Source organism: Mucilaginibacter humi, from assembly GCF_013087555.1.
Window position 1 is genome coordinate 1 of record NZ_JABFCR010000011.1, and the last position, 46,694, is coordinate 46,694.

66 protein-coding genes and 5 pseudogenes are annotated in these 46,694 nt (G+C 40.8%); 45 read left to right on the forward strand and 26 right to left on the reverse strand.

All coding sequences use genetic code 11. The features are described 5' to 3' along the window. Positions 1-141: 141 nt before the first annotated feature. A complete protein-coding gene (locus HK413_RS16510) occupies positions 142-399 on the forward strand; it encodes an acyl-CoA dehydrogenase family protein (RefSeq protein WP_317169250.1) in 258 nt (85 codons plus the stop codon). Positions 400-576: 177 nt separating this feature from the next. Here the strand turns inward: HK413_RS16510 and HK413_RS03535 are convergent, their stop codons facing one another. From HK413_RS03535 to HK413_RS03555, 4 genes and pseudogenes are all read right to left on the reverse strand, one after another. Further along, entirely contained in the window at positions 577-1,101 is a 525-nt protein-coding gene (locus HK413_RS03535; protein WP_317169255.1) for a sensor histidine kinase, read from the reverse strand. Then, the gene (locus HK413_RS03540; protein ID WP_175269164.1) at positions 1,079-1,564 is read right to left on the reverse strand and encodes a hypothetical protein; all 486 of its coding nucleotides are present in this window, start codon (positions 1,562-1,564) and stop codon (positions 1,079-1,081) included. The genes HK413_RS03535 and HK413_RS03540 overlap by 23 nt, the downstream gene beginning before the upstream one ends. A 95-nt stretch (positions 1,565-1,659) precedes the next feature. After that, positions 1,660-2,058, reverse strand: a complete 399-nt coding sequence (locus HK413_RS03545; protein WP_394353124.1) for a hypothetical protein — start codon at positions 2,056-2,058, stop codon at positions 1,660-1,662. A gap of 548 nt (positions 2,059-2,606) precedes the next feature. Next, a pseudogene (locus HK413_RS03555) lies at positions 2,607-3,785 on the reverse strand (acyl-CoA dehydrogenase family protein). Between the two features lie 80 nt (positions 3,786-3,865). On the opposite strand from HK413_RS03555, the gene folB reads away from it, so the two are divergent. Further along, positions 3,866-4,228 carry a dihydroneopterin aldolase gene (gene folB, locus HK413_RS03560; RefSeq protein WP_246229665.1) on the forward strand — a complete coding sequence of 121 codons (363 nt, stop codon included), beginning with the start codon at positions 3,866-3,868 and terminating at the stop codon, positions 4,226-4,228. Here folB and HK413_RS03565 read toward each other — a convergent pair. After that, positions 4,209-4,763, reverse strand: a complete 555-nt coding sequence (locus tag HK413_RS03565; protein ID WP_317169256.1) for a glycosyltransferase family 4 protein — start codon at positions 4,761-4,763, stop codon at positions 4,209-4,211. The genes folB and HK413_RS03565 overlap by 20 nt on opposite strands. A 243-nt stretch (positions 4,764-5,006) precedes the next feature. Continuing rightward, positions 5,007-5,417 carry a hypothetical protein gene (locus tag HK413_RS03570; protein ID WP_175269168.1) on the reverse strand — a complete coding sequence of 137 codons (411 nt, stop codon included), beginning with the start codon at positions 5,415-5,417 and terminating at the stop codon, positions 5,007-5,009. A gap of 84 nt (positions 5,418-5,501) precedes the next feature. Here HK413_RS03570 and HK413_RS16515 point away from each other — a divergent pair, with 84 nt between their 5' ends. From HK413_RS16515 to HK413_RS03595, 6 genes are all read left to right on the forward strand, one after another. After that, positions 5,502-6,065: an FAD-binding oxidoreductase gene (locus HK413_RS16515; protein ID WP_246229667.1), complete on the forward strand. Its 564-nt coding sequence runs from the start codon at positions 5,502-5,504 to the stop codon at positions 6,063-6,065. Then, the gene (locus HK413_RS16520) at positions 6,020-6,904 is read left to right on the forward strand and encodes an FAD-binding oxidoreductase (RefSeq protein WP_317169257.1); all 885 of its coding nucleotides are present in this window, start codon (positions 6,020-6,022) and stop codon (positions 6,902-6,904) included. The genes HK413_RS16515 and HK413_RS16520 overlap by 46 nt, the downstream gene beginning before the upstream one ends. A gap of 240 nt (positions 6,905-7,144) precedes the next feature. Further along, on the forward strand, positions 7,145-9,088 hold the full coding sequence (locus HK413_RS03580) for a PAS domain S-box protein (RefSeq protein WP_175269169.1): 1,944 nt from the start codon (positions 7,145-7,147) through the stop codon (positions 9,086-9,088). Beyond that, positions 9,013-9,792: a sensor histidine kinase gene (locus HK413_RS03585; protein ID WP_175269170.1), complete on the forward strand. Its 780-nt coding sequence runs from the start codon at positions 9,013-9,015 to the stop codon at positions 9,790-9,792. Before HK413_RS03580 ends, HK413_RS03585 begins: the two co-directional genes overlap by 76 nt. 75 nt (positions 9,793-9,867) lie before the next feature. Then, a complete protein-coding gene (locus tag HK413_RS03590; protein WP_175269171.1) occupies positions 9,868-12,204 on the forward strand; it encodes a PKD domain-containing protein in 2,337 nt (778 codons plus the stop codon). After that, complete coding sequence (locus HK413_RS03595; protein ID WP_175269172.1) at positions 12,201-12,644, forward strand: gliding motility-associated C-terminal domain-containing protein; 444 nt, start codon at positions 12,201-12,203, stop codon at positions 12,642-12,644. Before HK413_RS03590 ends, HK413_RS03595 begins: the two co-directional genes overlap by 4 nt. On the opposite strand, the gene HK413_RS03600 is transcribed toward HK413_RS03595, so the two are convergent. The 8 genes and pseudogenes from HK413_RS03600 to HK413_RS03625 all read right to left on the reverse strand — a co-directional run. Beyond that, a complete protein-coding gene (locus tag HK413_RS03600) occupies positions 12,637-12,816 on the reverse strand; it encodes a hypothetical protein (RefSeq protein WP_175269173.1) in 180 nt (59 codons plus the stop codon). The two genes, HK413_RS03595 and HK413_RS03600, sit on opposite strands and share 8 nt — an antisense overlap. Positions 12,817-13,098: 282 nt before the next feature. After that, positions 13,099-13,407 carry a 3-keto-disaccharide hydrolase gene (locus tag HK413_RS19230; RefSeq protein ID WP_262886768.1) on the reverse strand — a complete coding sequence of 103 codons (309 nt, stop codon included), beginning with the start codon at positions 13,405-13,407 and terminating at the stop codon, positions 13,099-13,101. After that, entirely contained in the window at positions 13,371-13,883 is a 513-nt protein-coding gene (locus HK413_RS03605) for a 3-keto-disaccharide hydrolase (protein ID WP_262886769.1), read from the reverse strand. Before HK413_RS03605 ends, HK413_RS19230 begins: the two co-directional genes overlap by 37 nt. 415 nt (positions 13,884-14,298) lie before the next feature. Next, a complete protein-coding gene (locus tag HK413_RS16525) occupies positions 14,299-14,574 on the reverse strand; it encodes an MATE family efflux transporter (protein WP_246229670.1) in 276 nt (91 codons plus the stop codon). 192 nt (positions 14,575-14,766) lie between these two features. Beyond that, on the reverse strand, positions 14,767-15,552 hold the full coding sequence (locus HK413_RS16530; RefSeq protein WP_246229671.1) for an MATE family efflux transporter: 786 nt from the start codon (positions 15,550-15,552) through the stop codon (positions 14,767-14,769). Between the two features lie 31 nt (positions 15,553-15,583). Continuing rightward, on the reverse strand, positions 15,584-15,796 hold the full coding sequence (locus HK413_RS03615; RefSeq protein ID WP_217452030.1) for a hypothetical protein: 213 nt from the start codon (positions 15,794-15,796) through the stop codon (positions 15,584-15,586). A gap of 87 nt (positions 15,797-15,883) precedes the next feature. Beyond that, positions 15,884-16,303: a DinB family protein gene (locus HK413_RS03620; RefSeq protein ID WP_175269174.1), complete on the reverse strand. Its 420-nt coding sequence runs from the start codon at positions 16,301-16,303 to the stop codon at positions 15,884-15,886. Between the two features lie 49 nt (positions 16,304-16,352). Then, positions 16,353-16,685, reverse strand: a pseudogene (locus tag HK413_RS03625) (VOC family protein); the annotation flags it as partial. 229 nt (positions 16,686-16,914) lie between these two features. Here HK413_RS03625 and HK413_RS03630 point away from each other — a divergent pair. Next, entirely contained in the window at positions 16,915-17,625 is a 711-nt protein-coding gene (locus tag HK413_RS03630) for a DJ-1/PfpI family protein (protein WP_246229673.1), read from the forward strand. Further along, positions 17,577-17,885, forward strand: coding sequence for a helix-turn-helix domain-containing protein (locus HK413_RS16535; protein ID WP_246229675.1), 309 nt, complete (start codon positions 17,577-17,579; stop codon positions 17,883-17,885). The genes HK413_RS03630 and HK413_RS16535 overlap by 49 nt, the downstream gene beginning before the upstream one ends. A 62-nt stretch (positions 17,886-17,947) precedes the next feature. Here the strand turns inward: HK413_RS16535 and HK413_RS03635 are convergent. Then, positions 17,948-18,375 (reverse strand): annotated as a pseudogene (locus tag HK413_RS03635) (secondary thiamine-phosphate synthase enzyme YjbQ). Between the two features lie 88 nt (positions 18,376-18,463). Between HK413_RS03635 and HK413_RS03640 the strand changes: the two are divergent. Next, the gene (locus HK413_RS03640) at positions 18,464-18,691 is read left to right on the forward strand and encodes a PLDc N-terminal domain-containing protein (protein ID WP_175269175.1); all 228 of its coding nucleotides are present in this window, start codon (positions 18,464-18,466) and stop codon (positions 18,689-18,691) included. A 73-nt stretch (positions 18,692-18,764) separates the two neighbouring features. After that, on the forward strand, positions 18,765-18,962 hold the full coding sequence (locus tag HK413_RS03645) for a YqaE/Pmp3 family membrane protein (protein ID WP_175269176.1): 198 nt from the start codon (positions 18,765-18,767) through the stop codon (positions 18,960-18,962). Between the two features lie 2 nt (positions 18,963-18,964). Here HK413_RS03645 and HK413_RS03650 read toward each other — a convergent pair whose 3' ends face one another. Beyond that, a complete protein-coding gene (locus tag HK413_RS03650; RefSeq protein WP_175269177.1) occupies positions 18,965-19,189 on the reverse strand; it encodes a hypothetical protein in 225 nt (74 codons plus the stop codon). Positions 19,190-19,320: 131 nt separating this feature from the next. Next, positions 19,321-19,473 (reverse strand): hypothetical protein, encoded by a 153-nt coding sequence (locus HK413_RS14695; protein WP_217452031.1) that lies wholly within the window; start codon positions 19,471-19,473, stop codon positions 19,321-19,323. 162 nt (positions 19,474-19,635) lie between these two features. Between HK413_RS14695 and HK413_RS03655 the strand changes: the two genes are divergently transcribed. Next, positions 19,636-20,301 (forward strand): class I SAM-dependent methyltransferase, encoded by a 666-nt coding sequence (locus HK413_RS03655; RefSeq protein ID WP_175269178.1) that lies wholly within the window; start codon positions 19,636-19,638, stop codon positions 20,299-20,301. On the opposite strand, the pseudogene HK413_RS14700 reads toward HK413_RS03655, so the two are convergent. Further along, positions 20,206-21,455 (reverse strand): annotated as a pseudogene (locus HK413_RS14700) (dipeptidase). The gene HK413_RS03655 and the pseudogene HK413_RS14700 overlap by 96 nt on opposite strands. A gap of 109 nt (positions 21,456-21,564) precedes the next feature. Here HK413_RS14700 and HK413_RS16540 point away from each other — a divergent pair. From HK413_RS16540 to HK413_RS03670, 3 genes are all read left to right on the forward strand, one after another. Beyond that, positions 21,565-21,894, forward strand: coding sequence for an SIMPL domain-containing protein (locus tag HK413_RS16540; RefSeq protein ID WP_246229677.1), 330 nt, complete (start codon positions 21,565-21,567; stop codon positions 21,892-21,894). Beyond that, positions 21,870-22,070: an SIMPL domain-containing protein gene (locus HK413_RS16545; RefSeq protein WP_246229678.1), complete on the forward strand. Its 201-nt coding sequence runs from the start codon at positions 21,870-21,872 to the stop codon at positions 22,068-22,070. The genes HK413_RS16540 and HK413_RS16545 overlap by 25 nt, the downstream gene beginning before the upstream one ends. A 299-nt stretch (positions 22,071-22,369) precedes the next feature. After that, positions 22,370-22,555 (forward strand): hypothetical protein, encoded by a 186-nt coding sequence (locus tag HK413_RS03670; RefSeq protein ID WP_175269179.1) that lies wholly within the window; start codon positions 22,370-22,372, stop codon positions 22,553-22,555. A 106-nt stretch (positions 22,556-22,661) separates the two neighbouring features. On the opposite strand, the gene HK413_RS03675 is transcribed toward HK413_RS03670, so the two are convergent. Continuing rightward, entirely contained in the window at positions 22,662-22,997 is a 336-nt protein-coding gene (locus HK413_RS03675) for a hypothetical protein (protein ID WP_175269180.1), read from the reverse strand. A 90-nt stretch (positions 22,998-23,087) separates the two neighbouring features. Continuing rightward, positions 23,088-23,534: an acyl-CoA thioesterase gene (locus HK413_RS03680; RefSeq protein WP_175269181.1), complete on the reverse strand. Its 447-nt coding sequence runs from the start codon at positions 23,532-23,534 to the stop codon at positions 23,088-23,090. 198 nt (positions 23,535-23,732) lie between these two features. On the opposite strand from HK413_RS03680, the gene HK413_RS03685 reads away from it, so the two are divergent. Both HK413_RS03685 and HK413_RS03690 read left to right on the forward strand, forming a co-directional pair. After that, positions 23,733-24,107 (forward strand): Hsp20/alpha crystallin family protein, encoded by a 375-nt coding sequence (locus HK413_RS03685; protein ID WP_317169251.1) that lies wholly within the window; start codon positions 23,733-23,735, stop codon positions 24,105-24,107. Between the two features lie 392 nt (positions 24,108-24,499). Then, positions 24,500-24,892: a thioredoxin family protein gene (locus HK413_RS03690; RefSeq protein ID WP_394353125.1), complete on the forward strand. Its 393-nt coding sequence runs from the start codon at positions 24,500-24,502 to the stop codon at positions 24,890-24,892. A 127-nt stretch (positions 24,893-25,019) separates the two neighbouring features. On the opposite strand, the gene HK413_RS19235 is transcribed toward HK413_RS03690, so the two are convergent. Continuing rightward, positions 25,020-25,124, reverse strand: coding sequence for a DUF520 family protein (locus tag HK413_RS19235; RefSeq protein ID WP_317169252.1), 105 nt, complete (start codon positions 25,122-25,124; stop codon positions 25,020-25,022). Between the two features lie 28 nt (positions 25,125-25,152). After that, a complete protein-coding gene (locus HK413_RS03695) occupies positions 25,153-25,431 on the reverse strand; it encodes a DUF520 family protein (RefSeq protein WP_262886770.1) in 279 nt (92 codons plus the stop codon). 242 nt (positions 25,432-25,673) lie between these two features. Here HK413_RS03695 and HK413_RS20635 point away from each other — a divergent pair, with 242 nt between their 5' ends. From HK413_RS20635 to HK413_RS03730, 11 genes and pseudogenes are all read left to right on the forward strand, one after another. Then, positions 25,674-26,501 carry a polyphosphate kinase gene (locus HK413_RS20635; protein ID WP_246229682.1) on the forward strand — a complete coding sequence of 276 codons (828 nt, stop codon included), beginning with the start codon at positions 25,674-25,676 and terminating at the stop codon, positions 26,499-26,501. A 5-nt stretch (positions 26,502-26,506) separates the two neighbouring features. Next, positions 26,507-27,160, forward strand: a complete 654-nt coding sequence (locus HK413_RS20640; protein WP_246229684.1) for a phospholipase D-like domain-containing protein — start codon at positions 26,507-26,509, stop codon at positions 27,158-27,160. Positions 27,161-27,165: 5 nt separating this feature from the next. Then, positions 27,166-27,468 (forward strand): hypothetical protein, encoded by a 303-nt coding sequence (locus HK413_RS20645; RefSeq protein ID WP_317169253.1) that lies wholly within the window; start codon positions 27,166-27,168, stop codon positions 27,466-27,468. A gap of 28 nt (positions 27,469-27,496) precedes the next feature. Next, positions 27,497-27,718, forward strand: a complete 222-nt coding sequence (locus HK413_RS20650) for a hypothetical protein (protein ID WP_317169254.1) — start codon at positions 27,497-27,499, stop codon at positions 27,716-27,718. Next, positions 27,715-27,921, forward strand: coding sequence for a hypothetical protein (locus HK413_RS22570; protein ID WP_449406785.1), 207 nt, complete (start codon positions 27,715-27,717; stop codon positions 27,919-27,921). The genes HK413_RS20650 and HK413_RS22570 overlap by 4 nt, the downstream gene beginning before the upstream one ends. Next, complete coding sequence (locus HK413_RS03705) at positions 27,900-28,607, forward strand: Ppx/GppA phosphatase family protein (protein WP_449406786.1); 708 nt, start codon at positions 27,900-27,902, stop codon at positions 28,605-28,607. The genes HK413_RS22570 and HK413_RS03705 overlap by 22 nt, the downstream gene beginning before the upstream one ends. A gap of 156 nt (positions 28,608-28,763) precedes the next feature. Then, positions 28,764-29,333, forward strand: a complete 570-nt coding sequence (locus HK413_RS03710) for a UbiX family flavin prenyltransferase (protein ID WP_175269183.1) — start codon at positions 28,764-28,766, stop codon at positions 29,331-29,333. Between the two features lie 119 nt (positions 29,334-29,452). Then, positions 29,453-30,771: pseudogene (gene mtaB, locus HK413_RS03715) on the forward strand (tRNA (N(6)-L-threonylcarbamoyladenosine(37)-C(2))-methylthiotransferase MtaB). Positions 30,772-30,799: 28 nt separating this feature from the next. Next, positions 30,800-31,972, forward strand: a complete 1,173-nt coding sequence (locus tag HK413_RS03720) for a prolipoprotein diacylglyceryl transferase (protein ID WP_175269184.1) — start codon at positions 30,800-30,802, stop codon at positions 31,970-31,972. After that, the gene (locus HK413_RS03725) at positions 31,965-32,453 is read left to right on the forward strand and encodes a GtrA family protein (RefSeq protein WP_175269185.1); all 489 of its coding nucleotides are present in this window, start codon (positions 31,965-31,967) and stop codon (positions 32,451-32,453) included. Before HK413_RS03720 ends, HK413_RS03725 begins: the two co-directional genes overlap by 8 nt. Continuing rightward, positions 32,419-33,210, forward strand: a complete 792-nt coding sequence (locus HK413_RS03730; RefSeq protein WP_175269186.1) for an inositol monophosphatase family protein — start codon at positions 32,419-32,421, stop codon at positions 33,208-33,210. The genes HK413_RS03725 and HK413_RS03730 overlap by 35 nt, the downstream gene beginning before the upstream one ends. Positions 33,211-33,359: 149 nt before the next feature. Here HK413_RS03730 and HK413_RS03735 read toward each other — a convergent pair whose 3' ends face one another. Both HK413_RS03735 and purB read right to left on the reverse strand, forming a co-directional pair. Continuing rightward, a complete protein-coding gene (locus tag HK413_RS03735; protein ID WP_175269187.1) occupies positions 33,360-33,911 on the reverse strand; it encodes a NifU family protein in 552 nt (183 codons plus the stop codon). A 195-nt stretch (positions 33,912-34,106) separates the two neighbouring features. Further along, complete coding sequence (gene purB, locus HK413_RS03740) at positions 34,107-35,450, reverse strand: adenylosuccinate lyase (protein WP_175269197.1); 1,344 nt, start codon at positions 35,448-35,450, stop codon at positions 34,107-34,109. A 195-nt stretch (positions 35,451-35,645) separates the two neighbouring features. On the opposite strand from purB, the gene HK413_RS03745 reads away from it, so the two are divergent. The 13 genes from HK413_RS03745 to HK413_RS03770 all read left to right on the forward strand — a co-directional run bounded on the left by HK413_RS03745 (position 35,646) and on the right by HK413_RS03770 (position 43,076). Then, positions 35,646-36,140, forward strand: coding sequence for a TetR/AcrR family transcriptional regulator (locus HK413_RS03745; RefSeq protein WP_175269188.1), 495 nt, complete (start codon positions 35,646-35,648; stop codon positions 36,138-36,140). Between the two features lie 202 nt (positions 36,141-36,342). After that, positions 36,343-36,594, forward strand: coding sequence for a hypothetical protein (locus HK413_RS16565; protein ID WP_246229686.1), 252 nt, complete (start codon positions 36,343-36,345; stop codon positions 36,592-36,594). A 49-nt stretch (positions 36,595-36,643) separates the two neighbouring features. Then, positions 36,644-37,699 (forward strand): TolC family protein, encoded by a 1,056-nt coding sequence (locus tag HK413_RS03750; protein WP_246229688.1) that lies wholly within the window; start codon positions 36,644-36,646, stop codon positions 37,697-37,699. Positions 37,700-37,718: 19 nt separating this feature from the next. Continuing rightward, complete coding sequence (locus tag HK413_RS03755) at positions 37,719-38,822, forward strand: efflux RND transporter periplasmic adaptor subunit (protein WP_175269189.1); 1,104 nt, start codon at positions 37,719-37,721, stop codon at positions 38,820-38,822. 89 nt (positions 38,823-38,911) lie between these two features. Further along, the gene (locus tag HK413_RS19245; protein WP_262886771.1) at positions 38,912-39,721 is read left to right on the forward strand and encodes an efflux RND transporter permease subunit; all 810 of its coding nucleotides are present in this window, start codon (positions 38,912-38,914) and stop codon (positions 39,719-39,721) included. A 38-nt stretch (positions 39,722-39,759) separates the two neighbouring features. Continuing rightward, on the forward strand, positions 39,760-40,593 hold the full coding sequence (locus tag HK413_RS19250) for an efflux RND transporter permease subunit (protein ID WP_317169258.1): 834 nt from the start codon (positions 39,760-39,762) through the stop codon (positions 40,591-40,593). 189 nt (positions 40,594-40,782) lie between these two features. Then, the gene (locus HK413_RS16575) at positions 40,783-41,076 is read left to right on the forward strand and encodes a hypothetical protein (protein ID WP_246229690.1); all 294 of its coding nucleotides are present in this window, start codon (positions 40,783-40,785) and stop codon (positions 41,074-41,076) included. Between the two features lie 118 nt (positions 41,077-41,194). Further along, positions 41,195-41,512, forward strand: a complete 318-nt coding sequence (locus tag HK413_RS19255; RefSeq protein ID WP_317169259.1) for an efflux RND transporter permease subunit — start codon at positions 41,195-41,197, stop codon at positions 41,510-41,512. Further along, entirely contained in the window at positions 41,482-41,868 is a 387-nt protein-coding gene (locus HK413_RS19260) for an efflux RND transporter permease subunit (protein WP_317169260.1), read from the forward strand. The genes HK413_RS19255 and HK413_RS19260 overlap by 31 nt, the downstream gene beginning before the upstream one ends. Beyond that, positions 41,822-42,001: an efflux RND transporter permease subunit gene (locus tag HK413_RS19265; RefSeq protein WP_262886772.1), complete on the forward strand. Its 180-nt coding sequence runs from the start codon at positions 41,822-41,824 to the stop codon at positions 41,999-42,001. Before HK413_RS19260 ends, HK413_RS19265 begins: the two co-directional genes overlap by 47 nt. After that, a complete protein-coding gene (locus HK413_RS16585; RefSeq protein WP_246229692.1) occupies positions 41,998-42,252 on the forward strand; it encodes a hypothetical protein in 255 nt (84 codons plus the stop codon). The genes HK413_RS19265 and HK413_RS16585 overlap by 4 nt, the downstream gene beginning before the upstream one ends. 206 nt (positions 42,253-42,458) lie before the next feature. Beyond that, on the forward strand, positions 42,459-42,635 hold the full coding sequence (locus HK413_RS03765) for a TetR/AcrR family transcriptional regulator (RefSeq protein WP_175269190.1): 177 nt from the start codon (positions 42,459-42,461) through the stop codon (positions 42,633-42,635). A gap of 153 nt (positions 42,636-42,788) precedes the next feature. After that, positions 42,789-43,076, forward strand: a complete 288-nt coding sequence (locus tag HK413_RS03770; RefSeq protein ID WP_175269191.1) for a hypothetical protein — start codon at positions 42,789-42,791, stop codon at positions 43,074-43,076. 196 nt (positions 43,077-43,272) lie between these two features. Here HK413_RS03770 and HK413_RS03775 read toward each other — a convergent pair whose 3' ends face one another. Both HK413_RS03775 and HK413_RS03780 read right to left on the reverse strand, forming a co-directional pair. Continuing rightward, on the reverse strand, positions 43,273-43,707 hold the full coding sequence (locus HK413_RS03775; protein WP_175269192.1) for a hypothetical protein: 435 nt from the start codon (positions 43,705-43,707) through the stop codon (positions 43,273-43,275). Positions 43,708-43,804: 97 nt separating this feature from the next. Next, on the reverse strand, positions 43,805-44,950 hold the full coding sequence (locus HK413_RS03780; protein WP_246229694.1) for a nucleoside recognition domain-containing protein: 1,146 nt from the start codon (positions 44,948-44,950) through the stop codon (positions 43,805-43,807). Between the two features lie 200 nt (positions 44,951-45,150). On the opposite strand from HK413_RS03780, the gene HK413_RS03785 reads away from it, so the two are divergent. The 3 genes from HK413_RS03785 (at position 45,151) to HK413_RS03795 (ending at position 46,555) form a co-directional block, all read left to right on the forward strand. Beyond that, positions 45,151-45,585, forward strand: coding sequence for a DinB family protein (locus tag HK413_RS03785; protein WP_175269193.1), 435 nt, complete (start codon positions 45,151-45,153; stop codon positions 45,583-45,585). Between the two features lie 191 nt (positions 45,586-45,776). Continuing rightward, positions 45,777-46,007 carry a hypothetical protein gene (locus tag HK413_RS14710; RefSeq protein WP_217452034.1) on the forward strand — a complete coding sequence of 77 codons (231 nt, stop codon included), beginning with the start codon at positions 45,777-45,779 and terminating at the stop codon, positions 46,005-46,007. A 113-nt stretch (positions 46,008-46,120) separates the two neighbouring features. Next, positions 46,121-46,555, forward strand: a complete 435-nt coding sequence (locus tag HK413_RS03795) for an OsmC family protein (RefSeq protein ID WP_175269194.1) — start codon at positions 46,121-46,123, stop codon at positions 46,553-46,555. Positions 46,556-46,694: the final 139 nt, after the last annotated feature.

The window sequence follows — 46,694 nt, forward strand, 5'->3', positions numbered from 1 at the left end:
TAAACGGCGCAAAGATGCGATCTCCAACTCCCTTTTGCGGATATTGCTATTGTTTGGGCAAAAAACGAACAAGGCAAAATACAGGCTTAATAGTTGAACGCGGCAGGAAGGTTTTTACTACAAACTGAAACACATAAACAAGTGGTCGTTACGCGCGTCGGCAAAACCGGCGAACTGGTATTTGATAATGTTAAAGTGCCCAAAGAAAACTTGTTGCCCAACGTATCCGGTTTAAAGCGATCCGCTGGCTGCCTTAACCAGGCGCGTTACGGCATTGCCTGGGGCGCTATAGGCGCAGCTATGGATTGTTATGATACCGCATTACGTTATGCTAAAGCGCGTAAACAGTTTGTAAACCAATTGCTGCTTCCAGCTACAACAAAAAACTGGCCGAAATGATAACCGAAATAACAAAGGCTCAGCTTCGTTGGTTTGGCGCTCACACTTTAAAAACGAGAATCGGGCACACCTGCGCAAATATCAATAAAAACGATTGCTATAAAATCGGGCAGATGTTGGTGGAATGGGTATAACAGGCGAATATCCTATTATGCGTCATATGATGAAAGTCGGTGATCATATGAGGGCACACATGTAGGTAGTAAACATATTAAAAATCTGGTCCTTTAGTTTTTCGGGGATACCAATGCCATTATCTAATACAGATATTACTACTTCATCTTTTTCTTTAACCAACTTAACAAAAATAGGGGCGCCGGTAGGACTAAATTTAATGGCGTTGCTTATCAGGTTACTTATCACCCGCCAGATTTTTTCGCGGCTTATTAATATTTCAAGCGGGGCGCCTAAGGGCTCGTAAAATATCTTCTGTCCTTTCTCTGATGCTTTAAAACGAAGCAATTCAACACTGTTGTTTACCAGTGAGTTAATTTCGACAGGTTCAGGGTTTAATTCGATAGAAGAGATGTTCGTTGCCTCTAATATTTCATTGATCAGCTCAAGCGAGTTATAGGATGTTTCTTTAACCAGGTTTATCAGTTCTTTTTGATCCTCGGTATATTCATCATCAGCCATTAAATTTGTTAATGAAGCTATACCACCTATCGGGTTTCTAAGGTCATGCGCTACGGTACGCAGTATCCTGTCTTTTCTGGCTGCTTATTTTTAGATCATTTAAAGCCCGTTCCAGCACACTGTTTTGCTCATTAATTTGCTGGTTTAACAGGTTAACTGTTTGTACATCCTGTTTTGATCTTTTCCAATTACGGTAAATCAGGAAGATAATAACCACGGCCATTAGGGTTACAACAATTATTACGTAAAGGGATATCAGCTGTATTTTATTATTGTTGCTTAACTGCTCTATTTGCCGCTGTTTTTCGTAACTGTCAAACTGCTTATTGATATCACTTTCCTTTAAAAGATTGAGCTTTTTAATATTCGAATCTTTAACCGTATTGTAAGTTTGCAGATATGCCAAAGCCTTAGGTAAATCTTTTTTACGCAAGTAATACTTGCTCATCAGGTTATTCCAGTCGGCTTCTACGTCAGAGTTGTTTATGGTTTTAAGTTGGTTGCTAATTGCAGTTAACAATTCAAACAACTCTTTATCTCTATGCTGCTCGTAATAAAGCTTGGCCAGCTTTATTTCACTGAAGGCAGCATCATTATTATCATAATCTTTTTGCAGATTTATTGCTATGCTCTTTTTAATAATTCAACAGCCTGCTGATATTTACCCTGCAAAACCAATACCTCTGATTGATTGCCATAAACAACGCCGCGGGCAATTTCTATCATTTTTGGCCGGTCTTTAAATTGCGGCCCATATTTGTTAATGAATTTTAAAGACTGATCGAAATAAATCAATGCACTATCCAACTGGTTATTATGCTTATAGCTAAGGGCAATGTTATCCAGTAATTCCTGTACGTGATAAAAGTTCACAAAATCGGCGGGATTGATTTCAAGATAATTGTAGCTTTCTTTAAAATAGTTTTTAGCCAATTTATAATTGCCCATTTTATAAGTTATCATACCCATACGGTATAGGTAATAAGACAGGACTTCTTTGTTGAAACTATTTTTTCCGATTATATATCCTGGAAAAGGTGCTGATAGGCATCGTCATATTGTTGCAAGGCAAAATAGGCATCAACCAAGGCAAAATTAGCATCTACATACAGGTGTATGTATTGTTTTTTATTTACGCTGACGCTTTGCGTAGCGATATTAAGCATCGTATCTGCGTATAATAAGGCTTTTTATCATCGCCTGCCTTATGGTAATAAAAATATCGATAACCGTAGCTACGGTATCTGTCTTCACGTGTCAGATTATCTGAATGTTTTACTACCGAATCAAGCACCCGTAAAGCTTCCGGGGCTCGATTAGTGCCAAACAAGGTATCAACATGTACAAGTACTTTTTAAATTCTTCAGAATTGCCACTCGCTTCAGAACTTTTTGCTTGCAGGAGGTTATAATGAGAGCCAGCAGCAGCCACCACCAACTACGTAGGGTATATTTAGTGTACTGATGTTTATTAAGGCAAATCAAAATTATTAATTACTGCAGCAGATAAACAAATATACTCTTTACAGCTATAATTAGCGCTAAAGTAGTAAGGTTTTTACGTCAAAAATTTTATTTAAAAGCTTCTTCGCCGGTAATGTCCAAACCGGTTATTAATAAATGTATATCATGTGTGCCCTCATATGTAATCACCGACTCAAGATTCATCATATGACGCATAATAGGATATTCGCCTGTTATACCCATTCCACCCAACATCTGCCTTGCTTCACGCGCTATGTTTATAGCAATCTCAACACTGTTACGTTTGGCCATTGATATTTGCGCAGGTGTGGCCCGATTCTCGTTTTTAAAGTGGCCGGGCGCCAAACCAACAGCTGAGCCTTTGTTATTTCGGTTATCATTTCGGCCAGTTTTTTTGTTGTAGCTGGAAAGCAGCAATTGGTTTACCAAACTGTTTACGCGCTTTAGCATAACGTAATGCGGTATCATAACAATCCATAGCTGCGCCTATAGCGCCCCAGGCAATGCCGTAACGCGCCTGGTTAAGGCAGCCAAGCGGTCCTTTTAAACCGGATACGTTGGGCAACAAGTTTTCTTTGGGCACTTTAACATTATCAAATACCAGTTCGCCGGTTGCCGACGCGCGTAACGACCACTTGTTATGTGTTTCGGGTGTAGTAAAACCTTCCATGCCGCGTTCAACTATTAAGCCATGTATTTTGCCTTGTTCGTTTTTTGCCCAAACAATAGCAATATCCGCAAAAGGGGAGTTGGAGATCCACATCTTTGCGCCGTTTAGCAAATAATGATCGCCGGCATCTTTAAAATTTGTGGTCATGCCGCCCGGGTCTGATCCATGATCGGGCTCGGTTAAACCAAAGCAACCCATTAGCTCGCCGGTTGCCAGTTTGGGCAGGTATTTGTTTTTCTGATCTTCGGACCCATAGGCATAAATAGGGTACATTACCAACGATCCTTGTACGGATGCAGTTGACCGGATGCCTGAGTCGCCACGCTCAATCTCCTGCATAATGATGCCATAGGCCATATAATCCAACCCCAGGCCACCGTATTGTGCTGGAATAGTAGGGCCAAAGGCACCTATATCCGCCAATCCTTTTAAAAGCTGTTTCGGAAATTCAGCACGCTGCGCATAATCCTCAATTATAGGGCTTACTTCTTTTTTACCCAATCGCGTACGCTTTTACGGATCAGTTTATGCTCATCAGTTAATAATTCATCTAATAAATAATAATCGGGCGATTCAAAAAGATCAGTTTTAGCCATATAAATAAATGTTGGTAAACAAATTTAACGAAAGCTAACTTAGATATAGGCATATTGTTAATCTTAATTACTTTTGACTCATGATTGTAGCATTACACGGCGCAGAGTTTTTTGCCTGGCACGGCTTTTATCCCGAAGAACAAAAATTAGGGTGTCGCTTTATTGTTGATATCGAGGTTGAGTTTAAACAACCCGGTAATCTGGATGAAGATAATCTGGCCAATACCGTTAATTACGAAAAGCTCTATACTATAATTTGCGAAATAATGAAGGTGCCTAAAAAGTTATTAGAAACGGTGGCACAAGCTATTATAGCCGAAGTGAAGCAAGAGTATAATTTTGTTGATAGCATAAAACTTACTTTAAAAAAGCTAACCCTCCGCTCGGTGGTAAAGTGGCTTATTCGGCGGTATCGCTTAGTTATCAAAAAGGATAATAGTTAGTTACGGTATCATTTATTTTTTCGGGCCATTTTTGTTTTGCGGCATATTTGGCGGCCGCCGCGCTCATGCTGCTTACTTTAGCGGGATTGTTATAAAGTTCAAGCACCGCTTCTTTTAATTCGGCCACGGCAATAGCAGGCGATTCGGGGCTGCATCTTATCCCGGTTTCATCACTTACAATAATGCCCTGCCCATGTAAATTAAGGGTGATCACAGGCATACCAAAGGCCATAGCTTCTATAACCTGCACACCATTTGAATCGCGCAGCGAAGTGAAAAAGAAAACGTCATGCGAATCATAATAGGAGCGGACCTCTTCGTACGGAACTTTTCCTGTTAAACGTACGGTATCTTCCAGCCCATATTCTATGATACAATCTTCAATTTCCTGCTGCATTTCGCCATGTCCTACAATGGTAAGGGTTATACCGGCGTATGCTTTTAACTGTTGCATAACCTCCAATACCAATAAAACGCCTTTACGCGGCATAAAACGCCCCACCCAAAGTAATTGCAGTTTATCTTTTTTGGCGATTTTATTTTAAGCTGATCAGGAAAAAAACTATCAGGCAAAGCGGTATCCAGCGATATATGACAGTTTTTTGCACCCGCAGATTTTGCCAGCGCCATCGTCTCGGGATTGGATACCAACACCGAATAAGCTTTTTTAGCATCTTTTTACAGGCCGGGTTATTCTTGACCAGGATATCGCTTACCCGCTCTCTCTTTACTTCGGATGCCCAGTAGCCTTTAAAATAACTTTTAAATGCCTCAGGGGCTATTTGCCCGCCACCGGCGGGGCCAAATACAAAGGGAATATCCAGCTTATATAAAAACGAGCCCATTTGTAAGCTTCCCAGGTCGCGTGATGGGCCGGGTCGAATTTGAATTGCTTGTGCAAACCGGCTGCCTTTTTATATGCCAGCCATTGCCATAGCATATAGTACATATAAATACCAGGCCCCGGTGCATGAAACAACCGCTCGGTACCCAGCGGCATAGTTATATAATAAAATGTTACATTATCGGGCCTGGCGTGTAATTCTATATCCTCTTGGTTTACGCTCCGGGTAAGGCAGTGTACCTCATAACCCTTCCCGGCCAGCCCGAGGGCCCAGTTCCAGCCATTGCCATCTTCTGATCCTTTTGAAGGATCGCATGCAAAAACAGATAGCAACAGCTTTTTCATATTGGCGGGATATATTTATGCGTTAATTATACATATAAAAATTAATTTACAGCGCATAATACATAGTTTTGGTTTTCGCAGTTTATGGTCTACAATAAAATAACCCCGGATATATTAAGCGCAATTAACCAGATTGTTGGCAGTGACGCGGTTATAACCGGTCACGACGAAATGGAACAATTCAGTCATGACGAAACTGAGGATTTGCGCTATTACCCTGAAGTTGTTGTTAAGCCAAAGTCTACCGTAGAAGTCGCAGCATTATTAAAACTTTGTAATGAACACCTAATACCCGTAACACCGCGCGGTGCGGGCACCGGTTTAAGCGGTGGCGCACTACCCGTAATGGGCGGTTTGGTTATAGCGATGGAACGCTTTAATCAGGTTATAGCTATTGATGAGCAAAACCTGCAGGCCACTGTAGAGCCCGGTGTTATTACCGAAGAGTTTATGAACCAGGTAGCGGCTAAAGGGTTACTGTACCCTATAGATCCGGCAAGCAAAGGTAGCTGCTTTATTGGCGGTAATGTATCGCACGGCTCGGGCGGGCCAAGGGTGGTAAAATATGGCACAATACGCGAATATATATTGAACCGGAATTGGTGCTGCCATCAGGCGAAATTATATGGACGGGGGCCAATACTTTAAAATATGCATCGGGCTATAATTTAACCCAGCTCATCATTGGGTCGGAAGGTACGTTGGGTATCGTCACCAAAATTGTAGTAAAGCTTATTCCGGCGCCAACTGTCGATGCGTTAATGTTGGCATCCTTTCCATCAAATGGTGCGGCGTGTAAAGCAGTATCGGCTATTTTCAGGGCCGGGATTGTACCGTCCGCACTTGAATTTATGGAACGCAGGGCAATAGAATGGGTGATAGAAAAAGACGCGATAGTTTTTAACCTGCTACCCAATGACGCGGCATTCCTGCTGATTGAGGTGGATGGAACAAATGCTGATATGATATTTGCTGATTGCGAAAAGGTCAATACGGTATTAGAAGAGTATGGCTGCACTAATGTATTATTTGCAGATACATCGGCCCAAAAGGAAGAGTTATGGCGCATAAGGCGAACTATAGGGGTATCGGTAAAATCAAATTCTGTATATAAAGAGGAAGATACGGTTGTTCCGCGGGCGGCATTACCGCAATTAATAGCGGGCATTAAAGCTGCCGGGAATAAGTATGGGTTTGAATCTATTTGCTATGGCCATGCAGGTGATGGCAACCTGCATGTAAATATCATAAAAGCCAACATGAGCGATGATGACTGGAACCATAAATTAAAAGATGGTATCCGCGAAATATTTGAGCTGACGGTATCCCTTGGCGGGACATTATCAGGCGAGCATGGGATAGGACTGGTACAGAAAGATTTTATGCCGATAAAATACTCACCCATACATTTTGAAATATGGCGCGGTATCAAGCAGGTATTTGATAAAAATTATATTTTAAACCCCGGGAAAATATTTAACAGGTAATATTAGCGGTACAGGACATAGCGTTTGCTACTTGTTGATTTTTCCTTTAAAGAAAATATATCTGCAGCAGATGGCTTTGAAAATTAATTACAGGTACAACTGCGCTAATGATTTGCATTATGAATAATGTAACATCTTTAAAAAGTATAAATATTTTAGCATATTGTAACAATTATTTAAATCAATAGGGCTTATAACTTGTTATGTGGTATTGATTTTATTACAAATCATAATCCTGATATGGTTATAAAACTACCTGAATACAGTTATAAAGATATTTTTTACAACAGCGAAGCTACTATGCTTATAATAAGTATAGACAAGCCATCGTACACTATTATTGACGTAAATAACGCCTACCTTAAAGCAACTAACAGTACCCGCGAAGCGTTGATAGGTACATCCGTTTTCGGCGCGTTCCCGGCAAATCCAACAGACGAGGAATCTAAAAACATTGAGCGTACCACCTTTTCGTTTGATGAAGCTATTCGCTCAAAAAAGCCCCATACCATGTACAATTACCGGTATGACATCCCTATACCCGGTACTACTGAGTTTGAGGAGCGCTGGTGGACAACCACCAATACCCCGGTTTTAGACGATGATGGTAATGTAGTATACTTTATACATTCGCCTATAAATGTAACCGAGTTAAATAAAGTAACTCAGCGTGAACAGGCCGGGGTTGAAGCACTTAAACAACAGCAGCAACAGTTGTATTCTACATTTATGCAGGCGCCTGTTGGCATAGCCATATTAAAGGGGCCCGAATTTGTTGTTGATCTTATCAATCCGCAAATATCTAAGCTATATGGCCAAACAGCCGACCAGATGATGGGTAGACCGATATTTGATTGCATACCGCACGTAAAGGGGCAGGGGTTTGAAGAATTGTTGGATAGCGTACGCTTAACAGGTGTTCCGGTCAAAGGCGAAGGCGCATCGGTATTGTTAGAACGGAATGGAGTATTAGAAACCGTATATGTAAACTTTGTTTATCAACCATTTAGGGAAACTGATGGTACCATAAGCGGGGTTATTGTTGTTGCTAATGAAGTTACCGAAACAATTATTGCGAAAAAGAAAATAGAGGAGGCGGAAGAGCGGGCACGTCTTGCTGTAGATGCCGTTGGCTTGGGTACTTTTGATCTTGACCTGTTAACAGGTGAGATGATAACCTCAAGCATAGCCGCAAATATTTTAGGTTTTGATAAACCTGTTCCGCGTAGTGAGTATGTTTCTGTTTTCCACCCGGATGATTTGGAGCTTAGAAAAAAGGCGCACGAAGATGCCATCACATCCGGTCGGCTATTGTATGAGGCCCGGGTACTTTTGAAAGACCAAACCATCCATTGGATTAAGGTGGAAGGTAAAGTTATTTATGCCGACAACAGAGAGGCCGTCAGGATTTTAGGTACCTTACTGGATACTACCGAACACCGAAAAGCAATAGAAGAACAGCGTAAGTTAATTACACTGGTTGATAACAGTGTTGATTTAATGTCGATACTGGGTATGGACGGTACTAACTCCTATATTAACCAGGCTGGCATGGATATGCTGGGTTTTGATGACGCGGAACACGTCGCAAAAGTACCTATTGCTGAATTGCATGACCCTGCACACTTTGCAATAGTTGAACAGGAAGTTTTGCCAACCGTAATGAGCAAGGGCCGCTGGGAGGGAACCATGCTGGTACGCCATATTAAAACCGGTGAGATCTTCCCGGTTTATAACAATTGTATCCGCATAGATGATCCGGTTTCGGGCGCGCCTATAGCAGTAGGCGCAGTGATGCGCGATATGCGGCCCGAACTTAGAGCTAAACAAGCACTGGCAGACAGTGAGCAACTGTTGCGCAATATTACCAGCGCCGCGCCTACAACGCTCTGGATGTCTGATGCGTCAGGCGGGGTAACATACGTTAATCAAACCCGGATAGACTGGACAGGCAGAAACTATGAGCAGCATTTGGGCACTGGCTGGCTGCATTCTGTTTTACCGGAAGACCGAAAAAAGGTAGCCGAAAAGCTAAGCGAAAATATAACAGTACCCGGCCTGTTCGAGGCTGAATTCAGACTTAACCATGTGGATGGAACTGTTCACTGGTGTGTTTTAACAGGGCAGCCGCAATACGATGGCAGCGGCAAATTCTGGGTTATATTGGCTCGTGCGTTGATATAACCGAACAAAAACATATCCAGCAACAAAAGGATGATTTTATAGGCATAGCCAGCCACGAGCTTAAAACTCCGGTTACAAGTATTAAAGCGTATACGCAGGTTTTAGAAAAAATGCTGCTTAAAAAGGGCGAGACCAAGGAAGCTGCAATGATAACCCGCATGGACGGGCAAATAAACCGCCTTACAAGCCTAATTTCTGATTTGCTTGATGTTACCAAAATAAACTCGGGCAAGCTGCAGTTTAATGACAGGGAGTTTGATTTTGTGCCAATGGTGCAGGATTTGATTGAAGACCTGCAACGCACAACAGAGAAGCATACCCTGATTGAAAATCATACAGATATAGGTATAGTATTTGGTGACAAAGAGCGCATAGGCCAGGTTATTACCAACCTCATAACCAATGCAATCAAATATTCGCCACAGGCCGACAAGATAGTTATAACTACTTCTTTAAAGGATGGCGAAGTTATATTATGTGTCGAGGATTTTGGCATCGGCATTGCCGAGGATAAACTGAATAAAGTATTCGAGCAATTTTACCGGGTTAGCGGCGATATGCAGCATACTTTCCCGGGTCTGGGGCTGGGTTTGTATATATCATCAGAAATAATTAAGCGCGAAGGTGGCAAAATCTGGGTGAATAGTATTGTTGGCAAAGGTTCAACCTTTTGCTTTTCAATACCATTGCATGGTAAAACCTAAATAATGACATAAAGGTCTGTATAGCGTATTGGGTATTTACTTAATTTGTAATACTTTTATGTTGCCGATTATAAAATGTGCCGGGAAGAGAACACGCTACAAGTAATTAATAAGCGATATTTATTAGCTATAGCTTATGTACTGCTATTTATTATAGCTGGTTCTCATAAAGGTTATACCCAAAGTTTAGGCGATCCTATAGTGCATATTACTTTTGGGTCTGGTATCAACCAATTTGGCGGTGCACTTAGGCCCGATTCAGGATCAACCACCTATGCTTATATAGCAGCATCACCCGACGATAATGGCTATACCATCACCAACACTACAGGCGGTTTAAATAATGGTTGGGGCTTAACTACTGATCATACCGGAGATCCAAATGGTTATATGATGATAGTAAACGCAAGTTATACGCCCGGCGAGTTTTATAAGCGTAAAGTTCGAGGATTGTGCGGCAATACAACTTACCAGTTCTCTGCCTATATAAAAAATATAATAAAGGCCCCCGGTAAAATTTTACCCAACGTTAGTTTCAGTATAGAATCACTTGACGGTACTGTTTTAGGCAGTGGCGATACAGGCGATATTATACAGTTAGGTGTATGGAACAATTACTCCTTCAGATTTACGACAAGCGGTTATGACGAGGCTGTAATTATCAAAATGGTAAATAACGCCCCCGGCGGCCGTGGTAATGATATTGCTATTGATGATATTGTTTTCAGGCCCTATGGCGCACCTTTAAGGGTTACGTCTGATCAGGCCAATGCTGCTTTTTGCGAGGGCGAATCACATCCTGTAACTATTAAATCCACTACGGCACCTGCAGGTAATTCTCAAAAAGTACAGGTTTATAAGAACAAAACATGGGTTGATCAAACTTCGGCAAGCACAGCTACCTCATTCACTGTTATGTCCCCAACCGAACCGGGGACCTATTCTTACAGGCTTGTTACCAGTTCGGCAGCTAATATAAATTCACCCAATTGTGTGGTAGCTTCAAATGCATTTGAAGTAAAAGTTTTGGCTTTGCCGACGGCAGATTTTTTGGTGGCTAAAGCTACCTGCCAAAGCGAGCCTATTTTATTTACAGACCAATCAACAGCCGGTGATGCAGAAGTAGGAAGCTGGCTTTGGGAGTTTGGTGACGGACAAACATCAACAGAACGAAATCCTGAGCATATATATAACACCTCCGGCGATTTTCCAGTTAAGCTAACGGTAAGGAATAAGCTGGGATGTGCACCGTCTAATACGACCAAAATAGTACATGTTTTTAAAAGCATTGATATGGCTTTCAGCTATTCAACCCCGGGTTGTGCAACAAAGGCCATAACCATTACCGATCAATCGGTTAGTACCGATGGCTTTGTGCTGGCGCGTGTTTGGGACTTTGGTGACGGCAGCCCTACAGAAACCCACAATAATGGCGCTCCTTTTCAGCACACTTACGCAACCGCGGGTAGCTATCAGCTAAAATTAACCATGAATACCGATAGGGGGTGTACGTCGGTACTTAGCAAAACTATTGTAATAAACCCATTGCCTGTAGTTGATTTTACCCTTCCCCCAACGTGTGCAGATGGTAGTTACGCTAAATTTACTGCTAATACCCAAATATCCGACAATAGTAACCTTACTTACTCATGGGACTTTGGCGACGCTGGCAGCGGCGCTCTCAATACATCCACACAAAAAAATTCACAGCATATATTTTTGAAGGCGCAGTTATACCAGGTTACATTAACGGTAACTTCTGCCTCAGGTTGTGTTAGCGCTATAACCAAGCCGGTTATGATTAACGGTTCTAATCCTGAAGCTGATTTTGACGTGCTGAATGAAGCATCGTTATGCAGTGGACGTAACATATACTTTCGCAATAAAGCAGCTGTTTTCCCGGGTTCAATAACCAGGATAGATTGGTATTATGATGCCGACAATGCAAGCATCCCGCCCGAGGTAGATAATAATCCATCCCCCGGTAAGTTATACTACCATCTCTATCCGCAATTTAGCGCACAGCCTAAAAAAACGTTTCGGGTGGTGATGCAGGCTTATTCAGGCGAAACCTGTATGAAACCCAAAGAGGTAACGATAACCGTATATGCTGCAGCTTCACTCGCTTTTAACGGGCCCGACTCTTTGTGTTTAAATAATGGACCTGTACAACTTGTGGCAAAAGAGGGTAGTGGTATTGCCGGAAGCGGTATGTATAAGGGAACAGGCGTTAGCGCCTCGGGATTATTTGACCCCATGATTGCCGGTGTTGGCACACACACTATAAGCTATATTTATACGGCCGCGACAACGTGTGCCGATACTGTAACCCGTGTAATAGTTGTTAAACCCATACCTACGGTTGATGCCGGGAAAGATATGGTTATAGTAGCGGGGGGATTACGCGTTTGAACGCCAGTGCCACAGGTGATAGCCTTAAATACCAATGGTCTCCGGCGATAGGTTTAAGTAGCACCACTATTTTAGATCCGGTTATTACTGTAACTAAAGACATTACCTACACGCTTACCGTAACAAATAACAAAGGCTGCTCGGTTAGTGATAATGTAAATATAAAGGCATTGTTAGACCCTGTAGTACCTAATACTTTTACGCCAAACAACGATGGTATAAATGATAAATGGGACATCAAATATTTAGATAGCTTTTCCAGTTGTACCGTTGATGTTTTTAACAGAAACGGGCAAAAGGTATTTTCATCTATTGGTTATAAAACGGCTTGGGATGGTCAATCCAATAACAGCAACCTGCCGTTTGGGGTTTATTATTATATCATTGATCTTAAAAATGGTCGTAAACCTGTAAAGGGGTATGTTACCATAATCAGATAACAAAATTATTAAGCCAATTGTTGTTTACCACCGGTGGAGTGATCATGGTATCAATAAACTCGCCAATAGCCTTAAGGGTATACATATCCCGGTAGTCTTCATTGCGTTGCATCCATTCGCTACCCAATTTATAAAGCATAGCTGCTTTACCGTTTACTTTAACTTTCCACACCCGCCGGTTTTAAAATATCCCGCAGTAATTTCAATAAGCTGTGTGGTACCGTCGGCCAACTTCAGTTTATAATTCATGTTGTGATGATTTAATTACTTGAATAGTCCGTTTTTTATCAAATGGCAGCAGGCTTTAGTTGTAATAAATACGCTATAACTATCTTAATATTGTGTAGTAATATGTTAAATTCTGTAACTAATTGATAGACTTTACAATTGAATTATATATCAACAAAAAAGCCGTCCCGGCTTATATCAGGACGGCTTAATTTATAGCGGAAAATTATTCTCTAATCCAGATATTACGGTAGCTGATAGGTGCGCTTTTATCACCATGTGCCTGTAGCCTTATTGATGCCGGGCCATGTGCAGTATATTTGTGCGTTGTAGTAGTTGATGTAGCGCCTTTAATGGCAACATTATTTTGAACCAACACACCGTTGAAGAAAATAGTAACGCGTGCAGGTTCTTTTACGGTTCCATCAGCGTTAAATTCAGGATCGGTGTAGGCAATGTCATAAACATTCCATTCGCCGGCTTTATGAGCAGGGTTTACTAAGGGGATAGATTCGCGGTATACACTGCCGGCCATGCCATTAATGTAGGTTTTATTTTCGTTGTTGTAGGTGTCCAATACCGGATCTCGTATTTGCCCGATAAAAATATACCGCTATTGCCACGGGCCTGCCCGGTACCGGTAATATCAGCAGGGATCTTCCACTCGATATGCAGCTGGAAGCTGCCAAATTTACGTTTGGTTTCGATATCTCCGACTGTTTTATCAACAGTAAGGATACCATTTGCTACGGTCCATTTCGCAGCTGATTGATCTTTTGGCGACTGCCATTCGTCTAAATTTTTGCCATCAAATAATATGATGGCGTCTGAAGGTGCATTTCCACAGGTTTTAGCAGGAGTAACTACATTGGGGATGGGTGCAAAAAGCTCGGCATTGGTGGGGTTTGCTGATGCAAGGTTAGCTTGTTTAATAGTAGCGCTTGTTACCTGCCCGTAGCTAACAGATGTTAAACATAACAGGCCGGCTGCCAAAATAAAATTGTATTTCATGAATTTAGTTTTTGTGTGATCGTTATAATGTTCAATCCAAATCTATAAGATTTTAATTTATTTAAGGGATTTATAGCTGCCTTTAACCAGGCAAACAAAAATATTACAAAGAGCCCCAACTTAAGGAGTAATAATTACGTATCAATCAGTATATAAATAATTAATTAATTAATATGGAATTTTTAGACAAAGATCCTTACCCAGAGAAACCAATCGGAGTTGTGATTTTAGGCTGGGGTGTAGCAATACTATTGGTAATAGATTTCCTTTGGTGTATACTATAAGTTGTGTTTAAGCTTACACTTTAACTTCTTTCCACTTGCCTTTTTTAAAGTAATACCATGCCGCCGGGGCCAGCATTGTCTCGGCTATGGGGATGGAGATAAAAGCACCGGTGGCTTTCATATCTAAATGTTTAGACAGGTACCAGGCCAATGGTATTTGGATCAGCCAAAAACAAATAAAGTTTATCAGGTAGGTGTTTTGGTATCGCCGGCACCGTTAAGTGCCGGGTCATTACCATACCTATCCCGTAAAAAATATAAGCCGAGCCAAAAACCTGCAAAGCTTGTGTACCATATTTAACAACCGCCGCGTCCTGCGTAAAAATGCGGATAATATGATTGGAGAAACATAAAAATATAATCATCACCGCGCCCATAAATATGGCGTTATATTTGGCGGTGATCATCACGCTTTTTTCGGCGCGATCAAATTCTTTAGCCCCCGGTTCTGGCCAACCAATGTAGCTGCCGCGTTACTTAGGCCCCGTGCAGGCAGTATAAAGAAAACCACGTTACGTATAGCCACCGGTAACCCGCAGAAGCGGCCGTTCCGCCTGTTTCAGCCACTAAACGTGCTACAACTATCCAACTACCGCTGGCTATAATAAATTGCAGCGTAGCGGGCCAGCTATGTTTATGATGGTTTTAATTACGGGTGCATCAAAATTGAAGTGGGCAGATGTGAACTTCACGATACCATTACCTTTTATTAAGTGATAAACCCGGTAAACTACACCTGATGTACGGCCGGTTACCGTTGCCATTGCCGCGCCCTTTAACCCGAAGAAGTGAATGAGGATGGGGCAGAGTATGATATTAACCAAACTGGCTATCCACAGGCTTTTCATGGCCATTGCTGCGTTACCCGCCCCACGAAAAATGCCGTTTATAAGGAAGATCAGGATAATAACCAAACTGCCGCCAAACATAATGCGCGTAAATATGGCGCCATCGGCAACTACCTCTCTACTGGCACCCATCAGCCCTAAAATATCACCGGCGTATACCATGCCCACAACAGTTAATATAGCCGATATGATAAAAGCAATAATTAATGATTGTGCACCTGCATGGGCCGCGCCATCCGGGTTTTTCTCGCCGATGCGGCGGGCAACCACCGCGCCCGCGGCCGTGCTTAAGCCAATGGCTATCGAATAAACGATGGTAATAACAGATTCTGTCAATCCAACACTTGCTATCGCGTTTTCGCCAAGCTTGCCTACAAAAAATATATCAACTAAAGCAAACACACTTTCAAGGCTCAGCTCTAAAATCATAGGAACTGCCAATAGGAAAACCGCTTTGCGGATACTGCCTGTAGTATAATCCCGGCTCTCGCCATTAAGAGATTGTTTGATTACAGAAATAATGTGTTTTAAGGTCATAATGTGAGTAGTCGGAAAAGGCTATAATTACTTACAAAAGTACTTCACAAGAATAGCCATTCGCATTTAATACTTCAATTATTTTTTCGGGGACGACGGCTTTCGCCTCCACCCGTAAAATTTTGTCACAGTCTTCAAGGTCAAAGTTTACCCGGCTTCCGGGGAAATGATGAAGCAATTGCCTGATCAGTATCTCAGACAGCTCAACTTCGGTAACATTTGTTTTAAAAACTTCGACTATCATAGAATTAATTATCCCGCTAAGGCCTTAGCTATATTTTTTAGCTGGTTAGTGTGCCTGGTGGTATGGAAGACATAGAACCACAGAAATTCAAGCCTGGTCCAGTGGCGGAGCTCCGGGTATCTCAAAATCAAGACAGGTTAAAGTCAGGTCGAGTGTTTTAGCAGCAGTTATTAACTTATCCAAACTGTCTTCCAGTTTAGCCAGCATTTCTTTTTTATCATGCGGCCCGTCAGACGGATAAATAAAATCAGGCGACTTCATTTTAATATCCATGTTTAAAAAGAGTTTGCCAGTTTCTTCTACGTTTTCATCCGGCGCGCGCTCCGTGGGTTGGTTTTTGCCATAAAGTACATTAACGCCCAGCGCTTTAAAAATATGCTCGGTAACTTGCCCTGCCGTCCAGCTATCTTTAAAGGGGACAGTGTTAAACTGGTCATCGGGGATGGAAGAGATAGCCTGTGCAAGATTTGTCCTGGCGTTTTCTAATTCTGTTAATAGATCTTTCATAGGGTGAATATTAAGTGCCCTGCTTATTCAAGCAGGGCATGTTAGGCTGTTATTTTTGGTTTTCGTCGTAATTGATCATCCATTTAATACCAAACTTGTCTGTAAGCATGCCAAAGTATGCGCCCCAGAACATTTTTTGGATTGGTACTTCTACAAGTGCTCCTTCAGACAGGCCTTCAAATATTTTATTGGCTTCATCCATACTGTCAGGAGTGATAGAGATAGAGAAGTTATTACCAAAAGTTAAAGTATGCCCCGCTGATTCTAACGCGTCGGTTGCCATAAGGATGGTATTGCCAATAGGTAGTGAAATGTGCATTAATTTGTTCCTGTCTTCTTCAGGTAGGTTTGCACCATGTTCGGTATCGCTAAAGCGTGTAAGCCCTAAAAACTCGCCGCCAAAAACGGATTTGTAAAAGTTAAAAGCTTCTTCGGTATTGCCCGAAGTTTACGTAAGGATTGATGTTTGCCATGATTATGTTGTTTTTAGTGTTTTTGATAAGGCTAAGGTAAGGGCTATTAATAATATTCAGGGTGTGTGTAAATGTCAACTATAGGGGGTATTCGGGACATTTTTTTATATATTTAGCCGTTACCAAATATTAATACAGATGATACAACTGGGGATTTTACTAACGAACAGATACAGGCTATTAAGCGTGGCCGCTATTTTAGATGTTTTTGAAAGTGTTAACCGTTTTTATGTTAATGATGGCAAAGCACCGGCTTTTGATATCTCTTTGTTTAGTGCCGATGTTATAGATCAACAAAAAGCCATCGAATTTAACAGCTACCAGATCCAGCAGACTGATACCGCGGCAAAGCAAGACCTGATATTTATCCCGGCATTTGTTTCGGCGGATATAGGGCTGGCTATCCGCGAAAATCAAAAGTATATTCCCCGGCTGCAACAACAGTTTAAAGCAGGAGCCGAGCTGGCTTGTGTATGTACCGGGGCGTTTTTATTAGGTGCAACCGGTTTGTTAAATGGCAGGCCGGCTACTACGCACGTTGATGCCTGTAAGCAGTTCGCCAGCGCTTTCCCGACCGTGAAATTACAGGAAGATAAAGTGGTTACCGGAGATGGCGGCCTGTATACCAGCGGCGGATCGACATCAAGCTTTCATTTAATGCTGCACCTGCTGCAGAAGTATTGTGGTAAAGATATAGCTGTACGTACCGCCAAACTTTTTCTATTGATATGGATAGGGAGCATCAAACATATTTCAGTACTTTCTCGCCATTACAGCAGCATAATGATGAACTGGTTACCATGGCACAAAGAAGTATTGAAAGCTCATATAACAGCACTGGTACCATAGAAGAATTAATAAAAGAAATCCCCGGCAGCCGCCGTAATATTGCCCGCCGTTTTAAGCAAGTAACAGGGATAACTCCTATAGAATACCTACAAAAAACCCGTATTGAAGCGGCTAAAAAATTGTTGGTAGAAACCAACCAGCAAATGACCGAAGTTATGGTTAACTCGGGCTATACCGATCCAAAAGCATTCCGCAAGATCTTCAGGAAAACAGTAGGGATGACACCAACCGGGTACCGGGAAAAGTTTTATATGGGATAGCACCCACCCAGTCCTCCCCAAAGGGGAACTAACAATTTTAAGTCTCCCCCTTTCGGGGAGATTTAGAGGGGTTCTCCCCACGCCGTTATCATCAAACTGCGGTTGCCGCCATAATTTCTATGCTCACATAAATAAATGCCCTGCCATATGCCCAGCGCGAACCTGCCGTTGCGGATAGGGATCATTACCGAGCTGCCTAACAGAGCGGCTTTTAAATGTGCAGGCATATCGTCGGGGCCCTCGTCATCGTGCAAATAATCCGGATCGTTCTCGGGTACCGCTTTGCTGAAATACATTTCAAAATCTTTGCGCACGGTGGGATCAGCGTTTTCGTTAATGGTTAATGATGCCGATGTATGCTGGATAAACACCGGCACATGCCGGTTTTGATCTCGCTTATTTGTGGTAACGATTGTAAAACCTCGGCAGTTATTAAATGGAAGCCCCGGCGGCGCTGACTAAGCTGTATTTGTTGCTGGTGTATTTTCATGGGTGGTATGTGCCTGCAAATTTATCGCAATAATCAGGCTAATATTAAAAATCTGATTTAAAACTGTAAATTAGTAAAAACCTTTATCATGAATATGTTAGCTTTTTATGAATTTAGTTCGGCCGAACTATGGTTAATCGGATTTGCTTTACTGTATCCACTATTGGTGATTTACTGCCTGGTAGATATTGTTCGCTCCAATTTTAAGGATTCAACCACCAAACTCATCTGGGTATTGATTGTGCTTTTCGCGCCCTTCCTTGGCTCAATTGCTTATTTGGTTGTTGGCCGGCAAAGCAAAACGCTGATCCCTTAATCTGACGTTAAGCTGTAACTACTTAGCCGCTACGCTGTCTAACAGGTATATTGAAATATATAAATTTACAGTTATGCGCTATTTTCTTTGTTTGTTGTTACCGCCCCTTGCTGTGTTTACTACCGGCAGGATAGGTGCCTTTATACTGAGCATTATTTTAACCATATGTTTCTGGATCCCGGGTGTAATACACGCCATATTGGTTACTAACGATTATTACGCGGCCAAAAGGCACCGCCAGTTGGTTAGGGCAATGAAATACGGCAGGTAAGTTTATTGCCTGGTATAATAAGTGCCCTGCACTATTTTATAAGACGTATTAACACTGAGGCCCCAACCTTCGTTTAATGTGCCGGTACGCAGGCTTTGCAGCCCCATATCAGTTAATGTTAGGGTTAGTATAGGTTTAGTTTCACTGCCGCCAATGTTTTGTTTTAAGGAAAGATTTGTACCTAATATGGTATATTTCAGGTAGCTGGTTGTATCGGTTGTTGCCACTGTAGCGCCAAGTTTTCGACTTTGGGCGGTAACATACGCGCTGCCGTCGGCATTATAAATTTCTGTAAAGGTGCGGCTTGCATTTGCATCAGTAAAAGTAACTGTCGAATCTTTTAAGAGCTCGTTAGTGGTCAGATCATAAATTTTTGTGTTTTGCTGATATGCTTTCCGGTGCCCACAATTAATTTGGCATATTGCGATTTTGCGCCGGCCAGGTCATCCTTTTTGCAGGAAAGCACCGCACAGGCAATTAAAGACGAGAGTAGTAAATGTGAATTTTTCATAGGTTAGGTTTGTTTAGGGTTATCCAAAACTATATAAATAATTATACACAGCCGCTTTTGTAACGGAAATAATAGTTTGAAATAACCGGGAGTATAATTGTATTACGTAACAAATAAAGCAATGGTTGTGTTTGCTTAACTTGCAACAATTTTTTAGGTACTATGAATGACGTTTTAGGACAAGCCATATTTGATCATTACCACAAATTGCCGGGCGGTAAACTCTGGATAAACAATAAGTATGGCCCTAAAGAAGAGATGCCCATAGCTACTTATTTTAGGGGCGAGGATGATATGCCAGATATTGAATGGATGGCGCTTGAGCAATGCCGGGGAAAAGTTTTAGATATTGGGGCCGGCGCAGGAAGCCACGCTTTGCTGTTACAGGAACAAGACGTGGACGTTACAGCAATTGATATCTCGCCGTTGTGTGTTAAAACTATGCAGGAGCGGGGCGTTATAAAAGCAACCGAAGCCGATATATTTACCTACCAGGCAAAGTTTGACACTTTGCTATTACTAATGAATGGTATTGGTTTGGCCGGTACCTTAACCGGTTTAAAAGACTTGCTGATACATCTTAAAACCTTGTTAAACAAAGGCGGGCAATTGCTGTTCGATTCGTCGGACATCGCTTATCTGTATGAGGGTAACCTGCCCAAACAAGGCTATTACGGCGAGATCCAATATCAATACGAATATAAAAAACTAAAAACCGAATGGTTTAACTGGTTATATATTGATGAGCATACCCTGCAGCAAATAGCTATTGAAACCGGCTATACTATGGAAGTATTGATTGAAGACGAATTTGGGCAATACCGGTAAGGTTAACCCATTAGCCTTTATTCGCTTTAAATACCCGCATAAAATTACCGCCGAATATTTTGGCGACATCCTTTTACTGTAACCGATTTTTAATAGCGCTGCTTTTATTTTAGGGTAATCGGCAACGCTATCCATTTCCTGTGGAAACGATTCTGATCCGTCAAAATCCGACCCAATGCCAACATGGTCAACACCTATCAGCTTTGCTATATAGTCAAAATGCTTTATCAGCATACTTAGCGGCGGGCGCACCTGTTCCGATTCGTCTTTATGTATGGCGCTTAACCTCTCCACAGCCAGGTCGCCATCATGGTATATTTTTATCAGTGAATCAAGTTCAGCGCGGTGTGCCCTGATAAACGCATTTTCTTTTTGATTATATGTGCTGTCAACAAATCCGCTGTAAAAATTAACAAACACTACACCGCCGTTTTTAGCTATTGCCTGTAGTTGCTGGTCCTTTAGGTTGCGCCGGTTCTTATCCAGGTTCCACACGCAGCTATGCGATGCAATAACGGGTTTACCGGTTGTAGCAATTACGTCATAAAAGGTTTGTTCGCCAACATGCGATACATCAACCATCACACCCAGGTCATTCATATGATGCACTATTTGTTTGCCAAATTCTGTTAATCCTTTATGTTTCAGTGTATCCGGCATAGCCGTTTCGGTAGCTGCTGACGTTGCCCAACTGGTACTGTTGTTCCAGGTTAACGTCATATAGCTCATGCCGCGTTTAGCCAGCTGATCAGGTAAGCTATGCTGTCTTCTATCATGTGGCCTCCCTCAACGCCGATTAAAGCGGCCAGTTTACCTTTTTTAACCGTGGCTTTTAGTTGCTTCGGGGTAGTAACTAATGCTATTTTATCAGGGTAACGCTTTATCAAAACAAAAAGCGAATCTATTTCGCGGTTAGCCATAGCATTTGCAGTGCCCTTTCCGTAGGTTCCGCTACACCATATAGAAAATATTTGTGCGTTTAACCCGCCTTGTTTAGCGCGTACCAGGTCAAAATTGCCTTCTGTTTGCAGCTGGCCCAGGTCGTGCCCTGTAATTAATTCGTTTGATATCGCGTCGTTATGGGTATCAACTAATAACTGCGCTTTAGTGCTGATAGTAAAGGGGAGCAGTATAATTAACAGCAGTTTTTTCATGTTGTAATTTAAGGTAAAAAACGTGCCGGGCAAAAAGTTAATGTCATTTGTACTTTTTAATTAAACTTTATGCCCGTTATTTGTTCTATATCTACAAAATATATACACAATGAAAAAGCTATTTATACTCACAGCACTAATCTTAGCAAGCTATTCCAACTTTGCGCAAAATGTTGACCTGCGCCGTAAAATTGAAGTAACCGGTATAGCCGACCAGGAAGTTACCCCTGATATTATAAACGTTACCATATCCCTGCAGGAATATGTTAACGGCAAAACAAAGGTTACTATTGAACAGTTAGAAAACCAACTGGAAGGCGCTATCCGCGATGCCGGTATTCCGAAGGAGGACTTTACTATTAATAATTTATCAGCCTATAACAATACCTACCAAAAAAGAAAAATCCCGATTTTTTGGCTTCCAAACAATATGGTATAAAGTTTCATGATCTGAACCGGTACAACCAGATACTGAGCAAGATTGATCCTAAAGGCATCCAAAGCACGTATATTGAGAGTTATGACTATTCAAAAGCAGATCAGCTTAAAAACGAATTAAAGCTTAAAGCGCTTTTATCAGCCAGAACAAAGCAGCCTATCTGCTGCAAGGAATAGGCGAAACGTTAGGACATGTGATTAATATTTCTGAAAGCGATAACAGCAATTATCCGCAACCAAGGCAGGTAATGTTTAAAAGCATGGCCGCTAATGACGTTAGGGGGCAGTTGCTGAATCGGATATCGACGTAAGGAAAATAAAAATAAGTTTACAGGTAAACGCCGTGTTCGAGATAAAGTAGAGTGACTACCATTTATTTGTTAAAGTATTATACGCCCCGGTTTGTTAGCCGGGGCGTATTTTGTTTTATATAAATTAATATATTTGGTTATCAATTTAACCTTACACTTTTAAAGATGAATATCTTCATTAACTTCCTTAAAAACTTCTTCCCGGCAACCGGTGCCATCTGGTTCTTCAGCGCGTTAGCTATTATCATCTTGAATCTCAACTTTGGGCCAAGAGAAATAGCCTTTACGTTAATCCTTCCGTTTGCTTACGCTGTGGTGCGCGTTTTTGACAAGGTAAATGTGGTTGGATAACATGAAGTAATTGAGAAGTAGTCCCGTGTATTATCCACTTACATCATAACTGTATAAAATATACCCATACGCCGGTCGCTGTATAGGTGCATAAGCAGTGTCGCTTTTATTTTGGCACCACGTAGTTAAATACAAAACTGGTGTGGCTTGCATCTTTAACCGGCACTATAGGGCCCAGCGCTTTACCATTATATGTAATGTTGGTTGTAAAGGTAGCGGTAGGGGTTGACACCGCCTCGATGATAACCTTATGCCCGCCTTTTGGTGTAAATGTATAATCTAATGAGGTTACATCATAATCATCCTTGGTGACAAAATCGTTAGTAACGGTATCGGTCTCGGTTACGAAGTATGAAAATTTCTGGGTGCTGCTGATTTTTACCACCATTTCCTTTTTTGCCGGAGTGGTATCTTCCGGAGCGGTGGTGTTATTTTTTTGCATCCAAAAAAGCAAACTAATATTAAAAGAGACAGGTAAATGTTTTTCATGGTATGTAGATTTTGTTTTTATACGTAATAACTCTAAGTTAAGTTAATTGGTATTCAAAATTAACCTCGGCTCATCATAAGCTATCATCTTTTCGCGTTCTGCAGTTGGTATTTGTACTGATTTGCCTGCCTTATAATCATAGCAAATGCAAACAGTTTTGCCGGTAGTGCAAATCTCCTCGCCCGTAGGAGTTATTCTTACCAAAACGTGCATTACATCAAAGCTGCTGTTGCCAATGCGTACCACACGTACATAGCAGGCAATTTGGTCGTGCAGGGTAATGGGTTTTAAGTAATTTACTTCCGACCGGCCCACAATAATCCCATTCTCACTAAAATTCCAATTGATGGCTTCCTTCCAGTAGTTAAAACGGGCAATTTCAAAATAGGTAAGGTATATGGCATTGTTAACATGCCCCACCGCGTCAATATCCGAAAAACGGATAGGTATATCGGTTTTAAACCTATAATCAGATAGTTTTTCAGTCATCAAGTGTCATTATGTCTGTCGATAATTGGTTAAAGCGACAAATAGTCATTAAAGACTACTCAAAAAGCCATTGGTATAGCTATTGATTAAGTACTTGCGAAGTTAATAAAAGAAAAAACTTAGGAGGATATAAAAATGACTTTAGTAAAATTTAACAGAGAGGCAAAAAACAATTTAGTGAATCCGTTTTTTAACGACGTGTATTCAATATTAAACGACTCGTTTTTAAACGAAAAATTAGCTACCCGTACACCTGCGGTAAACATTGCAGAAAATGATAACCAGTTTGAAGTTGAATTGGCTGTACCGGGCTTAAGCAAAGAAGATATCAAAATAAATTTAGATAAAAACGTATTGAGCGTTTCGGCTGATAAGAAAACTGAAACAACTGACGAAACAAAAAAATATACCAAACGCGAATACAGTTTTAGCTCATTTTCAAGGTCATTTACCTTACCTGAAAGTGCAGATCAATCAAAAATAGAAGCTGATTATACGGCCGGTATTTTGAAGCTGACTATCGCTAAAAAAGAAGAAGCTAAATTTCAATCAAGAGAAATAGCTGTAAAATAATATTATCGGCAACCCGAAAGCTCGGAAGTGAGAACGATTAGTGCGAAAGTCCGGCTTTTGGACCCCGATATAAGGTACCAAAGATAGTTTTCATAAGTAGTAAAGTTGGTTTAGTTTGAGAGAAGGCCACCCCAAAAGGGTGGTCTTTTGTTTTAACAATGTGTGTTTATTGTCAATATTTTTATTCATTAACCCATCCCTTACCTAATAACCCCCGCAATTATTATCTTTAAATTTTAAACAGCTTATTTTATGAAAAAATTATTGCTCATTGCAGCTATTATTATTTTAGGCCGGGGGTAAAGGCACAAACCGCCGAACCTACGGCTAAACCTATTAAACGTACAGATACGGCTAAGTTATATCACCCTAATGCCGATGCGAAAGCAGATATTGCCGCTGCGGTAAAACAGGCAGCTGCCAGCCATAAAAATGTATTGCTGCAATTAGGCGGCAACTGGTGCATATGGTGTATTTATTTTAACGACCTGGTAAAAAATGATGCAGAGTTGGATAAATACCTTCGGGCAAATTACGTTGTGGTACACGTAAACTATAGCCCTGAAAACAAGAACGAGAAAGTGTTGGCTGATTTGGGTTACCCGCAGCGTTTTGGTTTCCCGGTATTTGTGGTGTTGGACGATAAGGGCAAAAGATTACATACTCAAAATTCAGCCTACCTTGAAGAAGGTAAAGGCCATAGCAAAGCAAAGGTGATGGAGTTTTTCCAGAACTGGTCTCCGGCAGCAATTGATCCTAAAAGTTACGAAACTAAAGCTAAGTAAGTTGTAGTTGAGTGTCATTTCAGCAAACAAAAAGACCGCATGGAAGGCGGTCTTTTTTGTGTAATAAGTGTTTTGCTTAGATGTTTCACTTCAAACGGTCTATAAATGGACTAATCTTAAATAGTCGTTAGTCCCGCATATTAATATACTGCAACGGCTGATCAAAATCCTCTTTACGGCACAAGGCAATAACGGCTTGCAGGTCGTCTATCTTTTTGCCTTGTACGCGCACTGGTCGTCCATAATGCTGGCCTGTACTTTCAGTCCGCTATCTTTAATTTTTTCACTATTTTCTTGGCAGCATCCTGGTCAAGACCTTGTTTTACCTTGATCTCCTTGCGGATCATATTGCCTGATGCAGCTATCTCCTTGCCGAAATCCATTGCTTTCGGATCGAGTCCCTGCTTAACCATGCGGCTGATGATAGCATCCTGTATGGCCTTAACCCGCATATCGTTCTCGGTAACAATGGTTACCACGTTGGTTTTCTTTTCAAGCTCTATGGTGCTTTTCGAGTCGTTAAAGTCATAACGGTTCAAAATTTCTTTTTAGCGATGTTGATAACGTTGTCCAGTGTCTGGCCGTCAATCTTGCTTACTATATCAAAAGTTGGCATAGGGTGAAGTGTTTATAATGAGATGCAAAATTAGTATTTATACAATCATAAAATCAAATAGTTAAATTTAATGTTTTAAAATATGCAGGTTAGCAATCTCTTAATATTAACTTAACAAATAAATAAGCAGATTTGCATACAGGGCTGCAAAGCACTAAGTTTTATATGGATATTAAACGAATACCTTTAATTAACAGGGAAATAAGCTGGCTGTACTTTAATGAACGTGTTTTGCAGGAAGCTGCAGATGCTACAGTGCCCTTAATTGAACGGATAAGGTTTTTAGCCATATTTTCGTCAAACCTTGATGAGTTTTACAGGGTAAGGGTAGCTACCTTAAGCCGCCTTACCGGCCTTAACGAAAAAGCGAAAGAGATATTGGGTTACAACCCAAAAAAGGTACTAAACCAGATAAAAAACATCGTTGTAAAGCAGGAGCGCAAGTTTAACGACCTGTATGAGAACATCATTGTTAAACAACTTGCCGAAGAGAAGATCTTCCTGTTAAACGATAAGCAGTTAAACGTGGCCGGGGGTAACTTTGTTAAAACTCTCTTCCGCGAAAAGCTGTTGGCTACGCTGGTACCCATAATGCTGGATAACACCACGGTACTACCTGAATTGCGCGACCGTTCGATATACTTCTTTGTAAAGCTTACTAAAGAGAAAAAGAAGACCTACGCGCTGATTGAGATCCCTGATAATCTTTCAAGGTTTACCGTACTGCCCGAAACCAATAACCTGAAGTTTATTATCCTGCTGGATGATATTATCAGGTATAGTTTAGAGGATATCTTCTTCATATTCGATCATGACAATATCGAGGCTTACTCCATACAGTTAACCCGTGATGCCGAGCTCGACCTGGATAAAGAGGTAAGCGGCAAGTTTATAGACGCCTTATCAAAGAGTCTGCAAAAACGTAAAAGAGGCAAGCCTATGCGTTTGCTTTATGATTCGGAAATGCCGCATGATATGCTGAAGTACCGGTAACCAAAATGAACCTGCACGGCGAAAATCTGATCCCGGGTAACCGTTACCATAATTTTAAAAACTTTATATCATTCCCCAACGTGGGTACGCCCGAACTGGAGTATCCAAGATATCCTGCATTGCCGGTTGATGGGCTGACGTTCGACAAAAGCTTAATGGCTATGATAGCCAAACAGGATTATCTGATCAGCACGCCGTATCAAACGTACGATTATGTTATCCACTTTTTAAGAGAAGCCGCTATTGACCCGAAGGTAAAGGAGATAAGTATAGCGGTATACCGTTTGGCTGAGAACTCGCGTATTATGCACGCGTTGATAAATGCTGCTAAGAACGGTAAAAAAGTAAACTGCCTGGTTGAGCTGCGTGCCCGCTTTGATGAACAAAACAACATAACTTGGAGCACCCGTTTAGAGGAAGAGGGTGTAAACGTAATTTACGGGATTGATGGTTATAAGGTACACTCAAAAATATGCCTGGTAAGGCGAATGGATAAGGAAAAGGATACTTATTACGCCTGCTTATCTACCGGTAACTATAACGAAAAGACCGCCAGGATGTATGCCGATCATACATTGCTTACCGCTAACAAAAAATTACCACTGATCTGGTTGAAGTTTTTAAAGCTATTAATAAAGGAGTTTTACCTAAAGGGTTAAAACATTTGATCGTATCGCCAATTGATTCGCGTCCGTCAATTACCAAATTGATAGACAACGAAATAAAGAATGCCAAAGCCAAAAAACCGGCTTATATGATCCTGAAAATGAACAGCCTGGCCGATGAACAGTTAATTACTAAACTATACCAGGCCAGTAACGCGGGTGTTAGGATACAATTGATTGTAAGGGGCATGTGTTGCCTGGTGCCGGGTGTGAAAGGCTATAGCGAAAATATTGAAGTGATAAGTATTGTTGACAAATACTGGAGCATGCCCGTGTGCATATTTATTGCAACGGGGGGATGAACTATTGTACCTGACATCTGCCGATTTTATGACCCGTAACATTGATACCCGGGTTGAGGTTGGTTTCCCGATATATGATAAGAAGATCAAAAAAGAGATCCGAGACATCATTGATATCCAGTTGAATGACAACACCAAATCGCGCGAGATAAACATCCAGAACAACAATAAATACCATAAAACAAAATCGGCATTACCGGTAAGGGCGCAGATAGATATTTACAACTACCTAAAGAATAAAACAAATTGAGATACGGGGCAATAGACATAGGGTCGAACGCGGTAAGGTTACTTATCGCAGATATTAAAGAAAACGAAGGAACGGTATCATTTAAAAAGAATACGCTTATCCGTGTCCCTGTTAGGTTAGGCGACGACGCATTTTTAAGCCACTATATATCGGAGAAGAAATCGGCCGACTGGTTAAAACCATGCAGGCTTTCCGTAACCTGATGGATGTTTATAAAGTTAGCGAATATATGGCTTGTGCCACATCGGCCATGCGCGAAGCAAAAAACGGCGGCGATGTGGTTAAGCAAATTAAAGAACAAGCTGATATCAATATAGAAATTGTACACGGCCAGGTTGAAGCTAAAATAATCTACGCCAGTCATGCCGAACAGAATATAGATAAAAATAAAAATTACCTGTACATTGATGTAGGTGGGGGCAGTACAGAGCTTTCCTTATTTTCGTCGGGCGACTTGGTTGCGTCCAAATCATTTAATATTGGTACTATCCGGATACTGGACAACCAGGATACCGAAGAATCATGGAGTTCAATGCGTGATTTTATTCGCGAGCATACCCGCCACTTTAAAGGCCTGCTTGGCATAGGTACCGGTGGTAATATCAATAAGCTTTACAGATTATCCGAAGAAAAAAACAATTCGCCAATGACTTTTGGTAAACTTAAATCGCTTTATGATTACCTGGATTCGTTTTCATTAAAAGACAGGATTAACGTGTTAGGGCTAAACCAGGACAGGGCAGACGTTATCATCCCGGCTTGCGAAATTTACCTGTCAGTAATGAAATGGGCAGGCATAAAAAACATTTATGTACCAACAGTTGGTATGGTTGATGGCATCATTCAGACCCTGATAGATGAAAATTATGTGAAAACTGTGTTAAAATAATTTCAATAAATTGTTTTTTTATTAAAAAAGTGTTATTACATTTGTTGTGCCCTCTCAAAGGGCATGTTTTTCATAGGTAGATGTAGGGTCGGGTACTTGTATTCGACCCTTTTTTGTGCCTATAACTTTCCTACCTTTGGCTTGTTAACAATAATCATGAAGAAAAAAATTGTAGTCGCCATTACCGGCGCCAGCGGATCTATATATGCCAAACTATTATTGGACAAGCTGCAAAACTTGAATAGTCAAGTTAAAGAGGTTGCCGTAGTGATGTCTGACAATGCAAAACAGGTATGGCAATTTGAGCTGGATAACGAAGCTTATAATAAGCTGCCCTTTAAATTTTACGCCAAAAATGATTTTATGGCGCCGTTTGCATCCGGCTCTGCCAGGTTTGATACTATGGTAATTGTACCCTGCTCTATGGGTACCCTGGGCCGCATAGCCGGCGGCATCTCAGACGATTTGATAACACGAGCCGCCGATGTGATGCTAAAAGAGCGTCGCAAATTAATATTGGTGGCCCGCGATACGCCATTAAATCTCATCCATATCCGCAACATGGCAACCGTTACCGAAGCCGGAGGTATCATCTGCCCGGCTGTTCCGTCATTTTATAATAAACCGCAAACAGTAGAGGAGGTGGCTTTAACCGTTGTTAACCGGGTAATTGATTTGATAGGATTGGAGAATGATAGCTACCGGTGGGGAGGAAATAATGAGTGATTTAGTGAATGTGTGAATGAGCGAATAAGATTTATTCATCTTATTTCGTCATTATTAGATCATTCCATCAATCACTCATTCCATCATTCACTCATTATAATTATCTTTGCGGCTTGATAATGAATAAGAAAGTAGCTTTTTATACACTGGGTTGTAAACTCAATTACTCGGAAACCTCAACACTGGGCCGCCTGTTTAGCAACGCGGGTTTTGATACGGTTGACTTTACCGATACCCCCGATGTATATGTTATAAATACCTGTTCGGTAACTGATAATGCCGATAAGAAATGCAAAAAGGTTGTAAAAGAAGCCTTAAAAGTATCGCCTAACGCATACGTAACTATTGTTGGTTGCTATGCACAATTAAAGCCCAAAGAGATTGCTGAAATACCGGGCGTTGATATGGTTTTAGGCGCCGCAGAGAAGTTCCAGATCATTGATCATATTACCGATCTTACCAAAAATCCCAAAGCATTAGTCTATAATCAGCCGGTATCTCAGGCTAATGAATTTATTCCTGCTTTCTCATTTGGCGACCGTACCCGTACTTTCCTTAAAGTACAGGATGGCTGCGATTATTCATGCACATTTTGTACTATACCATTGGCACGCGGCGCCAGCCGGAGCGATACTATTGAAAGCGTAATAGAGCAGGCCAAGCAAATTGCGGCATCAGGTGTAAAGGAAATTGTACTTACAGGTGTTAATCTTGGTGATTACGGTATAATAAACGGTAAACGCGAAACCAAATTCTTTAACTGGTGCAGGCATTGGATGAAGTGGATGGTATTGACCGGATAAGGATCTCATCTATCGAACCAAATTTATTGACCGATGACATCATTCAATTTGTTGCCGCCTCAAAACGTTTTGTACCGCATTTCCATATCCCATTACAATCAGGCTCAAACAAAATATTAAGCGGCATGCGCCGCCGTTATAAACGCGAGTTGTATGCTGATAGAGTTGCAAGAATAAAACAGTTAATGCCCAATTGCTGTATAGGAGTGGACGTGATAGTTGGTTTCCCTACCGAAACCCGGGAGGATTTTATAGATACCTACAACTTTTTAAACGATCTGGATATTTCTTACCTGCATGTATTTACTTACTCTGAGCGCGAAAATACCCTTGCTGCCCAAATGGGTGGGGTAGTGCCAGGCTCGACCCGTGCTGACAGGAGCAAGATGCTGCATATACTGTCTGACAAAAAGCGCCGTGCGTTTTACGAAAGCCAGCTGGGCCGCACCGAAGAGGTTTTATTTGAGGGCGATATTAAAGATGGCTACATGCACGGTTTTACCCGCAATTACGTAAAGGTAAGAACCAAATTCGACCCGGTTTTAGTTAATGAGTTAAAAACCATAACCTTAACAAATATTTCACCTGATGGTGATGTTGAAATAACCGAAAGCGAAGAAATATTAGTACATTAACTACTATATTCGTAGCAAATTATTTTCTATGTTTCCAAGTGTCAGTTCGCTCTTACAATATCTTTTCGGTTGGGATGTTCCGTTGCCTATACAAACCTTTGGTTTTTTTGTAGCGCTTGCTTTTATGGCTGCCTATTGGGCATTCGTGCAGGAGTTTAAGCGTAAAGAAAAACTGGGCTATATCCATACTTTTGAAAAAGAAGTAACCGTTGGCTCGCCAATTACCGCCGTTGAACTGGTTGGCAACTGCTTATTTGGATTTTTGTTGGGCTATAAACTGTTGGACATGGTATTTAATTACCATGCTATGATCGACGATCCGCAGACCTTCCTGTTATCAACCCATGGCAATTTTATTGGCGGTATTATTTTAGCCGCTTTATTTGGCTATTGGGCCTATGCCGAAAACAAGAAACAAGTTTTACCAAAGCCGGTTAAAAAGACAGTTAAAGTTCACCCTTACGAGTTAATGGGGAACATTCTTTTATGGGCAGCCATCTGTGGTTTTGCCGGTGCTAAACTTTTTAACGCGTTAGAGAATTGGGACGAGTTTATGCGCGACCCTGTAGGGATGTTAATTGGTTTTAGCGGACTTACTTTTTATGGCGGATTAATATGCGGCGGTGCTGCGGTACTTTATATAGCTAATAAACACGGTATTACCTGGCGCACCATGCTGGATATTGGCGGCCCGGGTATGATGCTGGCTTACGGCGTCGGCCGTATAGGCTGCCAAATGGCGGGTGATGGGGATTGGGGCATACCTAATACTGCACCCAAACCAGGCTGGTTAAGCTGGGCGCCTGACTGGATGTGGAGCTTCAAATACCCGCATAACGTAAGCATGGAAGATCAGGGTAATAAAATTGCCGATTGCGTTGGTAAATATTGTAATGAATTAAGATTACCGGTATACCCAACTCCTTTTTATGAATCGGTAGTTTGTATATTACTCTTCTTCTTTTTATGGAGCATTCGCGACAGGATCAAAACACCGGGTGTAATGTTTGGTATTTATATGATATTAGCCGGAGTTGAGCGCTTTTTGGTGGAGCTTATCCGGGTAAATACAAAGTATCATGTAGCAGGCATACCATTCACCCAGGCCGAATTGATATCTTTATTTTTAGTGATTGGAGGCTCAGCTTTAATTTTTACAGGAGTGAACAACGTAAAAAAGAAAGCGGTTAAGCATGGCTAATGTTTCCTTAAAACAAAGTATCTTCAATAACCAGGTAGTGCGGTTTGTGTTTTCGGCCGGAATTGGTTTTTTGGTTGATATTGTTGCTTTTTACCTGTTAGATCATAATTTCCTTGAGCGGCCAACCTATAATATGTTCGGGTTTACGTTTGATAATTATACTTTATCGCTGGCAATTTCTTTCTTTATGGGCGTGGTGGTTAATTTTTTAATCACTAAGTATATTGTATTTAATGAATCTGTATCGTCGCCCACCAAGCAATTCGTTCGCTTTGTGTCAGTAGCTATCATCGGATTTTTTGCTAACCTTATTTTACTGGATATTTTCATCAGGTACATAGGTATGTATCCACCTGTAGCACGTGTATGCGCCGCGCTAAGCTTGTTCTTCGCCAGCTTTTTTGTACATAAATTTTTCTCATTCAGCCTATCATTAAGACACCATCATGCAACTGGAGCAAATAGCAAAGCAGGTAATTGAAATTGCTAAACAAGCCGGCGATTTTATCCGCCGGGAAAGAAAAACTTTTAATAGCGATAAGATAGAATACAAAGGACTTAACGACCTGGTATCCTACGTAGATAAAACTGCCGAAGGTATTATCGTAGCCGGGTTAGAAAAGGTATTGCCTGCTGCCGGTTTTATTACCGAAGAGCAAACTAAAACGCATATAGCCGACCAATATAATTGGATCATTGATCCGCTGGACGGCACGACTAATTTTATTCATGGCGTACCTTCTTATTCGGTAAGTATTGCGCTTAAAGAGTATGATGATCTGGTTTTAGGCGTAGTATATGAGATCAATCTCGACGAATGCTTCTACGCACGGAAAGGATCACCGGCTTACTTAAACGGGACAGAAATCCACGTAAGTAAAGCACCAAAAGTTGCTGATAGTTTAATTGCAACGGGGTTCCCTTATTATGATTTTGGAAAACAACAACAGTATATTAACCTGTTTACTTACCTGATGAAGAACTGTCACGGTCTACGCCGTTTAGGCTCGGCCGCTGTGGATTTGGTTTACACAGCCTGTGGACGTTTTGATGCGTTCTACGAGTATAACCTAAACGCACGGGACGTAGCTGCCGGTATTGTAATAGTGCGCCAGGCAGGAGGGCAGGTAGTAAACTTTAGCGGTGGCGATGAAGTGTTAGATACCCGCGAACTGATAGCTACAAATGGAAAGATCACTAATGAGTTGGTAGAAGTGGTTCAGCAACAATTTAAGTAATGTCACTAATCGCACGAATTTATTCGAATTTCACGAATTGATTTTTACTGTAAAAACAAAGCGAATCATACTAACCTCTTTAAGGTTAAAATCATTCGCTTCAAAAACTAATTCGTGAAATTCGAATAAATTCGAGATGATTCGTGTAATTATAGCGCTTCCGACACTACTTCCTGAACTTCAGGAACCATGCGTTTAAGCAAATTTTCGATACCTGCTTTTAAGGTGATGGTTGATGACGGGCAGCCGCTGCATGAACCGCGAAGCTCGACAGTTACCACGCCTTCTTCGAACGAACGGTAGGCAATAGCGCCGCCATCCTGCTCAACAGCCGGGCGTACGTAGTCATTTAATATTTGCTGGATCTTTATTTCGATGTCTGTACCTTCGAATGAAATATCGTCGGCCTGCTCTTCGATCTGTACTTTTAACTCAGATTCAACCGCGCCTTTTACAAACTCTTTTAGTATCGGTTCGATATCGGCCCAGTCAGTACCTTCGGTTTTGGTAACCGTAACAAAGTTACTGGCGAAGAATACGCCGTTTACAAACGAAAATTTATATAATTCTTTAGCGAACGGTGATTTTTCTGCACTCTCTTTAGTCGCGAAATCGGCGCTTCCATTAATAAGCAGCTTGTTCACAATGAACTTCATTGTGGCCGGGTTTGGCGTTGATTCGGTATATACGTTGATATTCATCTTGGTGTCTATTTATTTACTTAACAAAGTTAAATAGCTTTTTAATAAAATACTATGCCAATTTAGTTATGACCTGTTGGTGACGGTGCTTTTTCTATAATGTCAATTTGAAACAGGTACGAGTGAGAAATCTTATACATAGTGCTACTTGTCGCTAATATAAGATTTCTCCCGTTGGTCGAAATGACAAGTTGGTTATATCCCCGTATAATTACTCGGTGTAATCCTCTTAATCTCTTCCTTAACGCTATCACCAACTTGCAAAGTATCCACAAACTCAGCTATAGTTTGCGCGTTAACCTGCGTATTGGTACGTGTAAGCTCTTTTAGTGCTTCGTACGGGTTTGGATAGCCTTCGCGCCTTAAAATGGTTTGTATGGCTTCTGCTACTACCGCCCAGTTAGCTTCTAAATGTGCATTAAGTGCAGGCTCATTTAATAATAATTTACCTAAACCTTTAACAGTTGATTTAATAGCGATTAGTGTATGCGCTACCGGCACACCTATATTACGCAATACGGTCGAGTCGGTAAGGTCCCGCTGTAGCCTTGATATAGGCAACTTGGCAGCAAGGTGCTCAAATATCGCGTTAGCAATACCTAAGTTACCTTCAGAGTTTTCAAAATCGATAGGGTTTACTTTATGAGGCATGGCTGATGAACCTACTTCGCCGGCCTTAATTTGCTGTTTAAAGTAGTTCATAGATATATAGGTCCACATATCGCGGTCAAGGTCTATCAGGATATTATTGATGCGTTTTAATGCATCGCATTGCGCGGCAAAATTATCGTAATGCTCTATCTGGGTAGTGTATTGCGAACGGGTTAACCCTAAAATATTATTTACGAAGTTGTTACCAAAATCTTTCCAATTGATATCGCCATAAGCAACATTATGCGCGTTAAAATTACCAGTAGCTCCACCAAACTTTGCCGATGTTGGTACCTGTTTTAATAAAGCCAGTTGGTTCTCCAATCGCTCAACAAAAACCCGGATCTCTTTACCCAAACGGGTAGGCGACGCAGCCTGTCCGTGTGTATGTGCCAGCATAGGCACTTTATCCCAGTCAGCTGCATATTTCTTTAATAGGTCTACTACTTCATTTATGGCCGGGTAATAAACTTCATCTAACGCTAACTTAAAGGTATAAGGGATAGCGGTATTATTAATATCCTGCGATGTCAGGCCAAAATGGATAAACTCTTTATATTCCTGCAGGTTAAGCGCGTCAAACTTTTGCTTGATAAAGTACTCAACCGCCTTAACATCATGGTTGGTTATCTTTTCGATATCCTTAATGCTTTGCGCGTCGGCTTCGGTAAAATTTTTATAAATATCGCGTAACTTTTCTTCTAAAGTTTTATCAAAACCCTGTAGTTGCGGCAGTGGGTGTTGGTATAGCGCTATAAAGTATTCTATCTCAACAAACACCCGGTATTTTATCAGGGCATATTCCGAGAAGTAGGCGCCAAGGGCTTCGGTAGTTTTTCGGTAACGGCCATCAATGGGTGATATTGCAGAAAGAGGTGTAAGTGTCATGGTTGGTGATTTTGTGCAAAGGTAATAATTTGGCTTATTAACCGGCACTGGGTTCTATAAGCAGCGTGAAATATTTGTCACAAATTGTCCAATAGTTAAAAAGTCAAGCGTCATTACTAAGTAATGTTGAAAAGTTTTGTCCGATGGAAACTTAAAAATCTAAAAATGTTTCCATAGTTTTGACCAATTAATAAAATGAGTCAAACAGATAGGATAATAGCAGGTGGGGAAGAGCTGTTTTTAACGGCAGGGATAAAAAGTGTAACGATGGATGACATAGCTAAACACTTAGGCATGTCAAAAAAAACCATCTACCAGTTCTTTAAAGATAAAAACGAGTTGGTGATAGCTTTGGTTAAAAAGAAGCTGCAGCAGGACGAAGATCAGATGTGCGAGATCATGCTCAATTCTGAAAACGTTATTGGGGAGATGATTAATATGATGAAAGTTTCGCAAGAGATTTTTTCGCGTATTAACCCCATAGTAATACACGATCTGCAAAAATATCACCCTGAAGCGTGGAAACATTTTCAAACTTTTAAAGCTAATGTAATCGTACATACACTCGAGGAGTTGCTTACAAAAGGTATTAAGCAGGGTTATATACGGCCCGATATTGATGTTAAAATAATGGCGCGTATGCGGGTTAACCAGTTGAAATGGGTTTTAACCCAAATATTTTCCCGATAGCTGAATTTAGCACCTGGAAAGTGCAGTACCAGCTTTTAGAGCATTTTAATTTTGGCATTTGTACCCTTAAAGGGTATAAATTATTAAATGAGTATAAAAATATAAGCGACGAATAATTCCTGCTGACATAGGGCTGTCATCCGGAGTGAGTTATTTTGAAAAGACAATTAAATAAATAGTCAACTAAACACCATATTACACAATGAAATATATTTTAATTACAGCGGCCCTGATTGGCACTATAGCTTTAAATAGCTATGCGCAACAGGCCCCTCCAGCTTTACCACCGGTGACATTTAGTCTGGCCGATTGTATAAAATATGCCTATGAGCATCAGGATTCGGTTAAAAATGCCAGCCTTGACGTACAAAGTGCAGGATATAAAGTGAAAGAAACCATTGGGAGCGGTTTACCACAGATCAACGGAACTATTTCGTTCCGAGGATTTTATTAAGCCGCCTACAACAGTAGGTCCAAACGTATTTGGCGGCGGGCCGATAGATTTGAAAGCGCCGTTGGTGGCTTTCCCGTTTGGTGCTGTGAAGTATAACAATACTTACTCACTGCAAATGACCCAGCTTTTATTCAGCGGTACATTTATAGTAGGATTACAGGCAGTTAAAACATTCAGGGAACTTTCAGAGCGCAGTCTGGTACGTTCAAAAATTGAGACCAGTGTAAATGTTACCAAAGCTTATTACCGGGCATTGGTAAGCAATGAGCAGATAGGTTTACTGGATGCAAATATCGCACAGTTAAAACAAACGCTTGATCAAACCACACAGCAAAACAAACAAGGCTTTGTGGAAAAAATTGATGTAGACCGCTTGTCAGTGCAGTACAATAACTTGGTTACAAACCGTGATAACGTTGCCCGTTCATTGATATTGAACTACCAAATGTTGAAATTTCAGATGGGTATGCCTGTTGAGCAGGAGCTGACATTGACTGATAAGCTGTCAGATGTAAACATAGATCAGCAAGTAGTGACAGATACTGCGTTTTATCATAACCGTATAGAGTATAAATTATTGCAAACCAATGTAACTTTAAACGAGTTAGATGTTAAAAGCAAAAAGGCTAACTTTTTACCAACTGTAGCTTTAGCAGCAGGTATTGGTAATGTGTTTCAGGAAAATCAATTTAAGTATTTGTATAACCATAATTACTATAATAGCTATATCGGTTTAAATGTAAATATCCCCATCTTCACAGGCGGGCAACATTTAAACCAGTTAAAGCAATCGCAAATAAGCGTGTATAAAGCACAAAACGATCTGCATAACGCCACTAACGGTTTTAAGCTACAGGCAAATGCAGCAAGTATTATGTTTACCAACAGTATCCAATCGCTTAATAACCAAAAACGCAGCCGCGAATTGGCCCGTGAAGTATTAAGGGTAGCAAAAATCAAATACCAGCAGGGGGTAGGCTCAAGCATTGAGGTTACACAGGCACAAACTGAAGTAGAAAACGCAGACAATCAATACATACAAGCACTGTATAATGCCTTAATAAGCAAAGTAGATCTTGATAAAGCATATGCACGCATTAACTAAAACTAAAATCACTATAAAAATGAAAAAATTAATATACATACCAGCCTTATTGTTGTTAGCGGCATGCTCGCATAAACCAAAGGATAAAGCCGCCGAGTTAGCCGATCTTAAAAAGCAGCAGGCCGATATAAATGCAAAAATTACTGCACTGCAAGCGCAAATTACCACTACCGATTCGGCTAAAACTACCGAAGTGGGTGTTGTAACTGTAAAAGCAGGAACGTTTACCAATTATGTTGATTTGCAAGGAAAAATTGATGCCGAAGAAAACGTAACCGCTTATCCGCAGGCACAAGGTATTATTACTGCTATAAATGTAAATGTTGGTCAGCATGTAAGCAAGGGCCAAACATTGGCACAGTTAGATAATAGTGTGCTAAAACAAAATATCTTACAGATTGAAACCCAAGGTTGGTTTGGCCCGCACTTTATTTCAGCGCCAAAAAATCTTTGGGATCAAAAGATAGGTACCGAAGTGCAGTATTTACAGGCACAGGCTAATTTACAATCAGCCGAAAAACAACTGGCAGCTGTACGTCAGCAAGCTGATATGTACCGAATCAAATCACCTATAAACGGTACGGTTGACCAAATGGATCTTAAACTGGGCCAGGCTGCTATGCCGGGTGCCACAGGTATACGTATTGTTAATGCCGACTTGTTAAAGATCAAAGCCGATGTTCCTGAATCATATGCGGGTAAGGTAAATACCGGCAATACAGTTAAGGTAATGATACCAGATGCCAACGATTCGCTGGTAACTAAAATTACTTTTGCAGCTAAAGTTATTGACCCTGTATCTCGCAGCTTTCCAATTGAAGTAAAACTGCCATCACGTAAAACACTACGTCCAAACATGACCGCAGTTTTAAAAATTGCCGATTACTTAAACAACAGCGTTATTACTGTTCCTATCAAAGCTATTCAAACTTCAGAAGCAGGCGCTTACGTGTATGTTAATGAAAACGGTGTTGCCAAACGTAAAACTGTAAAGCAAGGTGCCACATCGGCCGGTCAGTCTGAGATTTTATCGGGCCTAACCAGTGGCGACCAGGTAGTAGTAGAAGGTGCAAGCGATATTGAAGAGGGTGACAAATTGAAAGTTGTTCAATCAGGTAATTAATCCTATAAAACATTCGATCTAATGAAAGATCTTGAAAAGAATTTGGACCCAGTAGTTGGGCCATAGAAAATAAAACGGCCGTATACGTAATGGTATTTTTAATTACGGTACTGGGCCTTATAAGCTACAATAACCTGCCGAAAGAAAACTTTCCGGATATTGCACAGGATAAAGTGTTTGTTACCACGCAGTATTTGGGGCAGTCGCCGCAAAATATTGAGATATTGGTTACAAGGCAGATAGAGAAAAAGTTAAAATCATTAAAGGGCCTTAAAAAAGTTACATCAAACTCTTATCAAAATGTATCTATCATTACCTGCGAGTTTAACGGTAACATATTAATCAAGGATGCTAAAACAGATGTAAAAGAAGCTGTTGATAAAGCAACGCCTGATTTGCCGCAGAATGATAATAACTTAAAAGAGTCTACCATATCTGATATTAACGTAGCCGATTTACCTATCCTTTATATCAACATATCTGGTAATTATGATCTGAAAAAGTTAAAGGAATATGCTGATAACTTAAAGGACGATATTGAGAGCTATAAAGAGATCTCGAAAGTAGATGAGATAGGTGCGCTTAAACCGGAGATACAGATAAATGTTGATCTGAACAAGATGACGGCTGCGCAGGTTAGCTTTGATGATATTACCAGGGCGATTGGGGCAGAAAACATCATTACATCTGCAGGTACATTAAAAATCGATGGCATGAGCCGTGCTATTGACATTAAACAGGATTTTAAAAATGCCGACGAAGTTAAGGCTATGGTTATTCGTAACCCTAAGGGCCAGGCTATTTATCTGCGCGATATTGCTGAAGTGAAAGATAGTTTCCACGAACAGGAAAGCTACGCACGTTTAAAAATACCAAGGATAATGATTTTAAGAGCGTAATCACGTTAGCAGTTAGTAAGCGTGCCGGCGAAAACCTGATAGAGGCATCTGACAAGATAAACCAGTTAATTGTAACCAAGCAAAAAACAGTGTTCCCTAAAGGATTAAACATTGTTGTTACCGGCGATCAATCTGACAAAACCCGTACTACTATTAATGATTTGGTTAACACCATCATTATAGGTTTTATGCTTGTAACCATTATCCTGATGTTTTTTATGGGTACAACAAACGCGTTGTTTGTGGCGTTATCGGTACCGCTATCTTGTTTCATCGCCTTCCCGGTTATGCCGGTAATAGGTTTTACACTAAACATGATCGTGCTGTTCTCCTTCCTGCTCGCGTTGGGTATTGTTGTGGATGACGCGATTGTGGTAATTGAGAACACGCACCGGATATTTGGTAATGGTAAAGTACCAATCAAAGAAGCAGCCAAAGCAGCGGCAGGCGAGGTATTCTTGCCGGTATTCTCTGGTACCATGACTACTTTGGCTCCGTTTATCCCATTAGCGTTCTGGAACAGTTTGATAGGTAAGTTTATGTTCTTCTTGCCTATAACACTGATTATTACTTTATTAGCATCATTATTAGTGGCTTATATTATTAACCCGGTTTTCGCGGTTGATTTTATGAAACCTCACCATGAAGGCGAGCATGATAACCCTAAGTTTGATAAAAAAGTACGCCGTGCTTTAATATACTTAGCTATAGCTGCTGTAGTAGGATACCTTATAAACTTTGGTATAGGTAACTTTGTGGTATTGGCCGCTGGTTTATACCTGTTAAATCACTTTGTTTTACTACAGGTTATTGATAAGTTCCAGACGAATGCCCTGGCCGCGTTTTCAGGCATGGTATGCCCGTTGGATTGAGCGTGCAGTACAACGCCCGTGGTGGGTATTGTTTGGTACCATAGGCTTATTTATTTTTAGCATATTCTTCATGGTAGCCCGTGCACCAAAGGTGGAGTTCTTCCCGCAGGCCGATCCAAATTTTGTGTTTGTGTACATAACACTGCCTACAGGTACTCACCAGATTATACCAATGAGGTTACTAAGAAATTGGAGGCAAAAGTTGCGCAGGTTGTTGAACCGGATAAAGACATTGTATCATCTGTAATATCAAACGTTACTGTAGCGGTTACCGATCCACAATCAGAAGATCAGGGTAACTATGCCAATAAGGGTAAGATAAGTGTGGCCTTTGTTGAATTTGGTAAACGGAATGGTAAAAGCACCCGAGATGTGCTGAACCGCATCCGTAAAGCAATTACAGGTTCTGTACCGGGCGCTAAATTATCTATCGACCAGAAAACGGCGGCCCGCCAACTCAAAAAGATATCAGTATTGAATTGATCGGTGATGATCTGGATTCGCTGGTTAAAACATCAGACCGTTTGAAGAAATACCGGCTAAACAAAATATAGCAGGTATTGAAGAGCTGATACCCGATGTACAGAGTGATAAACCTGAAATTGTATTTGATATTGACCGCGAGCGCGCCAACCGCGAAGGCATAAACAGCCAGCAAATAAGTATGGCATTGTTTACCAGTATTTACGGTATGAAAGCGGCCGACTTTAGAAATACTAAAGAAGATAACTACGAGATTAATATCCGGGCACAGGAAAATCAGCGTAATAACATCGACGCAATCCGTAACCTTAAGATCACTTATCGTGATATGGCAACGGGTGGTGCAGTGCGCCGGTACCAATATCGGCCTTTACAAATATCAGGTATACCAATACCTATAGTAATATTAAACATAAGCAGCAAAGGCGTGTGTTAACCTTAGGATCAAACGTTATAAAACCGTTTAATGCTAACGAGGTTAATGCCAATATACAACGTGCTTTAAACGACTTTAAAAGACCGGATAGCATCTTGATTAAAATGGGTGGCGGTCAGGAAGATCAGCAGGAAGCAATGATGTTCCTGTTGTCAGCATTGGGCGCCTCATTTGGTTTGATATTGATCATACTGATGATCCAGTTTAACTCGATAGGCAAAACGTTTATCATCATAAGCGAGATCCTGTTCAGTATCATCGGTGTGTTCCCCGGGTGTAAGCATTTTCGGGATGACTATTACTATAGTAATGACGGGCGTAGGTATTATAGCACTGGCGGGGGTAGTGGTACGTAACGGTATCTTACTGGTTGAGTTTACTGATCTTTTAATGGAGCAGGGCCAAAACCTGCACGATGCCGTAGTTGAAGCAGGCCGTACCCGTATGACACCGGTTGTATTAACAGCTACAGCTGCTATATTAGGTTGATACCATTGGCTGTAGGCTTTAATATTGACTTTGTAGGCTTGTTTACTGAATTTAAACCACATATTCACTTTGGTGGTGATAACGTAGCCTTCTGGGGGCCGTTGTCATGGACAATGATATTTGGTTTAGGTTTTGCAACTATAGTAACCTTAATACTGGTACCATGTATGTATATTATTCACTTTAACCTTAAGCAAAGGTTTAAAGGCGAAAAGGTGACCCATAAAACAAAGGCAATTGCAGCTGAGTAATAGTTAACAAATTACAAAAAAGCCGCCCGGATTTCGGGCGGCTTTTTTGTTTGGCGGCTCGTCAGTTTCAAGTTTTTTAATCGCAATGTAAATTATCTGTTAATGTTGCGCGTTTAAACACTCAAAAGATGTTCTTGGGGTTATTAATGTAGAATTTTTGATAATTTTGTTTAAATAGTCAGTTTTTGCATATTAATAATCTACAAATGAGCTCAGGAAGCGATCAGCAGGATATAAAGAGGGAGAAGATTTTAGATGCCGCCTACCAAAGGTTTTTACATTATGGTTATTCAAAAACCACGATGAATGAAATAGCAGGTGATCTGTCATTTTCAAAGGCCTTGTTGTATTATTATTTTCCTGATAAGAGCCGGTATACATAGCAGTGATGCGTAAGCTGGCCGGCAAGTATATTCAAGATCTTCAAAACGAGCTTAATGAGTACAACGATCTTAAACAAGCGTTTACCATACAAATAGGTATTAAACACAATTTTATCGTTAAGAACTATAATTTCTTTGATTTTTTTAGGGTTAATGAGCAAAACCTGCCAGACACCATCTGGGAAATTATTACCGAAATACACCAAGGCCGAGCTGGCTTTACTAAGTGCAGCAATTAAAGCCGAAGCAAATAAAGGTACTATAAAACCGGTTGATAATCCGGAAGAAATAGTTGACTTATTATTAGATGCTTTGCATGGGGTAAGAGTGAGCGCGGTATCTTTTAAAAAGGCAATGTTCCCGCAAAAAGAGCATCTTGATGAGATTCATACCAAGCGTTTATTATTGCTTGATATTTTTATAAAAGGCCTAACCCATTAATAGTTAGGGCACTGTCACCTTGCAGTAAAAAATATTAGTTACAAGTTTAAACAGCTAACTTATTAATACCTTTGAATAAAATATTTAACCAGATAACAATTAAGTTAATTATATAAAGATACTTCTAAAGTTAAGAGGTGATTGTTTTAGAGTGATTAAGCAGGCCGGGAGTAAAATCCCAGTCTGCTTTTTTGTTTTAACGTGTGGTTAAATCAATCAGCGACCAGTTCTTTTGCTTATCAACTTGCCCGCCATTGTATTTTAAAACTATCTTAAATTCGGTATTAGTCTTTTCGCCGCTGTTGTTGCTTGTTTCAACAGATGACTGGATTACATACACTGAATCAGATTTTTTACCAAACTGGTACTTGCTGTCAGAAAAGTTAGCGCTTGATGCTGCCAGGGTAGGGCGGATAAAATCTTTGGCAATGGCGTAAGCATCGTCGCTGTTAGGTAATCCTTTAAAAAAACTGGGTTTTAACGAACCGGTAAATGTAATTTTTACTACAACAGTAATTGCTATTAAACAAATAACAAGTAATACACCCAACACTTTGTTGCCGCTTTTTCTTTTAGCCGCTTTCTCCTTAAAAAATTGTTCTGTTTTGTCTTTTTGTAAATTGTTTGGCATATAATAAGTATATAATTAATGCTTTAAAGTTAAAAAATTATCACCCATAAATGCGGGCGGAGTGCAATTATACTTGTTGTAAATACAACCGGAAGATTTAACCAAAAAACAGGTAAGACATTAATATAGCAGTTACTATCCCAAAAAGATCAGCAATAAGCATAGCGGGTACTGCATAGCGGGTCTTCTTTATACCGATCGATCCAAAGTACAGCGCGACGATGTAAAATGTAGTATCAGCAGTACCATATAGTACGCTTGATAGGTGCCCGGTAAAACTATCAACGCCAAATGTTTTTAAATTATCCAGCATCATAGCCCGTGCACCCGATCCGCTTAAAGGGCGAATAATAGCTATAGGTATAACATCGGTAAAACGGGTATCCATATTAGGGAAATGGGAGAATACCCACTTAAAGCCATCGCCAATATAAGTTAATGCCCCACAGGTCCTGAAAAGGCTTACAGCTACCAGCAAGCCAACCAGGTAGGGTATAATTTTAACGGATACTTCAAATCCTTCTTTAGCACCATCAATAAAAGCTTCAAACACATTTATTTTTTTGCGAAGACCGCCCAGTATAAATAATACAGGAATGGTTAAATAAACAACATTGCTGAATACTTTAGAAAACTCGCCAATTTGCTGCTTGTTTAAAAAAGCCACAAAGTACCATATCATTAATGCAATAGCTGCGGTTATACCACCCAACCAGCTAATAACCACCCTGTCAAACAAATTTATTTTTTGTTTAATGCTTACAATTATTAATCCTGCTAATGTGGCTACATAAGTGGCTATAATACATGGGATGAACACGTCAGTAGGGTCTGCCGAATGATAGATGGCACGCTGTGCAATTATGGCAATTGGTAAAATAGTTAACCCTGAAGCATGTAAGGTTAAAAACATGATCTGCGCGTTTGACGCGGTATCGCTATCCTTATTAAGAGTCTGCAAACCATTCATAGCTTTTAGCCCAAATGGAGTAGCGGCATTATCCAATCCCAATAAATTAGCCGAAAAGTTCATCATCATTTGGCCCACCGAGGGATGGTCTTTAGGTACCTCAGGAAAAAGCCGGTTAAAAAATGGCCCAACTATACGCGACAGGAAGTTAATGGCCCCGGCGCGTTCGCCAATTTTCATAATACCCAACCATAACGACATAATACCCACCAACGGTAAGGCAATATCCATAACAGCCGCTTTTGAGGTGTCGAACGTACCCTCTGCCATCATCTTAAATATTTCGGTATCGCCAAAAAATATCAGCTTAATTAGGCCAATAACAAAAGCAATTAAAAAAAAAGAATACCCAGATGTAATTTAAAGCCATGCGTTGCTATCTAATTATGGAGTTGTGAAAATATGCAAATGATTTTGATTGTGGCATATTTTACGGCTCATTTTTAATTATCTTCAATTAATATATATTGATAGTGAAAGATACGATCCAGCATTTAGCCGCCGCTATAGACGATTTACTGACTTATGATCTGCAATCTATTGATTGGGATGCAAAGTCCGACCCTAACAGGTGGTCGCGTAAAGAAATTATAGGGCACCTTATTGACAGCGCGCAAATTAACCTGCAACGTTTTGTACGCTGTACCTACGAAGAAAATTTTAAACTGACCTACGAACAGGTAGAGTGGGTGGAGGTACAACATTACCAGGACGAAGATATCAACGAGATTTTAGAACTATGGCGCTTGTTAAACTTCCAGATCATACGTGTATGGAAAAATTACCCGGCAAACAGGTTAGGGGCTTTGTGTGATAATAGTAAAAACGAGATCACCCTGCACACCGTCGAGTTTTTGGCGCATGATTATGTTGCTCATTTGAAACATCATTTAAGGCAGGTATATTAAATGGTACAGTTACCGCAACCGTCAGGGTATTCTGGTACACCGTTAGCTAAAAAACTGGGTATCAAGCCGGGTTTTAAGGTTATGCTGATTAATGAACCAGCGCATTATTCCAGCCTCTTTACCGATATGCCAATGGATATGCAAGTTATAAATGATGGATCAGAAAAGAAGGACTGGTACACTTCTTCGCCATGCAAAAGAAGGAATTGTTTGATTTGCTGCCGCGATTAAAAGCGCAAATCACACTAAACGGCATTATATGGGTGTCATGGCCCAAAAAAGCATCAAAGGTTATAACGGATGTTACCGAAGATACCATAAGGAACTACGCCATAAGTATCTGCCTGATTGATATTAAGGTATGCGCTGTAGATGAGGTATGGTCGGGTTTAAAATTGGTTATCCCGGTTAATTGCAGATAGCGAACTTATGACTGTATTTTACATTTGAATGTTTTTTAAATTACAGAAATGTTGATTTGCCGCAAAGTTTACTCCTGCAAAAGTCATAACTTAGCACACTTGTTACATAGATTATGCCTACTATAAAATTAGAACGCGTGCATGGCGATTTTGGCTTTGCCGCAAGCGATGAAAACGGACACACTGTTAATATGGACAGTAGCCCCGAAAGTGGCGGCCAAAACTTTGGCGTGCGCCCCATGCAAATGCTGTTAATGGGATTGGCCGGTTGCTCGGCCATTGATGTTATCATGATCCTTAAAAAGCAAAAGCAGGATGTGCAGGATTATAAAATGGTGGTAAACGGCGATCGTGAAGCCGGTAAAGAACCATCATTATGGAAAAATGTTACTGTAGAGTTCCATTTATACGGTGATATTGACCAGGATAAGGCTAACCGTGCGGTTGACCTTTCAATTAATAAATATTGTTCGGTTGCGGCAACTTTAGCGTTAGCCGGCGCCGAAATTAAAACACAGGTTTTTGTACATCCTGTGGTTAAATCATAATACCTTATATAATGTCATCTAAATTCGACCCTATAACCCAGGCTGTCCGCATTCAAACAGAACGGACTCAACAACAGGAACATTCCACACCTTTATATTTAACCAGCAGTTTTATATTTGACGAAGCCGAAGCAATGCG

Coding starts and splice junctions, on each gene's coding strand:
- folB (WP_246229665.1), top strand. CDS start 3,866: ATGATTGTAGCATTACACGGCGCAGAGTTTTTTGCCTGGCACGGCTTT.
- HK413_RS03570 (WP_175269168.1), bottom strand. CDS start 5,417: ATGAAAAAGCTGTTGCTATCTGTTTTTGCATGCGATCCTTCAAAAGGA.
- HK413_RS16515 (WP_246229667.1), top strand. CDS start 5,502: ATGGTCTACAATAAAATAACCCCGGATATATTAAGCGCAATTAACCAG.
- HK413_RS03580 (WP_175269169.1), top strand. CDS start 7,145: ATGGTTATAAAACTACCTGAATACAGTTATAAAGATATTTTTTACAAC.
- HK413_RS03590 (WP_175269171.1), top strand. CDS start 9,868: ATGTGCCGGGAAGAGAACACGCTACAAGTAATTAATAAGCGATATTTA.
- HK413_RS19230 (WP_262886768.1), bottom strand. CDS start 13,407: ATGGCCGGCAGTGTATACCGCGAATCTATCCCCTTAGTAAACCCTGCT.
- HK413_RS03605 (WP_262886769.1), bottom strand. CDS start 13,883: ATGAAATACAATTTTATTTTGGCAGCCGGCCTGTTATGTTTAACATCT.
- HK413_RS16525 (WP_246229670.1), bottom strand. CDS start 14,574: ATGATCACCGCCAAATATAACGCCATATTTATGGGCGCGGTGATGATT.
- HK413_RS16530 (WP_246229671.1), bottom strand. CDS start 15,552: ATGACCTTAAAACACATTATTTCTGTAATCAAACAATCTCTTAATGGC.
- HK413_RS03615 (WP_217452030.1), bottom strand. CDS start 15,796: ATGATAGTCGAAGTTTTTAAAACAAATGTTACCGAAGTTGAGCTGTCT.
- HK413_RS03620 (WP_175269174.1), bottom strand. CDS start 16,303: ATGAAAGATCTATTAACAGAATTAGAAAACGCCAGGACAAATCTTGCA.
- HK413_RS03630 (WP_246229673.1), top strand. CDS start 16,915: ATGATACAACTGGGGATTTTACTAACGAACAGATACAGGCTATTAAGC.
- HK413_RS16535 (WP_246229675.1), top strand. CDS start 17,577: ATGGCACAAAGAAGTATTGAAAGCTCATATAACAGCACTGGTACCATA.
- HK413_RS03640 (WP_175269175.1), top strand. CDS start 18,464: ATGAATATGTTAGCTTTTTATGAATTTAGTTCGGCCGAACTATGGTTA.
- HK413_RS03645 (WP_175269176.1), top strand. CDS start 18,765: ATGCGCTATTTTCTTTGTTTGTTGTTACCGCCCCTTGCTGTGTTTACT.
- HK413_RS14695 (WP_217452031.1), bottom strand. CDS start 19,473: ATGAAAAATTCACATTTACTACTCTCGTCTTTAATTGCCTGTGCGGTG.
- HK413_RS03655 (WP_175269178.1), top strand. CDS start 19,636: ATGAATGACGTTTTAGGACAAGCCATATTTGATCATTACCACAAATTG.
- HK413_RS16540 (WP_246229677.1), top strand. CDS start 21,565: ATGAAAAAGCTATTTATACTCACAGCACTAATCTTAGCAAGCTATTCC.
- HK413_RS03670 (WP_175269179.1), top strand. CDS start 22,370: ATGAATATCTTCATTAACTTCCTTAAAAACTTCTTCCCGGCAACCGGT.
- HK413_RS03675 (WP_175269180.1), bottom strand. CDS start 22,997: ATGCAAAAAAATAACACCACCGCTCCGGAAGATACCACTCCGGCAAAA.
- HK413_RS03680 (WP_175269181.1), bottom strand. CDS start 23,534: ATGACTGAAAAACTATCTGATTATAGGTTTAAAACCGATATACCTATC.
- HK413_RS20635 (WP_246229682.1), top strand. CDS start 25,674: ATGGATATTAAACGAATACCTTTAATTAACAGGGAAATAAGCTGGCTG.
- HK413_RS20640 (WP_246229684.1), top strand. CDS start 26,507: ATGAACCTGCACGGCGAAAATCTGATCCCGGGTAACCGTTACCATAAT.
- HK413_RS20650 (WP_317169254.1), top strand. CDS start 27,497: ATGACCCGTAACATTGATACCCGGGTTGAGGTTGGTTTCCCGATATAT.
- HK413_RS03705 (WP_449406786.1), top strand. CDS start 27,900: ATGCAGGCTTTCCGTAACCTGATGGATGTTTATAAAGTTAGCGAATAT.
- HK413_RS03710 (WP_175269183.1), top strand. CDS start 28,764: ATGAAGAAAAAAATTGTAGTCGCCATTACCGGCGCCAGCGGATCTATA.
- HK413_RS03720 (WP_175269184.1), top strand. CDS start 30,800: ATGTTTCCAAGTGTCAGTTCGCTCTTACAATATCTTTTCGGTTGGGAT.
- HK413_RS03725 (WP_175269185.1), top strand. CDS start 31,965: ATGGCTAATGTTTCCTTAAAACAAAGTATCTTCAATAACCAGGTAGTG.
- HK413_RS03730 (WP_175269186.1), top strand. CDS start 32,419: ATGCAACTGGAGCAAATAGCAAAGCAGGTAATTGAAATTGCTAAACAA.
- HK413_RS03735 (WP_175269187.1), bottom strand. CDS start 33,911: ATGAATATCAACGTATATACCGAATCAACGCCAAACCCGGCCACAATG.
- purB (WP_175269197.1), bottom strand. CDS start 35,450: ATGACACTTACACCTCTTTCTGCAATATCACCCATTGATGGCCGTTAC.
- HK413_RS03745 (WP_175269188.1), top strand. CDS start 35,646: ATGAGTCAAACAGATAGGATAATAGCAGGTGGGGAAGAGCTGTTTTTA.
- HK413_RS16565 (WP_246229686.1), top strand. CDS start 36,343: ATGAAATATATTTTAATTACAGCGGCCCTGATTGGCACTATAGCTTTA.
- HK413_RS03755 (WP_175269189.1), top strand. CDS start 37,719: ATGAAAAAATTAATATACATACCAGCCTTATTGTTGTTAGCGGCATGC.
- HK413_RS19245 (WP_262886771.1), top strand. CDS start 38,912: ATGGTATTTTTAATTACGGTACTGGGCCTTATAAGCTACAATAACCTG.
- HK413_RS19265 (WP_262886772.1), top strand. CDS start 41,822: ATGACGGGCGTAGGTATTATAGCACTGGCGGGGGTAGTGGTACGTAAC.
- HK413_RS03765 (WP_175269190.1), top strand. CDS start 42,459: ATGAGCTCAGGAAGCGATCAGCAGGATATAAAGAGGGAGAAGATTTTA.
- HK413_RS03770 (WP_175269191.1), top strand. CDS start 42,789: ATGAGCAAAACCTGCCAGACACCATCTGGGAAATTATTACCGAAATAC.
- HK413_RS03775 (WP_175269192.1), bottom strand. CDS start 43,707: ATGCCAAACAATTTACAAAAAGACAAAACAGAACAATTTTTTAAGGAG.
- HK413_RS03780 (WP_246229694.1), bottom strand. CDS start 44,950: ATGATGGCAGAGGGTACGTTCGACACCTCAAAAGCGGCTGTTATGGAT.
- HK413_RS14710 (WP_217452034.1), top strand. CDS start 45,777: ATGCAAAAGAAGGAATTGTTTGATTTGCTGCCGCGATTAAAAGCGCAA.
- HK413_RS03795 (WP_175269194.1), top strand. CDS start 46,121: ATGCCTACTATAAAATTAGAACGCGTGCATGGCGATTTTGGCTTTGCC.